The sequence below is a fragment of the Hymenobacter elongatus genome, from assembly GCF_004745955.1.
In the GTDB taxonomy this organism is placed as follows: Bacteria; Bacteroidota; Bacteroidia; order Cytophagales; family Hymenobacteraceae; genus Hymenobacter; species Hymenobacter elongatus.
Window position 1 is genome coordinate 1 of record NZ_SRLD01000031.1, and the last position, 57,671, is coordinate 57,671.

Consider the following 57,671-nt stretch of genomic DNA (forward strand, 5'->3'; position numbering starts at 1 on the left):
TGTCGCCCGCCGTGCGGCCCACGTCCCCGGCTTTGCCCGCCAGGTGCGGCGCCAACAACGCCCACGCGCGGTCACTGATTTCATCTAAACTTTGCACGAACGCAAAGATAATTGTCCGTACAACCTAACAAACTGTTAATTTATATATTTAATTTCCTGCAAGGCGAAAGTTCTGAGCTCATTGTCAATTTCGACCACCAAGCGCCCGGTTTCATCGACGCCCACAATCTGACCGCGCACCAGCCGGCCGGCTACTTCGTAGGTGTGGTGCTCCTGGTAGCGGTAGAGCGCCTGCAGGTAGTCGAAGCGCAACATGGCCAGCCGGCCGGCCCGCAGCATGAGGTAGCGGCGTTCCAAGTACTCCAGCAGCCGCGTTGCCAGGGTAGGCAGGGCATAGGTGCGGTCGGTGATACTGGCCAGGGAAGTAGCCGTCGGAATCTCAAATTCCCGCTGGTTCACGTTTATCCCAATTCCTACTATGCTATATTGAATCTTGGCGCCGCTTATGGTGTTTTCAATCAAGATGCCCCCCAGCTTTTGCGTGCCGAAATAGATATCGTTCGGCCACTTCAGCCGTAGGGCGGCATCGGCACCCAGCAAACTGCGGACCCAGTCCAGCACGCCTAGCGCTACCGCTTGGCTCAGCTGAAACTGGTCGGTAGGGGCCAAAAAGCGGGGCTGCCAGATGACCGATAATGTCAGGTTTTCGCCCGGAATGGTGTCCCAGCGGTTGCCCCGCTGGCCCCGGCCGGCGGTCTGTTTGTCGGTTATGACGGTGCAGCCATCGGTGGCGCTGTTTTTGACAACAAGGGCCTGCGCTTCGCTGTTTGTCGAGGTGCATTCGGGCAACCAAACAATTTGTTGGCCCGTGAACAGAGTTTGGGGGAATAGTGCCTCCACCTGATTTTCTTACTTTGTGCTTTCAAACCTAACAATACCCTATGAAAAGTACCCTGGTTCGGCAGGATTCAGACAGATTGGCAGACGTAGTCGTCAGCGGCATGCAGGAGAAAAAGGCCGCCGATATCGTAGTGCTCAATCTGAAGGATCTTAAAAACGCAGTAGCTGATTATTTCATCATCTGCTCTGCCTCCTCCGATACCCAACTGGATGCCATTGCGCGTTCGGTGGAAGAAGAAGTTGAAAAGCTTACTGGCCAGAACCCCTGGCAAACTGAAGGCCGCATGAACCGGGAGTGGGTACTGCTCGACTACGTCGACGTAGTCGTGCATGTGTTCCTGCGCGACCGGCGTCAGTTTTATGCGCTGGAGGAGCTGTGGGGTGATGCCCAAATTAAGTATATCACGGAAGAAGCGGCCGCCGTTTAAGGTAAAGCCGGCTTCGGTGCGTCTTAACAATTAGCGTGGGCGGCGGTTCCGCCTTTGTTCTTCGTTACAGAATTCCTTTTCATGCCAGATACAACCCCCAAAAAGAAAAAACCAATGCTGCCCTCGCCGGCTCCCCGGCCGAGCATGCAGATGTGGGTACTTGCTGGGCTGGTGGTGTTCATCTTCGGGATGCTCTTCATCAACCGTAGCAGCTCAACTATTGACATCAACCAGCAGAAGTTTAAGCAAATGCTGCTGGCCGGTGACGTGCGCGACGTAACACTCGTCAACGACCGGGTGGTGGAAGTGCAGTTGAAGCCTGATGCGGCCCGCAACGCCAAGTACAGCCAGGAGCTGAACCGGCGCGGCCCCCTGACGATGGACGCTGGGGCGCAGTACAGCTTCCGCGTAGTCGATGGCAAAACCTTCAAGGAGGACTTGGATAAGATGCAGGCTACTTTGCCCGAAGCTCAACAGGTCGGCCTGAACATCGATACCCGCCAGGGCTACGGCGACCTGCTCACCAGCTGGGGCTTCATCCTGATTCTCTTCGTGGGCTTCTGGTTCCTGATGCGCCGCATGAGTGGCGCGGGCGGACCCGGTGGCCAGATCTTCAACATCGGTAAGAGCCGCGCGGCTCTTTTCGAAGGTGGCGACAAAGTGAAGATTACCTTCAAAGACGTAGCCGGGCTGGAAGAAGCCAAAGAGGAGGTCGAGGAAATCGTGGAGTTCCTGCGGAACCCTTCGAAGTTCACGGTACTCGGTGGTAAAATTCCGAAAGGAGCGTTGCTGGTTGGTCCTCCCGGCACCGGTAAAACCCTGATGGCGAAGGCCGTGGCTGGTGAAGCCGACGTGCCGTTTTTCTCCCTGTCGGGCTCCGACTTCGTGGAAATGTTCGTTGGAGTGGGTGCGGCCCGGGTACGTGACTTGTTTAAGCAAGCCAAAGCCAAAGCGCCGTGCATCATCTTCATCGATGAGATTGACGCCATTGGTCGTAGCCGCTCCCGTGGCAACGTGCCCGGCGGCAACGATGAGCGCGAAAACACGCTCAACTCGCTGCTGGTCGAAATGGATGGCTTTGGTACCGATTCCGGCGTCATCATCCTGGCCGCTACCAACCGGCCCGACACGCTCGACTCTGCCTTGCTACGCCCCGGCCGCTTCGACCGGCAGATCAGCATCGACAAGCCCGATATCAACGGACGCACCCAGATTTTTGATGTGCATTTGAAGCCGCTGACGCTGGGCCCCGATGTGGATGCTCGCAAGCTCGCAGCTCAGACGCCTGGTTTTGCCGGCGCTGAAATTGCCAATGTCTGCAACGAAGCCGCCCTCATTGCCGCCCGCCGCGACAAGAAAATGGTAACAATGCAGGACTTTACTGATGCTGTCGACCGAGTGATTGGCGGCTTGGAGAAAAAGAACAAGATTATTTCGCCCGGTGAGAAGCGTATTGTGGCTTATCATGAAGCTGGTCATGCTATTGCTGGCTGGTTCCTGGAGCACGCCGATCCGCTGGTGAAGGTAAGCATCGTGCCGCGTGGGGTTGCCGCATTGGGGTATGCCCAGTACTTGCCCCGCGAGCAATTCTTGTACAATACTGAGCAGCTCACCGACGAGATGTGCATGGCTTTAGGTGGCCGGGCCGCTGAGGAGCTGGTGTTTGGTAAAATATCGACGGGAGCCTTATCCGATCTGGAGCGTATCACCAAAATGGCCTACAGTATCGTAACCATGTATGGGATGAATGCCAAGCTGGGCAATATCTCCTTTTACGATTCGAAAGGGCAGAACGAATACGGCTTCTCGAAACCCTATTCGGAGGCTACTTCGCAGATGATTGACGAAGAGGTACGCAACATCGTATCCAACGCGTATATCCGTACCAAAGAGCTGTTGACGGAGCGCCGGCACGAGTTGGAGGTAATTGCCAAGGAACTGCTGGATAAGGAAGTGCTGCTCCAAGAAGATCTGGAGCGCCTGGTTGGCAAGCGTCCGTACGACAATCAGACGTCTTATCAAGCGCATATGGCTGGTACTGACCGGAGCGAAACGCTGAGTGAGCGGAAGCAGGAGCATCCGGTGCCGCTGAGCAATGACTTGCCGGAAAATAATCTGCCCGGCATGGAAAACAGACCCCGGGAAGCCGGCAACGATATACCAACCGGCAGCACTGTGTCGTTGGACGTGTAAAGAGTTTTATGCCAGTAAAAAAAGCCAGTCTGTCTCAGGCTGGCTTTTTTTGTGCAGCCGCTGCTACTAGCCTAACGCTATGGTTGCCTGTTCGCTGGTATTTCTATCTTTGAGCTACTCTTCACCTGTTTCCTTTGGTGATTCTTATGTCCGAAACTTCCCGCGACATTATCCTGCGCCGTATTCGCGAATCGTTGCAGATGCCTGCGCCGCAGCCCGCAGCTCCCGATTTCTCGCGGCCTCTGCATCCGGCGCTACACGATGACCTGGCGGTGACGTTTGCCGAAAGCTTCGTCCGAGCTGGTGGTACGTTTTACTACTGCGTTTCGGAGGAGCACTTTTATGACCAGCTGTTCACGTACAAAAAAGACAAAGCCCTCGACAACTTGTATGTGTGGGAGCCAGAGCTGAAAAAGATGCTTCACACCGGTGGAATAGGCTTTATCGGCGACGAAACCGATTGGCTGCCCAAAGCCGACGCGGGCCTGACGACCTGTGAAGCGCTGGTGGCCCGTACCGGCAGCGTATTGGTAAGCGCAGCTAGTGCCAGCGGCCGCCGCTTGAGTATTTATCCGGATCAACACTTGGTGCTGGCTCGTGCTTCTCAGATCGTGCCCGACATCGGGGACGCGCTGAAACGTGTGCAACAGACGCACGACAACAAGCTGCCATCGATGATTTCGCTCACGACAGGTCCCAGCCGCACAGCTGATATTGAAAAAACGTTGGTGCTCGGCGCGCATGGCCCGCGCAGCATCGTACTGTTTTTGTTGGATGATGCCCCCGAAGCAACTGCCTGATCTTGTGCTGCCCGCGGGCCGCAACGTATATTTTGCCTCCGATTTCCATTTGGGCGCCCCTGATGCCGCCCGCTCGGCTGAGCGGGAACGAAAGATTGTGCGCTGGCTCGACCAGTGTGCTGGCGATGCCGCGGCCATTTATTTGGTCGGAGATATTTTCGACTTCTGGTTTGAGTATCGGCATGCGGTGCCGCGCGGCTTCATTCGGCTGCAAGGCAAATTGGCCGAGCTGACGGATGCCGGGATTCCGGTTACGTTTTTCACCGGCAACCACGATATGTGGATGTTCGACTACTTTACCAAGGAGCTCAATATTCCCATTCTGCGCCACCCTTTCAGCCAGCGTATCGGCGGGCAGGAGTTTCACATCGGGCACGGCGACGGTCTCGGTCCGAAGGACTATACCTACAAAGCGCTAAAGCAGATTTTTGCCAGCCCCGTGGCGCAATGGCTGTTTGCGCGTCTGCATCCTAACTTCGGCATTGGGTTAGCCAATAGGTGGAGCCAGCGTAGCCGGATTCAGAACAGCGTGGCCGACGAGCAGTATTTCGGCGACGACGAATGGCTGTTGGTGTACTGTCGGGAACTAGAGCGGCAGCAGCACCACGACTACTACGTGTTTGGCCATCGGCACCTGCCGCTCGACGTGCCAGTGACCCCGCACAGCCGCTACGTAAATCTCGGCGAATGGGTCAATTATTGCTCCTATGCCGTATATGATGGGCATGAACTGGCATTGCGGCACTTTGAGCAGCAGTAAGCAAACAGGGCGATTCACTAGTAGAAGCCGGTGGCCGAAGCTATTGCTGAGCGCGACGTTGAGCGTGTTTTTTTTCCTGCCCGGCTACGCTCAAACAACGGTGCCTTCGGCTGCCTCGGTAGCACCGGCCGCCAAGCCAGCACCAGTGGTGCCCGCTTCGGTCGTCAGTGCAGCTGCGCAACCCGTCGCGGCAGCTGATGCCAACGGCTGGACGCTGGTCCGTACGATTGGGCTGGTTCAGCCCGGCGCGGCTTCTCTGGATCGGCGTGGCAACCTTTATCTGGCCGATGGCCAGAATAACATTCATCAGTATGGCCCCGATGGTCAGGCTCTGAATACGTATTCGCCTCCCCAGCCCGGCCACACCGCCCAGATTGAAGCCTGGAATACCTCGAAGGTGCTCGTGTTCTACGACGACCGCCAAGAAGTGCTACTCCTAGACCGGTTTATGGCTCCCATCACGCAAGTGCGGCTCCCCGATTTGCTCGATGGCATAGTGCGGGCAGCCACGCTGGCTCCCGATGACCGGCTGTGGCTGTTGGACGAGAGCAGTCTGGCACTCCGCCAATACGACCCTACGGGCCAACGTCTGGCCCTCACCACGCCATTGGATTTGTTGATCGGGCGCTCCAAACCCGACTTTCGGTTCTTGCGCCAGTATCAAAACAACCTGTATCTGGTGGACCGTACCAGCGGCATTTTTGTGTTCGATAACCTCGGTAACTACCGCAAAAAGCTGCCGTTTCCGGGATTAAGCGCTGTCGGTTTTCGAGGTGATGAGCTCTACTATTTGACTGACCAAACAGTCCGGTTCTTTCATCTATATACCCTAACCGAACGCACTTTGCCGTTGCCCACTGGCAGTACAGCAGTGAATCAGGTTTTGCTGGGTGAGCAGTTTGCGTATGTTATAACGCCGACCGGAGTTCTGGTATACAAGTTTTGAGCCGCAAGGCGGAGGCAGGTCTGCTCAGATTTGAGATATACAGGTACTGCGGTAAGACGGGTTTTCGTGCCCGTAAGCAGTGTTTGGCGGCACAGTAGTCCGCAGTGAGGTTCATTTTCCCATCTGCGCTGCCTGTTTTTTCTATCTTTATTATCCTTGCCCGCGTAGGGTCGGAACCTGGTAGCTTATATCCTTTCCTTGATGCGTCACTTTGCCCGAGTATTCCGCTATTCCACAGTACTATCGGGAATAGTGTGCGTCGGTGCGCTTCTCAGCTTACCGAATGATGCAGCAGCGCAGCAAGCGAAGCCGCTGAATCGCAAAGTAGCGCCAGCATTAGTTGATGGTCCATCGGAAGCCATCACCCAGACAGTGCGGGTAAGCCTACGGGAGAAAGACGCATTTCTGGCCTGGATGCATCGTACGCTGCCGGGTACTACAATACGCGCGGTGCCAGAAGCCCCCACGCAGATTCTGCTGCTGGAAAATCTGACCGCCGACCAGATTCAGCTGGTGAGTGCTTCGCCCTGGGTCAATTTTGTGGATGTCGCGCATCGTCGTGCCCATGAGGAGCGTCAGCTCAACCAGTCCGATCTAACGGTCAACAAAATTGCGACGGTGCATACCCGCTTTCCGCAACTGGCCGGGCAGGGGCTCACGATTTCTATTAAGGAAGACGCCTTCGACCCGGCCGATATCGATTTCAAAGACCGGGTTGTGGCTAGTGATTTGTTCACTACTACTTTCTCGCCGCACGCTACGGCCGTGGCTACCTTGGCGGGCGGCAGCGGCAATTCGGCTCCTTCGGGCAAAGGTGTCGCTTGGCAGGCAAGGTTGGCAACGTCGAGCTTCAAAAGCCTGTTTCCCGACGATGGTGCGACCCTAGCCCAAACGGGCGTGTCAGTCCAGAACCATTCGTACGGAGTAGCCGCCATTGAGAACTATTACGGCTTGGAGTCGCAGGCCTACGACCAGCAGATTCGGCAGTATCCTGGTCTGCTGCACGTTTTTTCTTCGGGCAATGTCGGCACGCAAACCAGCACTACAGGCCGCTACGCGGGCATACCGAAAGTGGCTAACCTGACGGGACAATTCAAAACATCCAAAAATACGCTCACCATCGGGGCCACCGATGAGCTGGGACAATTGGCTCCGCTTAGTTCCCGTGGCCCGGCCTACGATGGTCGCATCAAGCCCGAGCTGGTGGCTTATGGAGCCGGCGGCACCTCGGAAGCGGCCGCTCTGGTGTCGGGTACTGGGGCACTGGTACAGCAGGCGTATCAGGCCCGGAATAGTGGTTCGTTGCCGCCAGTAGCTTTGGTAAAAGCCGTTTTGCTCAACAGCGCCGACGATACGGGCCGGCCTGGCGTTGACTTTGAAACCGGGTTTGGCCAGGCAGACGCGGTAGGAGCGGTGCAAACCATTCGTGACCAGCGGTTTTTCCAAGGTTCAGCTGCCCAGAACTCTACGCGCACCTATTCCATCACCGTGCCCGCCGGCCAGCAGGAGCTGAAAGTAACGGTAGCTTGGACTGACCCTGAAGCTTCGCCCACTGCTGCCCAAGCCCTCGTGCATGATCTGGATATGGAGCTGGTACACGTCGGCTCCGGACAGCGCTGGCAGCCGTGGGTACTGAGCACTTACCCACACGCCGATTCATTGGTGCAGCTCCCCAAACGGCGCCCCGATCATTTGAACCCCGTGGAGCAGATATCCATAGCTATTCCCGCAGCCGGCAGCTATGAAATTCGGGTGCGCGGCGCGGTAGTTGGCGCTGTTGCCCAGCCATTCGGCGTCGCCTACGAGTATAGCGCCGGCTTCGAATGGACCCGCCCCGGCGAAACTACCAACCTACGCCCTGGTACTACAAATTTTCTCCGGTGGAACTGGTCGGGAGCTGCTACCGCTACGGGGCAGCTGGAGTACCAGCCATTGGGCACGCAAAAATGGCGTATTCTGCAAGCCAACCTGCCGTTAGCGCGCACTAATTTCAGCTGGGCAGTGCCCGACACAACTACGCTGGCCAGGGTCCGGATGGTGACCAGTAACGCTACTTTCCTCTCCGATACCTTCCTTATAGCGCAACCCCAGACCCCAACCGTGGGTTACGCCTGCGAAGAAGATGCGCTCATCCTGTGGAAACGGATACCCGGGGCTCAACAGTATCAGGTATATCAATTGAGTCAGACGTATCTGCAGCCCTATCTGCTGACGGCTGACACGGCGCTCCTCCTGAACAAGGCGCAGATGCAGGTCCGGTACTATGCCGTCGCCCCGGTTTTTGGTAAAATTACCGGGGAACGAGGCAATACCATTGAGTTCACGGAGCAAGGCACGGCCTGCTATATCAAGTCTTTTCTGCCACGTACCATCGTGACCGATACTGTGCTTTTTGATCTGGAAGTTGGTACGCTGTACGGGTTGAAATCAGTGACGTTGGAGCGGCTCACGCCGGGAGGAGCCATTGCCATCCAAACAATTATTCCGGTACAGGAACTGGTAATGACGTTTCTGGATCCTACGCCAGTGCTTGGCCGTAACGAATACCGCGTTCGGCTGGATCTGGCTGATGGTCGGGTGCTCTATAGCCAGCCGGAAGAAGTGCAGGTCACGCGTTTGGATGAACTACAGGCCTATCCCAACCCTATCGTAGCTGGCGAGACGCTTCGGGTTCTGCTGGCTGAAAGCCCTAATGCGCGCATCCAGCTCTACGATATGACGGGCCGGCTACTCCGCGAAACCATCGAATCGGGGGCCATTAAGGAAGTATCTACCACCGGTTTGGCCAAAGGCATGTACCTGCTACGAGTCCGGACGGAAAGCAGTACCACGTTAACGACGCGCGTAGTAATACTGTAACAGGATAGCGGCCCAGTCGATAAAGGGCCTCCCAGGACTGCCTGCCACCTTTCGAGGAAAACAAAAAGAGGCCGTTGCAGATCTGAGCCAATAGCCTGTAGCAAGCGGGCTGCGGTGCTATTGCGCCTAGTGCCTGTTCTACAGCAAAAGCTAATCCCATACAGTGTCACGAGTAAGTCTCAACCGTAGGTCTTAGGGCAAAGCTAGTCTGATGTCTGCGTACCGAAGTACTACTGTCGCGCCGGTCGGGTCCTATTCAATGAAATTGCGAGCAGGTTTCGGTGGTGTTCAGTGAGCCAGAGCCTTATTTCTGTACTTATGAATTCAGAACGTGTTTGGGGTTTTATTTTTCGCGTCCTGCTGCGCTTGCCGAAGCATCCCTGTTACAATGGCAATTGGCTTACTCTGGTGGTAGAGATGCTTCGGCAAGCGCAGCAGGACGCGAAATCAGCGTTTTTGAAAAATCCCAAATACCTTCTTAGAGGCTAGGTGACAGATCCAGAGGCTGAAAATTAGCTGCCGTAGCGTCACCGTATGCACACAAAAAAAGGCTCGGCTCCATCCGGAGCCAAGCCTTTTCTACAGCCTGTTCGATGGGCTAGTATACGTAGCGCAGAGCAGTTACGTCGTTTGTGTTGAAGGGGCGGTTGGCACCGCTGCCGATGCAAGCCAGCATCCAGGAGTTCGGGTCAGCACCGCTAGGCGTGCCGGGAATGTAGACAGCACCCACTGTGCTAGCACCTTCGTTGGTAAAGGCGCCACCGCAGCTATAAGCGCGGTTGGCATAGTCGGTGTGGCGGAAACCGATGCAGTGACCAACTTCGTGCGCCAGGATAGTGGCGATGTACGTGGTGGCGTTAGCCGTGCCGATAGCACCCGAGTTAACCTGTACGCTGCCGTAGGGGTTGCCGCCCGATGGGAAACCAGCCGAAGCCAAATAACCCGAGCCTGCTGGAGCTGCGCTCAGAACGATGTTGCCACCCGAAGTAACGCGGGTGAAGCGAATGAGCAAATTCTGCGCGTTGTAGCGACGAATCAGCTCGTCAGTAGCGGTTACGTAAGCAGAAGGAAGCGAGGTAGATACCCGGATGCTCACCGTACGACCCGAGCCTACGCTCACCAGGTTGTTGGTGCGATACTGCTCTTCTTCGCCAACGCGCATCATTTTGTAGTCGGACTTGCTGTTCAGAGCCTCCTCTGTCAGCATGATGTCACCTTCTACGAGGTAGCCGCCCTCAACTTTCTGGGCATCCTTGGTAGTGAAGCCCATCTGCTGAATCTTGCTCATGGCATCTTCGGAAATCTCGTTTTTCGCCGTTACGTCTTTTGCCTCTTTCGAGCAAGACGATAAGGAAGCCACCGAGAGGGCGCAAAGAGCTACCGCGGAAAGTACTTTGTTGATTTTCATAAAAGGGTTTGGTTGGGTTGGTTGGTGAGGGATGGATGAATTATGGGCATAAATAGGGGATAAAAATTTAAAATGTCAACGGTTATTTAGTGAAACTTTAAAATAATTGCAAAGTATGCGGGCGAGCGGGTGCGTGTTCCTGTAAAATATGACCCGGTTGCTTATATAACATTTACTATATAATCTCCCCTTCGTCAACAAGCCTGTGCGGGAACTCCTTCACGTAAGGGGCCGGGATATAGATTTTTTAAAGGCCATTAGGCTTGCTTCGGCCAGAGGGAGATACAATACCTGATAGATTACTGCATTTATTTAGTAATCTGATGAAATCCAGAATGATACGACTGGGTGAATCACTGTAGCGGCGAGATTTTAGTAGCATCAGCGCCTCAATTTGCCGATATCTGGCATAGGGGGTGAAATGCTTATCTTTGTTCAAACTGATTCCGTGTGAACGTTTCGTTCACCTCACGATATAAAATCCCAAGCCGTGGCTTGCACTTCTTGTTCCTCGGGCGGCTGTTCTACTTCCGCGACGGGCTGCGGCTCCAAAGGTAGTTGTAGCTCAGGCGGCTGCACGCGTCTGAATGTATTTGACTGGCTGCAGGATGTGGACCTGCCCGTCGATTTTAAAGAGTTTGATATAGTTGAAATCCGTTTTAAAGGCGGCCGCAAAGATTTTTACCGCAACACGCAACGCCTGCCTTTGGTAACCGGCGACGCGGTGGTGATAGAGGCTGCTGGCAACGGCTGGCATCTGGGTCATGTGTCGTTGAAAGGAGAGTTGGTGCGCCTACAGATGCGCAAGAAGAAAGCTCCTGTCGATTCCAACGAGATTCGGGGAGTTCTGCGCGTGGCTACGGAGCAGGATGTAGAGCGCTGGCAAGCTGTGCGCGACCTCGAAACGGGTACTATGTTTCGGGCCCGCTCGGTGGTAGAGGAGCTACGACTGAAGATGAAGCTCTCGGACGTGGAATACCAAGCCGACCGCACCCGCGCCACGTTCTTCTATTCTGCCGATGACCGGGTAGATTTCCGCGACCTGATTAAGCGGCTGGCCGATGAGTTTCGGGTGCGGGTAGAAATGCGGCAGATTTCGCTGCGCCACGAAGCCGGCCGCCTGGGCGGTATTGGCTCCTGCGGGCGTGAGCTGTGCTGTTCTACCTGGCTCACCGATTTCAAGAGCGTGAGCACTACCGCTGCCCGCTACCAGAATCTGAGCCTGAACCCGGCGAAGCTTTCCGGCCAGTGTGGTCGTCTGAAATGCTGCCTCAATTATGAGCTCGATACCTACCTCGATGCGCTAAAAGATATTCCGCAGGTATCGCGCCCGTTGCAAACGGAGAAAGGCGATGCTTTCCTGCAAAAGACGGATATCTTCAAAAAACGCATGTGGTTTGCCTTCCGGGGCGACAACAACTGGGTGATGCTTTCCATTGATCGGGTCCGTGAAATTCAGGACCTCAACAAGCGAAGCGAAAAGCCCGAAAACCTGCTGGCTCCCGTGCTGGAAGCCGAGCGGGAGCCCGAAGTATCGGCCCACGTGGAAGGCAACCTCGACCGCCTCGATGATAAAATAAAGGGCAGCAAGCGACCTAAGCGTAAAAAGAAGAAGGAGGGAGGATCAACTGCTGCTGCCCTCCCGCCGGCCCCGCGTGCCAGCACTTCTGCTCGTGCTGAGAGCGTGACCAAAGCACCTACGGCGGACTCTGCCGACAGCGCTGAGGAGACAACTGCTGGTGAGCCCCGGCGTCCACGCGGGGCCGCAGCCCGGCCACTAAACCGTCGCAACAATCGCGGCCGCGGGGAGAGCAGCCGCGGCCCGGAAAGTGGTAGCAAGGCCGACGGACGCCGCTCCGATGGCAATACGCTGGGTCCGGAAGGTACTGGGGAAGCCCGCCCGCCGCGTGGCGAAGGCCGGCCGCCACGCGCCTCTGCGGGTGGTACGCCGCCGGAAGGCGCGGCTGGCCGTGCCCCGCGTGATGAAAATGCCGAGCGTGGTAGTCGCGGCGGTCGTTCTTCGCGCCGGGGGCCCCGTCGGTCGGGCGGTGGGGAGGGCGGAAATGCGGGTTCTACGCCAGCAAGTGCTTAAGCGTATGCGAAAACTTGCATCGGTAGTCGCCGGGCTGGGAATGCTGCTCTCACTAGCTAGCTGCGACCAAAATCAGGTGTTTGAGCAGAACCTGGACCTTGATAAATACGTCTGGACCGTGCAGCAAAAGCCCGCGTTTACGTTTGATATTCAGGATACTACCCAGCGCTATGACATCTATTTCAACGTGCGCAACCAGTCGGTATACGGGTATTACAACCTGTACGTGAAGCACACCCTACAGGAGCCCAGCGGTAAGCGCGTATCGCAGCTTCTGCACCAGATGCTACTGATGGACCCCCAGACCGGGGAGCCGCGCGGGCAGGGCTCCGGCGACATTTTCGACCACCAGTTTCTGGCGCTGCGTCAGCAGCAGTTTCACCAGACTGGTACGTATAAAATCATCCTGGAGCAGTATATGCGTCAAGACCAGCTGCCGGGTATTATGGCAGTAGGGGTGCGCGTCGCGAAAACAGCGAATTAGCCCTCAAAAGTATAAAAAAGACCTCCCTAGCCGTGGCTGGGGAGGTCTTTTTTATGGCAGCAGCTGAGCAGCCGCTCCAGAAAGGCAGGCTAATCGACCAAACGCACGCTAACGGCGTTCAGGCCTTTTTTGCCCTGCTGCACTTCGAATTCTACGCGGTCAGCATCACGAACGGGTTGCTTAAGGCCCGTGGCGTGTACGAAGATGTCCTCACCACCGCCATCCGGCGTGATGAAGCCAAAGCCCTTGGCTTCATTGAAAAATTTGATAATACCGGTACTCATGCTGGAAGATGGTGAGATGAAAGAATGAGGTAAATGTAAGAGTATTTTTCTCTATTCAAATCGGGGTTTGCAGCACTACGGCGGCGGTTCGTGTGCCGTAGTTACTATGCTGCTCGACGAGCTTCACGCAACTCTTGCGGGTAGGTATAGACCAATACCACCCTGCTCCGGGTAACCAGGGCAGGGTGGGAATAGCTGGGAAAACCCAAAGATTAGCGACAACAGCGAATTAGATTCGCTCAACTTTAACGGCGTTCAATCCTTTTTTACCTTCAATTACGTCAAAGGAAACCCGGTCATTTTCCCGGATTTCGTGTACCAGGCCCGTTTGGTGAACAAATATATCCTCGTTGGTATCATCCTCAACGATGAAACCGAACCCTTTGGACTCATTAAAAAATTTCACTTTGCCAGTTTTCATAACTAGGACTTGGTTGTGTTAGTAAGAGGTTGATACGTGAACAAGGCGGTAAAACTAAGGGTATTTTTTCAATTGTAGCATTGCCTCCAGATAGAACATAGGCCGGTAATTGCTCTGTCAGACCCAGCGTGCGGCCGAACAGCGAAGAGCACGTACCAGAAGGTTCCGCTGGGTGTAGTTGACAGTATGCGCCACTCTTAAGTAGTAATAATCAAGTAACAGAGTGGGTAGGCGGTAGTGCCGGATGATACATCGTGCCGGCCTTTCAGCAGACGAGCCTTCCAGGGATATGGAAGGCTCGTCTGTTGATAAACGCGGATAAGTGGGAGGAAAACAGCTAGCTTTTAGCTTTGAAGCGGTGGCTGTTGTGCTGGGCGAACTGCTCGAAGGTGTGCGGAGCGCAGCCCGTAATGTCTTCTACTGTAGTGGTGATATTCGCCGTGTAGCCCGCCTTGGACAAGCGGTAAAGCTCCAGCATCGCGTCGCGCATCCAGGTTGGCGCCTTGTCCATAGCCTGGCGGGCGGTTTCTTCTGGTACATCAACGTAGTGCACCGGCTGGCCCGTGGCCTGCCCGATGGCTGCTGCTGCCTCGGCGATGCCCAAGGCTTGCGGGCCGCTGAGCTCGTAGGCTTTGCCGTGGTGCTCCGTGGTGTCGGCGCTGAGAATCTGGGCGGCGGTGGCGGCAATATCGCGCGCATCGATGTAGCTGACTTTCGCCTCACCCAGGGGCATATAAATCTTCCCTTCCTGACAGATTGAATCAGCGTTGTAATTCACGAAATTCTGCATGAAGCTGCCGGGCCGCAGATGGGTGAACGGAATACCGCTCTGCTCCAGATATTTTTCGACTTCCCGATGCCAGCGGCCCAACTGAATACCCGGCTCCACAGCTGCCCCGGCTACGGAAAGCCGCACAATGTGCTGCACGCCAGCTTGCTTGGCGGCATCAATAACGCGCTGGCCGATTGCCACTTGGTCCTCGGTGAAAGGGGTAATCAGGAAAAGGCGGTTCACGCCGGTCAGGGCTACCTGCAGCGTTTGGGGCTTGTCGTAGTCCAGCTCCACCAGCTGCACATCGGGGTTGAGCTGCTTGAGCCGGTCGCCTTTGATGAGGGAGTGCACGCCGGCGCGCACGGTCAGGCCGCGGTTCGACAGGGCTTTAATTGATTCGGTACCAACAGTGCCCGTGGCACCCGTAACCAGGATAGTATTGGACATGGTTAAATGATTTAGAGAAAAAGAAGAAAACTTGCCTGTTGCAGTGCCGCCGCCTTATTTCCGATAGGTAGCCCGGTAAATCTTGCCCTTCTCGTTGCTGAATACAAAGTCGCGGTCAGTAACGAAAACCAGCGCCTCGGCCTGCCCGCTGGTCGGAATTGGCAAACAGGTTTTGGCCCCATCGAAAAGCTTACGGCCGGCAGCCACGTCGATTAAGTATACGTGGCCGTAGCCCAGCAGGGCTACCGTGCGGCCATCGGGGCTGATGTCGGCGGCCGTAATCCAGGTATTGATCTGGACGCTATCCACGAGACGGGCCGTGTAGGTGCCGGGGCGGGCCGGCAGCACATACTGCTTTACCCAGTGCCCTTCGCCCCGGTTTTTGGTGAACAGATACAGGCTATCCTGCCGGTAATAGAACGCTTCGCAGTCGAAGTTACGCCCGGGCTTTTTCGGAGGGAAGCGGTGCTGGTCGGGGTAGCTGAAACGGATGGTGTCGACTTCCTGCAGCGTGGGGCCACCCAGGCGGTAGATGGCCAGGTTGCGGCGCTTATTCTGGTTGTTGCCGAAGTCGCCGACGAAGAGGTGGTTGTCTTCGTCGCGCGTCAGGTCCTCCCAGTCGTTGTTGGCTAGGAGTTCCAGGTTGAGGGTTTGGAGCAGGTCGCCTTGCTGCGTAATGCGGTAGAGCTTGGCCGTGTTGCCGCCGTCGCCGTGGGTCCAGAGGTCACCGGTGGCGTTAGCTATTTCCAGGCCCGAGCTTTCCACGACTTCGGTCTTAGCCATGCGGCCTACCTGCTTCACATCGTAGGCCTGGCTTACTTTCTCAAAGTTACCCCGGCCCTCATCCGTGGCGCAGCCACAGAGCACAGACTGGATAAATACCAAAACCGGGAACAGCTTATCGCGCAGCAAAAACAGCATTGTAGAAGATCGTTAGCAGGGAAATACGGCTTGGCGTAGCGCACAAGAGCTCATCGTCCATACGCAGTATGGCCCCCAATGGGCCAAGCTGCTGTCGTACACAGCAGTGTAGTGCAAGTAATTGTTTTTTAAACGGCAGGCTAGCAGTATCTTGGTGGAGTTAACTTTTTACTGTTCAGTCTTGTCAATGCATTTTCGCTGCGTTCTGCTGCTGGTTTCTGGCTTGCTTAGTCTGCGTGCTACCGCCCAGCGGCCCACTGTGGGGCCAGTGCCCGACTCCAGTCTGGTAACAGCTGCGGCCGCGCCGTTGCGGCCAACCAGCACGGTTTCCCGTCAGGCACTACGGTTCCTGGCGCGGCCTGCTACGCTACGGGTCGCAGTGCCGCTCACGCTGATTGGCGTGGCGTGGCTAAGTAGTCAGGATAATATGCTGCGCCGGGCCAAGATTGAGTTTCAACAAGGAACCCGCGAAGCCTTTCCTACTTTCAATACTCGTCTCGATGACTATACCCGACACGTGCCACTGGCGGCTGCCTACGCGCTGCAAGTGGCTGGCGTGAAAGGAGAGCGGGGTGTCGTGCCGTTCACCCTGATGTATCTGGTGGCCCACCAGCTGAATATGGGTGTAACCAGCAACCTCAAACGGCTCTGCCGCGAGCAGCGCCCCGATATTGCCACCGATTACAGCTCTTTCCCGTCGTCGCACACGAGTGCAGCTTTCATGACGGCGACGCTGCTGCATGAGCAATATGGGAAGGTGAATCCCTGGATCAGCGTGGGCGGCTACGCCGTAGCCACGGCCACCGGCGCTATGCGCGTGCTACACAACCGCCATTGGATAACTGACGTGGTTGCCGGGGCTGGTATCGGGTTTCTATCGGCTGAGGCGGTCTGGCGCTTGTATCCGGCCATGACGCGCCTGCTTCCCGACAAGCTGGCCCACAAGCTGCTGCTGGTGCCCACGTATGCGCCGGGTGGGGCGCTGGGCATTACGATGGTCATGCGGCAATAGACAAGGAGGCTGTCTAGAAAGTAAAATAGAACGTCATGTCGACCACCGGGAGACATCTCGCGTGCAATAGTATATGATTACTGTGGCAACGTCAGCACGCGAGATGTCTCCCAGTGGTCGACATGACGTTTTAGCGTGTTTCGAGCGACTTCCTAAACAGCTTCAAGGTCAGGGAATATCAAAACCGCAGGTAGGGGCGGAGCTTTTCCAGCGTTTCAGCATCCATAATCCGGATTTGGCGCAGGTCGTCGGCTTGCCGGAAAGGCGGATGCTGCTGGCGAAATGCCACGACCACCCGGGCTAGCCGCTTGCCCATGTAGGGATGCGCCTGCAGTACCTCGAACGGCGCAGTGTTGACATCGATGGGCGCGGGCGCGAAGGCGGGGGCCACAAACGTGTATTTGCGCAGGCTGTCGACCAGGTCAGGGGCGTCGCGCAGGGTATATATTTCCGCCAGCTGGTCTTCGCGCAGGAAGCCGCCCAGCTGCAGCCGATACTCGACTACCCGCCTGGACAGTCCCCGCCCAATACCGCGAATCTGCATCAGCTGAGTGGTATCGGCCAAGTTCAGGTCGAAGGGCGCCAGATGGGTGGGCTTGCGGGCATATTTGCTCGGCGCTTTGGGCTCGTATGAGCGAGAAAACTCCCCCTTGCCGGCCGCATACGCAGCACGGCTGGCGCGCGGTGGCAACTGGTCGGGCAGTTGCATATAGGGAGCCAGGCGCGCATACACAGAATCAGGAAAGCCGTAGGTGCGCCGAATCTGCTCTTTGGCTTTAAAGCCCCCGATGACGTCCCGGAAGCGCACAATGCGCTGGGCCAAAAAGTGAGCCAGACCCCGGGCTTCCCAGTCGGTGGCGGTCAGGGCATTGGGGTCGAAAGGAGCCAGCGGTACCTGCGCAACCACGGCCCGGCGGGGATATGTCCGCCGGGCGTAGCGCGGCGCAAACACGCGAGGCTGCCGCCGGGTGGTCAGCTCGGCGGCCAGCTGGTCGAGGCGTTGTTGGTCGGGTGTTGGGTTGTAGGCGGGTAACGCTGGGAGCAGCAGCTTCGGGGCCGCCAGCAGCAGCAGTAGCAGCACCAATAGCACCGCCATGCCCGAGGTTTCACGGCGCGAGAAACCAAAATACCGCCGGGTCCAGCGCTGCCAGCCAGTGGCGGGCGAAGATTTATTACTCTTATGTTTCACGAGATATTGTACTAGCTGCCGCATAATAAAAAAATGGCGGCAGAGCGGCTAACGAAGCCAATGCTTATTTTCAGGAAAATGCTATCCTCAGCCGGGTAGCAGGCAAAACGCGCCGGGCGCCGGGCAAAGCCGGAATAAGTTGGGTAGCGGATGCCGGCAAACGCGGCGACATCCGAATACCTTGGGGCTCGTAATTGTCAATAAACCGGTGCCAGGGTGTAATATTACACCCCGATTCCCGCTACCCATATTCTACCTCGTCTGTCATGAGCAAGTCTGCCCCGCGTACCACCGAGTTTCTGGACCATCTTGCCGCCGACTTGCACACGTTGCGGGAGGTGACGACGCGCCGGTTTCGCCCGCTTTCCGACGACCAGCTCAACCGCCGGCCCGCCACCGACAAGTGGAGCGTGGGCCAGTGTCTGGAGCATCTCAACATCATCGGGGGGCACTACCTACCCACGATCAGCCGCAAGCTCAAGCAGGCCCAGGAGCGGGGCAGCCGCCCGGCCGAGACGGTGAAGTCGGGCTTCTTTGGCCACAAGCTGATTGAGGCCATGCAGATACCGGCCAGCGAGAAGCCGTTGAAGTCGCCGCAGCAGTATGCGCCCAGCGGCAGCCGTCTGCCCCGCACGGTAGTAGAGGTATTCGGGCGGCAGCTCGATGAGCTACTCAACATCGTGCAGCAGGCGCGCAGCATTAATGCCAACGCGGTGCGAATTGCGAATCCTATCATTCCGCTGCTCTACCTGCGCCTGACCGACCAGCTGGAGTTCATCGTTGTGCACTTGCAGCGCCACGTGGCGCAGGCCGAGCGGGTGCTGGATGCCAGCCCGACCCAGCAGTAGCAGCAGCGGCCTTATACGCACAAAAAAAGCGCCTTACGTAGTGTAAGACGCTTTTTGCTTTTCGGATCGAGTGCTGTTACTCGCCGAAGAAGTACGAGATGCTCAGGTTTAGCACCCGGTTCTTTATTTTGTTTTCTGGCTCCTTGTCATCCTCATCATTCGGAATCAGATTGGATAGGCCAAAGCCATACCCCAGCTGCGCCTGAATGGGGCCCGCTTTGTAGCCGATACCAGCATTGGCGCCAAGATCCAGGCTGCGCACATAGTCCGTATCGTCCTCATCGCCATACTTGTTGGCGAATTTAATCTTGTTTTCGCCCTTTTCATTGATTGAGCCGGCGCCGGAGCCGCCAGAAAACTCATACTTAGACTTGCCACCCAGACCAATACCGATGTAAGGTCCGGCAAAAATCTGGAAGCCTTCGGTTTCACCGAGCGTATAGACCACGTTTATCGGAATCTCAGCGTAGCTCAGCCGAGTAGTTTCCTCGTATTTGAACTTAACGCCGCTGTTGGTTTCTTCTTCGTCTATTTTGTAGCCCTTCTGGGAAAAGAGCAGGGAAGGCTGAATGGACAAATTGCCGAACTGCGCGTTCAGCGTCAGGCCAATTTGGGGGCCAAGCACAATATTGGTGTCAAACTCGTCGTCGCTGTCTTTAAAATCCTGCGAGATATTCGCTGCGTTCAGACCTACGCGAGGCCCGAAGGTAATTTGGGCTTGCGCCGAGGTGGCACCGGCTACTACCAGCGCGGCGGCCAACAGGCCATTGCGTACGTGCTTTTTCATAATGGTAAGGAAGAGAGTGAGAAATAGGTGAGCCTGTATTCGTTGACGAAGCAAATATAGGATTATTGGAAGTACTTTACTGGATGTAACAATTTTATTTGCAGTTCAATAATCGGAAAAATGCACAAACTATAATAGAATAAAATTATAGTCAGATACTTACCTGTTTACTGCTCGTGTGAAATCGTTCTGTGCCGTGCATCATACCTTGCGCAACCTTATCGTTTCTGCCAGCATGCGTACATTCCTCCTGCTTCTTTTGCTCAGTCTACTCATGTTGGTTGGTTCTTCCGCGCCGTTATTGCCCTCCGCTCCCGATCCGCCGCAATGGAAACGGATTGACGCCTTGCTGGCCAAGAATCAGACGGCCTCGGCTGACAAACTCGTGGAAGAACTCTACCAGGCCGCCCGTCAGCGTCAGGACACGCCCGACTATCTGCGGGCGCTCTTGTACAAGTTGCGCTTGCTGGAGAACAGAGAAGAAGAGGCCGATGAAAAAGCCATTGCGCTGGTCGAAGCCGACTTGGCAGCGGCCCGGTTTCCGGCCCGGCCCATTCTGCATAGTCTGCTGGCTCAGCTGTATGCCAGCTATTACGACGAGCACCGCTACCAGCTGTATGACCGCACCGGCGGCGCGGCCACCGGGGCTGCTGCTACCGATACGACTGCTCTGGATATCCGGACCTGGGATGCCGCCCGGCTTGGCAGTGCGGTGGTGCGACATTATCGGGCGTCGCTGACAGACGAGCCCCAGCGCCAGCAGCAGCTTCTGCTGGCTCGCTTGGGCTACGCCGTGCGGGGTGGTACTGCCGAAGGTCGGAGCCTGCGCCCCACACTCTACGACCTGCTGGCTCATCGCGCAGTGGATGGCCTGCGGAATGATGAATACTACATAACGCGCCCCGCGGCCCAGTTTGCTCTGAAAACGGGCGCTTTGTTCGGCCCCGCCGCCGAGTTTGCCGGCCTCCAGCTCGTCGCCCCGCCCGCTGATTCGCTCAATGGGCAGTTTCACGCCTTGCAGGTGCTACAACAGCTCACGGCGTTTCGGCTGCGGGACGCCCGCAATCAGACCGCCCTGGCTGATGTGGACCTGAAGCGGCTGGAGTTTGTGCACGAGCACGCCACGCTGGTCAGCAAAGACTCGCTGTATCAGACGGCGCTGGCCCGGGCCGCCGACACCTACCAGCACCTACCCGGTAGCACCCTGTTTTTGGCCGCTCAGGCCGAGCTGCTGGTCGAAAGTCAACCCGCCAAAGCCCGGGAGCTGGCTCTGCGGGCCGAAGCCCGCTTCCCAACATCGCGCGGCGGCCGTTGGGCCCGCGCCCTGCGGCAGCGCATTGAGGCCGTAGAAGTAGCATTCACGACCGAAGCGGCGGTGCTGCCCAACCAAGCGTGGCTGCTGAAGCTGAACGTGCGCAACGTGCCGAAGCTCTATGCTACGGCTTACCGCATCAGCACGGCTCAGGCCGTGCGCGAGCTGGAGCGCGACGACCAACGGCCCCGCAGCTGGCAGCAGCAGCATGCCCGTGTGTTGGCTGGCAAGCCCGCCGCCACCTGGCCCCTGACCGTACCTGGCCCGGCCGACTTCAAGCCGCATACCGTGCAGCAGGCGGGGCCGGCTTTGCCGCTGGGCCGCTACCTGCTGGTGCTAAGCACCGCTGCCGAAAACCCGACAAAGTCGCAGCCGGCCGTAGTAACCGCTTATGCCGAGCTGAACGTGAGCCAGTTGAGTCAGGTGCGCCGCACTGCCACCTCAGAAGGCGTGGAGCTGCTGGTGCTGCACCGGCAAAGCGGCGCGGCTGAGGTCGGCGCTACCGTTCTACCCTTCTTTCAATATTATGACCAACCCGCCCGAACCTACAAGCAACGGCGCGGCGCGGAGCTCCTGACCAGTGCCGAGGGCCAGGCCAGCATCGGGCGCGACCCGGCCATGGGTGCCGATGCCAACCTGCGGGCCGTGCTCCTGACGAAAGGACCTGATTCGCTGCTGGTGCGTGAGGGCGGCTACTATATGCCCCGCCGCGCTACCACTGCTGAAGCTGAGCAGCCCCAGCGCCGTGCGTTTCTGTACACTGACCGGGCTATCTACCGCCCCGGCCAGACACTCTATTTCAAAGGCATTCTGACGGAAAGTCTCGCTGGCAAATCACGGCTGCTCACCAAGCAGCCACTTACGGTGCGGCTACAGGACGTGAATGGCCAAACGGTACAGACCCTGCCTTTCACCAGCTCCGACTTCGGTTCCTTTCACGGCTCCGTGGTGTTGCCGACAGGCTTGCTAAACGGCGAAATGAGCCTGCAAGCCGATTATGGCAGCGCAAGCTTCGCGGTGGAAGACTACAAGCGGCCCACGTTTCAGGTGACGCTGGAGCCGGTGCAGGGTACGCCGGTATTGGGCCAGCGTGTTTCGGTAAGCGGGAAGGCCGTGGCCTATGCCGGGCAGCCCGTCGATGGCGGCACGGTGCAATACCGCGTGGTGCGGCGCACGTTCTGGCCGTTTTATCGGCCGTATGGCGGCGGCCGAAGCAGCTTTCCCAACTATGGGGGCGAGCCGGAGGTTGAAATAGACAACGGCACTACCCAAACCGATTCGGCGGGTGGCTTCACGGTAACTTTTGTGGCCCAGGCCGACGCGCAAACTGCTAAGCAGCGCGGCGGCGGGCCGGGCTACGTGTTCGAAGTGACGGCCGACGTGACCGATGCCGCCGGCGAAACCCGCACGGGTCAGCAGAGCGTCAGCCTGGGTACTACGGCCCTCACGCTGCGGCTGGAAATGCCCGAGCTGCTCAATCAGGACGCTATTCCAGTCCTCCGGCTGCTCAGCACCAATGCCGCCGGCGAAGCCCGGGCCGCGCGCGGGCAATTGCGGCTGTTTCGGCTCGTGCCACCCGCCCGGGCATTGCGGCCCCGCCCGTGGGAGCGGCCCGAGCGCGAGGCGCTGAGCCCGGCGGAGTTTCGGCGCCAATTTCCGTTGGACGCCTACGGCTCGGAAGACAATGACAGCGCTTGGGCGCGCACCGAAGTATTGACCCAGGAATTCGATACCGACAAAACCCCGCTGCTTGCGGCTCTGGCCACGCAGCTGGCCCGGCAAGCGCCGGGGCGCTACCTGCTACAAGCTTCCACCGCAGGCCCCGTGGCGGCGGGCCCGCCCGCGGAGCACCGATTCACGCTGTACGCTCCTGCCGCCAGGCAGCTTCCCGTGCCCGCTCCCGATTGGTTTGTTCCGCTCCAGGACAGCGTGCCGCCCGGCCAGGCCGTGCAATTTTTGGTAGGCAGCAGCGAAGCCAACGCCCGGATTCTGGTGGAGGTGGAGGCGAAGGGCGCAACGCTGTATCGTGAATGGCTGACGCTGGCGGCCAATGAGCAGCGCCTGGTGGCGGTGCCGGTGCCCCTAGCTCTTGGCGAGACGCAATTGTATGTGCACACCACGCAAGTGCGCGACAACCGTCTGTATCTGCATTCGGCCACCGTGCAGGTTGCCGTGCCGCCCGCGCCACTGCGTCTGGGCATCGCCACGTTTCGCGACAAGCTTCAGCCCGGCCAGAAGGAAACGTGGCGCGTCACGATTCAGCAGGCCGATGGCAAGCCCGCCGCCGCCGAGCTGCTGGCCACGCTCTATGACCAGTCGCTGGACACGTTCCGGCCACATTCGTTCGAGGCATTGGTATTTCCGACGCCATATTATCCGGCCGTGCTGGGCTGGAAGGGCCGGTTTGGCGTGGAGGAGTCGCAGGAACTGTTTGGCGATGCGCTGGTAGACATTGATTTAGAAATGCTTTATCCACATCTGAATTGGTGGGGCTATTCTTTGGGTGAAGAAGAAAGCAGCAATGACTATAAGCTATTGCCTAAAAACTCCCAGATGAAGTTTACGCCCCCTGTAATAAAGCGGGATGAGGAAGTTATGGTAGCTAGTGGTGCTGCCGCGCCACAAGCTGCTATGCGGATGGAAATGGCCGCCGACGCCAAGCAGCTCAACGAAGTTGTAGTAACTGGCGGACCCAAGCAGCAACCCGCTGCCCAAGCCGACCTCTCCGCCATTCCGGCCCGCGCTGATTTTCGCGAAACGGCCTTCTGGCTGCCCGCGCTCCGCACCAACGCCGCCGGCGAAACCGTGCTCGAATTCCAGATGCCCGAGGCCGTGACGCGCTGGCAGCTGCTGGCATTGGCCCATGATGAGCAGCTGCACACCGGTGTGCTCCGCCGCGACCTAGTGACCCAAAAGCAGCTGCAGGTGACGCCCAACGCGCCACGCTTTTTCCGGGAAGGCGACCAGCTGCGTTTCTCTGCCAAACTCAGCAACCTCACTGGCCAGCCCATGCGCGGCACCGCCCAGCTGTTTCTGTTCGATGCCCGCACCCAGCAGCCAATCGAGAGCCGCGTGCTCCGGGGTACGGCACAGCTAGACTTTGACCTGCCAGCCAACCAAAGCAGCGCCTTGAGCTGGGAGCTACATATTCCGGAGACTGCCGAGGGGCAAGTGCCGCTGGCAGCCATCACCTACCGCGTGGTGGCACAAACGGGCCCGGCGAAAACCAAAAAGCGCAAAACGCAGGACGAGCAGCCGGTTTTCAGCGACGGGGAGGAAAACACGCTGCCTGTGCTGCCCAACCGCCTGCTCGTCACCGAGAGTCTGCCGCTGCCCATCGTGGGGCCGGCCACGCGGGAGTTCGAGCTGAAAAAGCTGACGACCAGTATTTCGGCCACGCGGCGCAACTACTCCCTGACGCTGGAAATGACGCCCAACCCTGCCTGGTATGCCGTGCAGTCGTTGCCTTACCTCATGGAGTACCCCTACGAGTGCTCCGAGCAGATATTCAGCCGCTTGTATGCCAACTTGCTGGCGGCCCGAATTCTGCAGCAAAACCCGAAGCTGCAACCCGTGCTGGCCGAATGGCGCCGCGCGGCCCAGGCAGGCGACAAAACGGCCCTGACCAGCAGGCTGGAGCAAAATGAAGAGGTAAAAGCGCTGCTGCTGCAGGAAACTCCCTGGGTGCGCGATGCCCACAACGAAACCGAGCGGATGCGCCGCCTGGCGGAGCTGCTGGACGAACCCCGCCTGAAGGCCGAAACTGCCCGCGCCTTGGCCAAACTAGCTAAAATGCAGCAGCCTAATGGAGCTTTTCCGTGGTTTGAGAAAATGCCCGATGACCGCTACATCACCCAGCTGATTGTGGCCGGATTTGGCAAGCTGCGCAAGCTGGGAGCCTTCGATGCCGCCCAGCACGAGCAGGGCCGGCCGCTGCTGGAAAACGCCCTGCGCTACCTCGACGAACAGCTCCAAAACGATTACATCCGTCTGCGGCAGCAAAAGGGAGTAGACCTGAAAAAAGCGCACCTAACCGATATACAGGTGCATGCCTTATACGCTCGCAGCTTCTGGCTGACTCCGGTGGTAGCAAAGCAGGCCCAGCCGGCACAGGCGTACTACCAGCAGCAGGCCGCTACATTTTGGCCCGCGCAAACGCGCTACTTGCAGGCTCAGATTGCCTTGACGCTGCAGCGGCGGCAAGTGCAGCCCGCAGCCGTGAAGGATATTATGACGGCTCTCACCGAAAATGCCCTGCACTCGCCCGAGCTGGGAATGTACTGGAAGGAGGTGCGTGGCGGCTACTATTGGCGCGAAGCACCCACCGAAACCCAGGCCACGCTCATCGAAGCCTACGACGAGGTGCTCAGCGACCAGAAGGCTGTGGATGAAATGAAGCTCTGGCTGCTCAAGCAAAAGCAAACTCAGCACTGGGAAAGTACCCGGGCCACCGCCGATGCCTGCTACGCCCTGCTGCTGCGCGGCTCCGACTGGCTCCAGCCCACCCAGCCGCTCCAGATCAACGTAGGCGGCGTGGCAGTTGCGCCAAGCCGTCAGCAAGCGGGCACGGGCTATTTCAAAACCACGTGGTCGGCGGCCGATATCAAGCCCGCGCAAGGCAAAGTGACAGTGCAAAAAACCGATGCCGGAGTAGCCTGGGGAGCGTTGTATTGGCAGTATTTCGAGCAGCTCGACCACATCACGCCCGCTGCCACGCCTTTGAGCCTGGAGCGGCAGCTATTTCGGGAGCAGCGCACGGCCAGTGGCCCGGTGCTGGAGCGCCTCACCGCCGCCACACCCCTGCGCGTGGGCGACGTGCTGGTGGTACGCCTCGTGCTGCGCTCCGACCGCGACCTGGAATACGTGCATCTTAAAGACCAGCGCGCCGCTGGCTTGGAGCTTATCAGCCAGACTTCGGGCTACCGCTACCAAGGCGGCCTGGGCTACTATGAAAGCCCCCGCGACGCGGCTACCAATTTCTTTCTGAGCTATTTCCCGAAGGGCACCCACACGTTCGAATACCGGCTGCGGGCGGCCCAAAGCGGGGACTTCTCCGGCGGCCTCAGCCAAGTGCAGTGCCTGTACGCGCCGGAGTTTACGAGCCATTCGGCCGGAGTTCGGGTACCGATTGAGCCGCTTGTAAGTAGGTAGTAAGAAGTTGCATTTTTCGGGAACGGAGTGCGGCTGGCGCGGCCGTAAGCAGCTTTGCCAGAACCCGAAGCCCCAGCTGGTTTGGTAGTAGGAGGCGGCAATAGTAATTTTGCCGCCTCTTAGTCTTTTGGAACGATGCCTATGCGTACGATATATGTTCTGGCTGGTATGCTGCTGTGCGGCACTCCGGTTTTCGCTCAAGGAGGAAAAAATCCCGTTTCTGCTGACACGAAAGGGCAAGCAGCGCTGCCCGTAGCGCCCACGTTGCCGGGCGAGGAAAAGCTGTCGGCACGGGAGCGGGCCGAGCGTGATTTTCTCATGCCGATACGGCGCAAGCAGGCCGCCGCGCTCAAGGACGCAGCACAGGAGGAAGTGGCAACCCAGGCGGCGGCTACCACGGCCGAAATGACGGCCCGCAATTTCATCGGTCCGGAAGAAGCGAAGGTGGAGGAAGCGGCGGCTCCCGCCAAGCCGACTGCTCGTCCGCGCACCTACCACCGGCGGAGCTCGACGCGCCGGCGCTCAGCAGGCTCATCGGCGCGCAAGCACACAACCAAAAAAAAGGCGAGTGCCACCAAGAAAAAAAGTGCTACCACCACGAAGCGTCGGCGGTAAAAAGCCGGAGCAAGTCAACAAAAAAGGAGAACCGTACTGGTTCTCCTTTTTTGTTGACTTGCTTCTCGGGCGGCACGCCGCTAAAATGCTACGTCGTTTGGGGCATCAGGCGCACTACCAGGCCGTCGAGGCGGTTGGTGATGCGGATCTGGCAGGAGAGGCGGCTGCCCTGGGTCATGATGGGCAGGCTTTCGAGCATGGCCAACTCATCGTCGCTGGGTTCGTCGAGGGCAGGGCCAGCCAGCACTTCCACGTGGCAGGTGCCACACAGAGCCATGCCGCCGCAGGTAGCCTGAATATCATAGCCGCTGGCTTTGAGCACCTCCATCAGGCTCAGCGCCATATCGGTAGGAGCCACGACTTCACGCCGCTGGCTGGGCGCTTCCTCTACATATACGCGTACTTCGTCGGTCATTGTGTGGATGGTGATGTTCAGGTGGCGGACTCCCGAAGCTGGGAACACAAGTGGAACCCCCAAGAGCAGGTGCCCGCCACCGGAAAGCTAGAGCGTAGGAACCCCGTTTACGGTCGTGTATTTCAGCACGTAGCGCTTGTCGGGGAACATGTATTTGTAGGCTCCCTGGGCCATGAGGGCTGCTTCGTGAAAGCCGCAGAGAATAAGTTTCAGCTTGCCCGGATACGTATTGATGTCGCCGATGGCGAAAATACCGGGCACGGAAGTGGAATAGTCCAACGTGTTAACTTTCACCGCGTCGTCTTCCAGCTCCAGGCCCCACTCACCGATAGGACCGAGTTTGGGCGTGAGGCCGAAGAGGGGAATGAAGGCATCGACGTGCAGAGTTTCGGCAGTGCCGTCGTTGGCCGTGATGGTTACCGCCTCCAGCGTATCGGCCCCGTGCAGGTGCGTCACGTTCGACGACAGCACGAGGCGGGCGCGGCCGGCTTCGTGCAGGTTTTTTACTTTCTCGGCCGAGTCGGCGGCTCCGCGGAACGTGGTGCCGCGGTGAACCAGAGTCACCTCTTTCGCCACGTCGGCCAGGAACACGGTCCAGTCGAGGGCGGAGTCACCGCCACCGGCAATAACGATGCGCTGGTCGCGGAAGGTTTCGGGGTCGCGCACCATATAATACACCCCCCGACCAGCTTCGTAGTTTTCCAGGCCTTCCACGGCCGGCTTGCGGGGCTCAAACGAGCCCAGGCCGCCGGCAATGGCAATGGCCTTGCAGAAGATTTCGGTGCCGTCGGTGGTGTAGAGCTGGAACGTGCCGTCGTCGAGCTTGGCCAGGCGCTCTACCCGCTCCCCGAGGGTGAACGTAGGATGAAAAGGTTCAATCTGACGCATCAGATTGCGTACCAGGTCGCCGGCCAGAATGTCGGGGAAGCCGGGAATATCGTAAATCGGCTTCTTCGGATAAATTTCGGAAAGCTGGCCGCCCACCTGGGGCAGGGCGTCGACTACGTGGCAGCGCAACTTCAGCAAACCGGCTTCAAACACCGCAAATAAGCCCACTGGGCCCGCCCCGATAATGCAGATATCGGTGGAAATGGAATTCGTCATGAACAAAGCAATATGATGAGCGGCCCACGGCCAGAAGCATAACAGATAAACCCCTGGAAACGTTGGCGTAAGTGCCCTTAAAGCACCCGTAATACGCGCTAAAGAGCGGCTTTATACCTAATGCAAAAGCCTGACAGGGCGCAAAGATACACACAAGCCGGGCGTTTTCGCCGCCAAACTTACGCCTGGGCCAGCCAGGCCACCGCTTCCGTGGGCACGCTGAAAAAGCGGAACGTGAGGGGAATGGCCACTGCCTCGCCCACGGCCCGGGCTGCCAGCCGGCCCAGCGGTGTCTGGTTTTCGACAATGGCGCAGTGGCTGTAGCTGGCCTCGCGTACGGCGCGTGGAATCCATTCTTGGGCAATCCATTGCTGGGTGCTCAGCGGTAGTGGCTGGCGCTGGCGGTGGTCGGTGAGGAGCTTGCCGGTGCGGTGGTGCCTCAGCGCCTGCAGAGTATGCTCGTATAAGGCCTGCAGCTCGGGGCCGGTGGTAGCGACGGCTGTCCAGAGCAACTGCAGGTAGCCTTCAGCGTGGTAAGAAATCGTACACAGTGGATTGCGAAAATAAATCGAAGAGGTAGCAGTAGGCTTAAGCATAGAACAAAGAAACACCCTCTACGAGGAGAACCAATGCGGAATGGTGAGGACAGGCTTGGTTTCTTTTGTAGAGCTGCTTGGGAAGGTGTTTTTCGGGTTGTGCCAGCGCGTTTCCAGGCGGCGTGTGTCAAGCTGCGTGTCTGACACACGCCGCCTGACAGCAGCACAAACGGCTTGATAAAGCATTATTCTTTGGTTGAACAGGTTTTATATCGTGCCGATTGCTGTGGTGGGCATGCCGGACCAGACTAAACGCATTTGAATAAGCTCGACCATTCCAGATGGTTTTGGAGCCACTTTTTGCTTTGATGCGTGCCGTCGTCGCGGAACAGGCTTTCATCAAAAGCCCCCTTTACAGACCTGCTGAACAGTCGAGCTTATTCAAATGCGTTTAGTCTGATGCCGGACATACCTTTATTGAGCTGACAGGTCGGACCTGGCAACGTACTTCCGGCCCCCGCGTCTCTACTGGTCAAGCTGCCAGGCTGTGCAGGCGGGTGCGAATTGGTTGGGCAAGTCGGGGTACTGCTGGCTGCTGGCCGGCTCTGCATCGTTCCGCGCACCACGACCCCGGTTGCGGTGTAGTAGTTAGGAGCCCATGTGCTAACTTTGCAACTTTCCTGATCCGGGTGACTTTCTACTAACGCAATGCGGTGCTATTGAAGCTGTTTAGAAAGTCAAAAGAACGTCATGCTTCATCTGGCGTTCGCTAGTCGAAGCATCTCGCGTGCACTGGTAATTTGAATTACTACTGCACGCGAGATGCTTCGACTAGCGAACGCCAGATGAAGCATGACGTTCTTTTGACCTTCAGCGACTTCCTAAACAGCTTCATTGTGTGTACTCCCTATCCGTGACGTAATGCCGTTCTCGTTGCTCTTTTTTAGCTTTCTTCAGTAGAATTCCCACATGGAAGTTATTATTTACGGAATAGGTAATCAGGCCGAAATGACGCATTACCTTTTCACGCACGATAGTCCCCACGAAGTCGTGGCTTTCTGCGTGGATTCGGCCTACCTCACGTCCACCACTGCTACCTTCTTTGGGCTGCCGGTAGTCGCGTTTGAAGAGTTAACGACCTACTATCCGGCTGCCCGCTACCAGCTGCACATTGCCATTGGCCAGATTAGAGCCCGCCGGCGCGTGTTTGAGGCCGCTAAAGCTCAGGGCTATTCCTTTGCTAGTTACATCTCCTCCAAAGCCCAGACCTGGCCCGACCTCGTTGTTGGCGAACATGTTTTCATCGACCCGGTGACCATTATTCACCCCTTCGTTACATTCGGCGACAATATCATCAGCATTGGCTGTCGAATCGGGCATCATTCCCACATCGGCAGTCACATTCTCATTTCGAGCACCACGCTGGGCGGCAATGTTACCATTGGAGACGGCACCTTTATCGGCATGGGCAGCATTATCAACGAGGACGTAGTGATAGGCCGCAACAACATTATTGGATCTGGCTGCCTGATTGGCAAGCGGACCGAGGATAATGCCGTGTATTCGGGGCAATACACCCAGAAACGGCTGGTGACTGCCGACCGGGTGGCGTTGTTCAGGAAGTAGTTTCTGCGGTCAGAACTGCGGCTCAGCACACAGACCCAGGGCGTTTCTGCTGCGCAATACCACGTTGCCGGCTATTACGCCTACGCCCGGCGGTCTTCGAGAATGTAGCCGATACCGTTGAGGGTATGAATCAGCTTGGGCGAGAATTCCTTGTCGATTTTCTTGCGCAGGTAGTTCACGTACACGTCCACCACGTTGGTGCCCGTATCGAAGGCCAAATCCCAGACCTTGTGCACGATTTCGTGGCGGGTTAGGGCACGGCCCTGGTTGTGCATAAAATACTCCAGCAGGGCCAGCTCCCGCCCCGTCAGATCGATGCGCCTGTCGCCGCGCTTCACGATTTTGCTGCTGCCGTACAGCGCCAGGTCGGCCACTTTCAGCACATTTTCTTCCGGGGTAGTAGGGTAGCGGCGGTGCAACGCCCGCAGGCGGGCCAGCAGCTCGCCAAACTCGAAGGGCTTCACCAAATAATCGTCGGCCCCGGCATCGAAGCCACGCAGCTTGTAGTCGGTGGCGCTATTGGCCGTAAACATGAGCACCGAGAGCTTCTCGTGCCGCTGCCGAATAAAGCGACACAACTCAAAGCCGCTGATTTCGGGCAGGTCGGCTTTGAGCAACACCGCCGTGTAGCTGGCCGCTTCCAACATTTGCTGAGCCGAGGGCACGCTCAGCGCCACGGCCACCTCCAGGGTGTGCTGCTCCAGCGCGCTTTTCAACAGCGCCGCGGCTATCAGGTCGTTTTCTACGAGTAATATTTTCATCCGCGCGTAAGCAAGTGGAGCTGCCGCTCGGCCCGCCACCAGGGCCGGCCGCAGCAGCGGCAATCGTGAAAGTGGGCACTTAGGGTGGGATGGAGAACCGGGAGGGAAGGGCGGCTACGGCACGCCCAGCGCCGCGTCGCCGTCGAAGGGCGGAATGGCGATGATGGGGCTGCGGCCAGTGCTTACCGAATAGATGGAGGGAGCCTGATGCAGTTGGCCAGACAGGCGGCGCAGGCCTTCGGGTGCCACTTGGTAGCGGAAAATGGTGTCGTATTCGGCAAAATCCCGGCGGACATCTACCTCCAGATCCTGGATTACGCCGCCGTGGATGTCATATACCCAGCCGTGCAGGTGCAGCGGCGTTTCGCGCGCGTAGGCCTGCTGCACGGTGGGCGACTGGTGCAGGTTATACACTTGCTCGATGACGTTCAGCTCGACCAGGCGGCGGTACCGCTCGTCCTCGGTTTCCAGCGCGCCCAGCTCGTGCGCGTGGCGGCGCATCACGTCGCGCACATTGCTGAGCCAGCTGCTGACCACGCCGGGTTCCGTGTTTTGCATCGCCGTTTTCACGCCCCGGCAGCCGTAGTGGCCACACACGATAATGTGCTGGATATGCAGCGTCTCGACAGCGTAGTGCAGCACCGAAGCCAGGTTCAGGTCGGTACTCACGACCAGGTTGGCCACGTTGCGGTGCACGAAAACTTCGCCGGGCGCCGTGCCGGTCATTTCGCTCACCGCAATATGATTGTCGGAGCAGCCGACGAACAGGAATTTGGGACTCTGCTGCGCCGTGGCCTCGAAGAAGCGCGGGTTGCGCCGTAGCTTTTCCGCTACCCAGTCGCGGTTATTCTGAAACAGCTTGTAGTAGGCTTCAAAATCGGCCTCCTTGGTGCTCACGTGGGGCTGGGCGGCAATGCTGTGGGCGTAGTCGTCGCCTTTGCGCAGAAAAATCAGCTGGATGTTGCGCTGGCGGGCCGTTTCGCGAAAGTTCTCAATGGCGCTCAGCACGTCCCGGTCGATGTAGATAGAGTTGGTGCCGTCAATTTCGACGGTCGTATCCATCGGGATGTCCTTGAGCACGGTCATGATGCTGGCCTTGTTCAGAAACGACACATGCTCGCCCAGATTGATGCGCAGGTGCTCCTGGCCGGCCACGGAATAGTGCTGAAAAAGGTGCGCGTTCTTGTAGGTTTCGCGCAGAATGAAGAACAGGCCCACGGCCGCGCCGACACCAATGCCGATCAGCAAATCGGTGAGCAGAATGGCAGCAATAGTCACGATGAAGGGCAAAAACTCGGTCAGGCCTGCCTGGAAGTGCTGGCGGAAAATGCTGACCCGCGCCAGCTTGTAGCCCGTCACGAGCAGAATAGCCGCCAACGCCGCCCACGGCACCAGGTTGAGCAGGCGAGGAAATACCAGCACGCTCAGCAGCAAAAACGACCCGTGTACCAGCGCGGCCACCTTCGTGCGGCCACCGGCGTTGATGCTCACCGAGCTACGCACAATCACAGACGTGAGCGGCAGGCCACCCAGCAGGCCACTGACGATATTGCCCGCTCCCTGCGCCTTCAGCTCGTGGTTGGTAGGCGTTTTGCGCTTTAGTGGGTCCAGCTCGTCGGTGGCCTCCACAGCCAGCAGTGCCTCCAGGCTGGCTACCAGCGCAATGGCAAAAGCCGCGGAATATATCTTCGGATTGGTGATTTGGGAGAAGTCAGGCAGCGTGAAGAGCTGCATGAACTCGGCGGCACTTTGTGGCACGGGCAGCTGCACCAAGTGGGTGCCTGCCAGCGCAAAAGCAGGGTTGAGCAGGGCGGCGGCGGCGTTCAGCGCCACGCCCAGCACGATAACTACCAGGGCCGCCGGAATGGCCGCCAGCACCGCATTGCGCCGACACATTGGCCGCTCCCAGAAAAGTAGCACCGCCAGGCTCGCCAGCGCAATGACCAAGGCCGTCGGGTTGAACTCCTGCACGGCGTGCGCAAGCAGGGACTCAAGCTCGCCGCCGTTCCACGAAAACAGCGCCAGCGACTCTACCGCGTCGGCGTCGTAGCCCAGCACGTGGGGCAGCTGCTTCAAAATCAGGATGATGCCGATGGCGGCCAGCATGCCCTTGATAACCGACGAGGGGAAAAAGTTGCTGATAATGCCGGCTTTGGCGATGCCTAATCCTATTTGCATCACTCCCGCTATGCACAAGGCCAGCTGCAACGCCCCAAACGAGCCCAGCGCCTCCAGACTGCTGACCACGACCAGAATCAGACCCGCTTCCGGCCCCGAAATGCTGACCGCCGACCGGCTCAGCGCCCCCACTACCACCCCCCCCACGATGCCGGCAATAATGCCGGCAAACAGCGGGGCCCCCGAGGCCAGCGCAATGCCCAGGCACAGCGGCACGGCCACCAAAAACGACACCAGGCCGCCTTGCAGGTCACTTTTGAAGTAAGAAAAATCCCAGGTTTTAGTTCTGGCAGCTGCGGTAGACATACGCGTAGGTAAAGGCATGAGAAGTCCGGCGCGGCCCAACAGGCAGCGAAGAGAAAAATGTTGGAAGCAAACAGGGAGCAAAACCGGCCACTTGGGGTCAGTTGCGGACGGCACAGAGTTAAAGCAGGTATCTGCTTCGTTGTGCTGGCGAAATGCTTTTGAGTCAGATGATTAATTCTACTAACACAAAGGTATAGACCCAAAGCAGGCTAGGAATTAAAGGAATATTATAAGTCAATTAGATTTTCATTAAAATAACATTAGAAAATGATGAGAATCTATTTAATTTAATAATGTTGAAAATAGTAGTATTAGTCAACTTTAAGCTTAATTTAATGCCTGTTCTTTTGTTATAGTAAGTATATGAAAATAAGGCATTTGCGATTATATGTCTTAGGATTTATTGTGTCTTTATTTATTGACCAATACTTTTATATTGATACGTATAGTGTGGTTTGTAAGCTGGATTTTTATATTAATTATTGATTTAAAAAAAACAATTTCAATCTTTTTATACCCGATTTATTAGGAGCAGAAAATGGGCGTTTGAGTAGCATGCCTTTTCTGCAAGTCATTGGGTGTATAGCTATTTTACGAACGAGGTCCTAGTGGCTTGTAGCGCGAGCTGTGTAGTTCGCGTCTCAGAACGACCCTTTGGTACGGGGACGTGAACTACACACTTCGCGCTATTTCGTGGGCACGTATACTGTTCGTAAAACCGCTACAAGGCCCTGAGAATAGACCGCATAAAAGGGTCGGGCACTGCCATAAGAACCATGCAAGCGGTGGGTGCTGGCCTCAACCGAAAACGCCCCACCAGCCATTCTTAGATGGCCAGTGGGGCGTTGCTCATACGCGCGAAGAGCTACGCTTGCTGCCGACGGCGACCTTCCAGAATGCGGAAGAAGGAGCGGGTCTGGATTTCCTCCAGCGTGAGGCCGGTGGCCAGCACTTCCTGCTCCGTGATGGCACCGCAGTTCATGGCCCTCAGGAAAAAGTTGAGCAGGCCCTGACCCGTGGCGGCGTCGTCGAAAATGTCGCCGGTGAGCGTGGAAATAGCGGCGCGCTCCACGAAGGTTTTCAGGCGGTTCAGAGCCTCATCGTAGCTGCTCAAAAAGAAGTTGTAGGTGGCCGCGTAGCGCATCGGCAGCTGAGCCGGGTTCAGGTCCCAGCCTTGGTAGAGGCCGTTGATGAGCGAGTGGGTGGTGTGCTGAAAACCCTGCCGCCAGGCGTTGTGCACCGAGTCGCGGTTCTCCTTGAGTTGCTCGAAGCTCAGATTGTCGCCCCGGTGCGGACCAATGGGCATAACGTTGGTCGCGCCATCGGAGAGGAAGATGCCCGTGCCGCCCAGCGCTACCTTGGTCATGTGGTGGGCAAAGTCGCAGACGGGGTGGGCCATGGTTTGGTAGCGGGCCGTGATGCCGGCTGAAGCCGTGTAGTCGTACGTGCCGAAATGAGCGGCCACACACCGGCCCTCACTGGCCCGGATGATGCGCAGGAGCGGATTGCGGCCTTCCTCGTCCATGATGATCTGGGTGGCTTCGACCATCGTCTCCATTTTCAGAGCGCCGGCGGGCAGGTTGTTGGCCTTTTCGATCAGCTCAAACAAGCGCACCATCGTGGTCATCTGCTCCGGAATGGTCACTTTGGGCAGCATCACCACGAAGTTTTCGGGTAGCCGGCCGCCGGTCTGCTCCAGCAGCGTGGTCAGAAAAATATCGAGCGTGCGCACGCCCCGGGCCTTCATGTCCTCGGTAAACGGCTTGATGCGGATACCGATGAAGGGCGACAACGTGCCGTTTTGCATGCCTGTGGCTACTTCGCCGGCCGCGCGCACGGCGGTTTCGTCTTCCTCCGCGTCGGGGCGGTTGCCGAAGCCATCCTCAAAGTCAATCCGGAAATCCTCCACCGCTTCGCGCCGCAGCTTCTGGACGATCTTGTTGTAGACCGAATACGCCAGCCAGGCAGGCTCGTGCTTGCGGGCCTCGGGGCTCATGGCGTCGAGGCGCTCGGTGAGGGCCGCAACGTCGGTGGAAAGCGTGGGCAGGTGCTCGTAGCCGTTGAGCCGGAGCACGCGGGCCAGCTCGGCGAAGTTGGGCGCGTAGCTTTTCAGGTTGTTGAGGGCAATGTCGCCCATCCGCACGCACGTATCTGCCTTAAACAGGTTGGCCCCGCCGTACACGGTGTGCACGGGCTGGCGGTCGGGCTTGTCGCCGGGGTAGGTGTGCTGAAAGTGACGGTTGGCCACGCCCAGCTGTTCGAGCAGCTGGTCTTTGGCGGTGTCCGGGAGGCTTAGTTTCATAGGGAAAAAGAAGGCGGGAATTTAAAAATGGGAGGGTACTAGAGCTAAAAAGCTAGTTGCCCTCCTCAGATGAGGAGGGGTTAGGAGTGGTTGAAACGGTAGAACGATGGTCAGAATTAGCTCTAAGCTTCGTTCTACCGTGGTCAACCACCCCGCCCTTCGGGCACCCCTCCTCATCTGAGGAGGGAAACTAGCTGTCTAATTCATAACTTTAGCTCAGCTGCCGCGGTACGTTGAATACCCGAAGGGGTTCAGCAACAGGGGAATGTGGTAATGCTCGGCGGCCAGCACATGGAACACGATTTCCACGAACGGGTAGAAGTTGGCCGTGCTCTGCCGCTCGAAGTATTCCTGGGTGAAAAACTTCATTTTGTAGGTGCCCAACGGTACGTGCTGCTCCTTGGGCAGCAGGTCCGGAATGCGGCCGTCGGCGTTAGTGCGGCCGCGGGCCAGCTCCTGCCAGACGTCGCCGGGCTGCTGGGCGAAAAGGGCAATGGTGACGCCCTGGGCCGGCCGGCCGGCCGTGGTATCCAGAATGTGGGTTGTAATCTGACTCATGCGGCTAAGAGTTTTTCGAGGCGGAGGCGGGTGATTTTGTTCTGCTCGCCCATGGCAATATGGATTTCCTGCGCGGGCGGGTTGGGCAGGCGCGCTTGCAGCAAGGCCAGCATTTCCTGGGCCGACTTGCCCGTGGCGCACACGATGAAGATGTAGCCGAATTTTAGCTCGTACTCCTTGTTGCCGCTCGCCAAAGCTTCCAGCACGTTCTGTGAAGCCTGCTTCACGGCCTCCTGCTCGCCTTCCGCCCAGGTGCTGGTGCTGGCAAACTTTTCACGCAAAGCGGCTACATCACCACCGATTTTGGGGTGGTGGGTAAACGCCTCGCGCCAGTCGGCTTGCGAGAGGCCGTACCACATGGTTTTGGCCTGGGTGAAAAGCGCGTCAGCGTCGGCAACGGGGAAAGTGGCATTCATCTGGTTCACCCAGGCCGTAGCGCCGCAGCACTTGGCCAGGGCCTCGGCGCGGGCAGAAGCGGGAAGAAAGTTGAGTTCAGGAAGGGTCATTGAAGTACTGGATATGCGCAACAGCAGAGTCATTTTGCGAAAATCAACAGCCCGTCATGTCGACCAGCGGAAGACATCTCGCGTGCTATGGTAACTAGGTGCCACGACAACGTATGCACGCGAGATGTCTCCCGTTGGGCGACATGACGACCTGGATGAGATGACCAAAACAACGCCTACAGCATCGTCGGAAAGCGGTTCACGTTCTTGTAATAGATATAAACCGACGGCTCCTTACCCATCGTGGTGGCCCACTGCTGGCAGTAGGGTGCCATCCAGATCGAGTCGCCTTTCTGCACGGGGTACCACTGCTGGTCGAGCATGTAGATGGCCTGGCCCTCGAGGTAAAGCAGGCCGTGCTCCATGATGTGGGTTTCGACCATAGGCAGGTGGCCGCCCATGTCGTACGTGAAGATATTCACGGCCATGTCGAAGCCCAGCTCATTGGGCAGCAGCTCCTGAATGCGCAGCGCCTCGTCGTTCATATACACCGGGGCCTTGCTCAAATCCCGCTCTCCGAACAGCACGGCGGGCGTGTCGTAGCTGGCCAGCGGCTCGTATACTTTATGGAACGTCAGTAGCTGGGTGCCGTCGGTGGGGTTGTGGAAGAGGTAGCGCTTCTCAATGGGCACGTACACAAAGTGGCCCGCCGTCAGGGTCTTCTCCTGCCCGTCGATGGTGGCCTGCACCTGGCCTGCCACTACGTAGAAGAAAATCTGCGAGGCCTGGGTCTGGCCTTGCAGCTGGCCGCCTTCGCGCAGCGTAATAATGGTCTGGGCCAGGCGCGCGCCCATTTGCTCGTTGATAATGACGTTCACCGTGCAGTTCGTCCAGCCGGGCACGTTGCTGTTGATGTAGCCATCGGGAGCAATGATGGCGTGGTTGTGCTTCACTACGGAGCGGGTGAGGGCAGATAATTCCATCTAGTGGGAAGAGGATGAATAGTGAGAGAAAAGTAGCTGCAAAAACCGCTCGGCAACCTGCACGGCGGCGGCCACGTCGGCCAGCTCCACGTTTTCGAGCGGGTTGTGGCTAATGCCCTTAAAGCAGCGGATAAACAGCATCGTAGCCGGCGACACGGCCGAAATCGGTACCGCATCGTGGCCCGCGCCACTCACCAGCGGCACCACCGCGTAGCCCGATTCGGTGATGGCCTGGGCCAGCAAGGTATTCATTTCGGGCGCGCAGCTCACGGGCGCGGTGTACTGAATCAAGTTCCAGTGCAGCTTCAGGTTGCGCCGGTCGGCAATGCCCTGGGCGTGGTGGTGGAGCTCGTCGTAGGCCGTGGCCAGGCGGGCCGCGTCGGCACTGCGCAGGTCGAGGCTGCACACCACTTCGCCGGGAATAACGTTGCTGGCCGCGTGGCGCACGTCGAGCTTGCCCACGGTGGCCACCAGTTCCTGCGTATTAGCCACGCCAAACTGCTCGGCCGCCAGCACAAATTCGGCCGCGCCGGCCAGGGCATCCTGGCGCATGTGCATCGGTACGGTGCCGGCGTGGCCGGCCATGCCCTGCCAGGTAAGCTCCACGCGCTGCTGCCCGGCAATGGCCGTTACCAGCGCCACCGGAATGTTGCGCTCCCACAGCACTGGGCCTTGCTCAATGTGGGTTTCAAAGTAGCCCAGCCATTGGTCGGCGGCAAGGGCGTCGGCGGGCAGCAGCTGCGCGTTGCCCCCCATGGTGTCGATGGCCTGGGTGAGGGAAATACCCTGGGCATCGGGCTTGGTGAGCAGGTTGAAATCGAAAGAGCCGGCCACGACTTTACTGCCCAGATAGGTGGTGTGGTAGCGCACGCCCTCCTCGTCGCTGAAGGCAATCAGCTCGACGTGGAACGGCAGCTCCACCGGGCTTTGCACCAGCTGCTCCAGCAAATCGAGGCCCATGAGCACCCCCAGTGGCCCGTCGTATTTGCCCGCATTCACCACCGTATCGATGTGGGAGGCTATAACGAAGGTTTTGGCTCCGGCCGCGCGGCTCACCAGCCGCCCGCGCACGTTGCCGATGCTGTCGAGGCGGGTGCTGAGGCCGGCCGCGTCCATCCAGGATTTAACCAAGGCGCTGCCCTGCAAAAAAGCCGGGGTGCCGAAGGTGCGCGTTACGCCCTGCGCATCCTCACTGATGGCGGCCAAGGCCTCAATGCGGCGCATGATTTTATCGGCGCGGGAAGTGTAGTTGTCGTTCACCCAGGTGGCGGGTTAAAGGATGGTAAGTGAAAATCGGGTTGTCAGTAGCGCGAACTTTGTAGTTCGCGTGCCAGAACGACTCTAACGGCGCGGGCCACGCGCACTACAAAGTTCGCGCTACTACCTCCGTTGCAGCTGCCCTTGGTTGAGGGCCAGAAACTCGGGCCGCTGGTAGACCAGCTGCCCGCCCAAAAACGTCTGTTCGACCACGCCCCGCAGCTGGCGCCCCACATACGGCGACACTTTATGCCTGTGGTGCAGCAGCTCCGGCGTGACGTCGAACGTCTGCTCCGGGTCCAGAATCAGTAGGTCGGCCTCGTAGCCGGGCGCAATCTGGCCTTTTCTGTGGCTTTGCCCGATGAGCTTGGCCGGGTTCGTACTCAGCCATTTCGCCAGGTCGGATAGCGTGGCACCACGCGGCTGGGCGGCGGTCCAGAGTACGGGCAGGGCGAGCTGCAAAGAGGCAATGCCGCCCCAGGCCGTGGTAAAATCGCCGGTTTCAATCTGCTTCAGGTCCGGCGGAGCGGGGGAGTGGTCGGTGGCCACAAAGTCGATAATGCCCTGCTGCAGGGCGTCCCAGAGCTGGTCGTTATTGGCTTTTTCGCGAATCGGGGGGGCACACTTGAACTGCGTTTGGCCGTCTTCGATATCCTCGGCGTTGAAAAACAGGTAGTGCTGGCCCGTTTCCACCGTGAGCGGCAAGCCTTTCATCTTCGCCACGGCAACGGCGGCAATAGAATCGGCCGACGACAGGTGCACGATGTGGGTGGGGCAGCTGAACTCCTCGCACAGCCGAATCATCAAATCCACGGCGTCGTCTTCCCAGCTTTTGGGGCGCGAGGCCAGGTAGTTTTGGTAGGAGCGTTTGTCGCGCTGCTTCCACTGCGCGTCGTCGGTAGTCAGCTCGCAGTGCACCAGCAGGGGCAGGCCGTGGCGGGCCAATAGCGGCATCACCTGCCGCAAGTCGGCTTCCGTGGCGTTGGGAAAATCATCGATGCCGGAGTGGGTAAGAAAGGCTTTGAAGCCCAGCACGCCGCGCGCAATCAGGCCTGGCACCTCGCCCGCGTTGCCGGGCACGATGCCGCCCCAGAAGCCGATGTTGGTGTGCAGCTGCCCGTGGGTAGCCGCCAGCTTCAGCTCAAAATTCGCCACCGACGTTGTCACCGGAGCCGAGTTCAGGGGCATATCCACCAGCGTGGTGAGGCCACCGGCCAGCGCGGCGCGGGTGGCCGTGTCGAAGCCTTCCCACTCGGTGCGGCCCGGCTCGTTGATGTGCACGTGCGGATCGATGAGGCCGGGCAGCACAGCCAAGGGCCCCACATCGAGCACCGGGCAGCCCACGGCCGCGTCGATGGGCAGCACGGCGGCAATACGGCCGTTTTCGATCAGCACCAGGGCGGGCTGCTCGCCGGCGGGCAACACCACGCGCTGGCTTTTTATGGCTACCTCTGACATACGGAACGTACTTTCTCTTTAAATTAGAGGCTTTTCCAAGCCCGATTTCCACGACTTTGCCCGCGCGGTCCAGGTATTCTATGCAGTGGCTTGCGACCGAAAATATCCTTTAAAGATCTTCTGAGGCGGGTTTTCCACCGGAAAATAGCCCTTCAGAATAGAACACCCGAGCTACCTCATTTTTTCACAAGACCCCACGGTGGGGTTCTGCTTTCTGAGTGCATGATGCAATTTTTACTTCTTTCCGCCTTTCTGCTGGGCCTGCTGCTGCTGCTAGGAGCTACGTACGCCTTGCAGCGGTTTGCCACCGTCGACAAAAGGGGCGGTAAGCTAGGCGAAAATGGCCTGACTATGCAAGGCTTCTCCTATCTGCTTATCCTGCTGACGGTTATTTATGTGCTGGCCGTGTTCTACGTTCTGGTGCAGGGCACGCCCTGGGAAGGCCACCTGCTGGAGTGGCTCAACATTGTGGTGCGCCTGATGCACATCACCTTTGGTATCGCCTGGATCGGGGCTTCCTTCTACTTCGTGTTCCTGGAAAACTCCCTGAACCGCACCGACAACGTGCGCGACGAGCTGGCGGGCAACCTTTGGGCGGTGCACGGCGGCGGCTTCTACTACCTCGAAAAATACAAGCTGGCCCCCAAGGAAATTCCCCGTGATCTGCACTGGTTTAAGTACGAGGCTTATTTCACCTGGCTTTCGGGCTTTAGCCTGCTCTTCGTCGTGTATTATTTCAATGCTGGCTCCATGCTCATCGACCCGCAGGTGCTGGATCTGGCCCCGCTGGCGGGCGTGGGCATCGGCGTGGCCTCGTTCGTGGTGGCCTGGCTCATCTACGACGTACTCTGCAAGTCGGCGCTGGTGACGAAGGGAATGTGGTTTGCGCTGTTGGGCTTTCTGGTTATCGTGGCTTTTGCGTTTTTCTATTGCCAGGTGTTCAGCGCCCGGGCTGCCTACATTCATTTCGGGGCTATGCTGGGCACGCTCATGGTCGGCAACGTCTTCTTTACCATCATTCCGGCCCAGAAAGCCATGGTGAAGGCCGCCACCCTGGGCCAGCCACTCGACCCCACGCTGGGCAAAAATGCCCTGACGCGCTCCTTGCACAACAACTACTTCACGCTGCCGGTGCTGTTCGTGATGGTCAGCAACCACTTCCCCAGCACCTTCGGCAACTCCCAGCCCTGGCTTATTCTGGCCGCTATTTCGCTGGGCACGGCGGGCGTAAAGCACTGGCTGAATCTGCGCGAGAAAAAGCAGGCTACAGTGTGGGTCTTGCCCGCGTCGGTCCTGTTTCTGCTGGCCGTGGCTTTTGTGTCGGCGCCCCAGCGCCAGGCCAGTGCCGGAGCGGCCGTATGCACGCCCAACGTGAGCATTGTGCAGGTAAACGCCATTGTGCAGAACCGCTGCGTGCGGTGCCACTCCTCCAATCCCACCGACGACGTGTTCAAATCGGCGCCAAACGGGGTGAAATACGACTCACCCGAGGATATCATTCGCCTTCAGGATAAGATTATGCAGCGCGTAGTCGTCACCAAGACGATGCCGCAGAATAACAAAACCAACATGACCCAGGCAGAGCGTGACCTGATCCGCTGCTGGATTGAGCAGGGCGCGCCGAATAAGTAGGCGCGCTTCGTATTCTGCTGAGCGCAGCCCAAGCACTTCTACCGCAAATGGTAAGCAAATACTACTGCAGTGCGGTGATTCGCCTGCGCTCAGTAGGAGGGAGGTACTGTTTTTTAGATTTGCAACCTGCTCGCAGCGCTTCCTGAACCAGGCACATGTCAGTAGTGCCCGACTCTTCGCTGAGCGTGCCCACCCTTTTTTAACTGCTTGAGGGCGTGTTGCAGCAGTCCGCTGGGCCAGTCAGGCAACAGCCTTACAGCAGGTGGTAAGAACGTGGCTGCCAGAAAGCGGACCACGATTTTTCGTCTACCACCACACCATGTTCAACCAGCCCCGGCCGGTGTTGGCGTGGCAGCGGAACCGATTCAACCAAAAATACCCTTTCTCGTTTTCAAACTCCATTTCTTGCGTATTGCCCCCATGTCGTAGTGCCCAATATGCCAGAATTGACTTCTTCCCATCCTTCTCCCAGCGTAACAGATTTTACCCAGGCGCAGGAGCGTATTGCGCACCTGGAGGAGGCATTACGGCAGGCAAACGAGGCCAAAGTGGCGGCCGATAGTCGGCTCGCCCAGTACGCCGACTATCTCACCGAAGGCGTGGTGCTGCTCGACGCGGAAGGCCAGATTTTGTTGCTCAACGAGCCGTATTGTCGGTTTTTTGGCATCCCGTTGCCTACCAGCCAATGGCTGCGGCGACCAGTTGCCGAGCTCAGCGAAGCTATTACCCTTTGCAGTGACCAAACCCAGCAGCTAAGCCACGAATTTGCGGTAGCCGTGCGCAGCGGAGCCCCCTCGCACAACGTGCAGGTGTGCCTGACCAGTGGCCGGGTGCTGGACCGTGACGTGGTGCCCCTGCAAGCGCTGGAGCCCGGAGCTACTAACGTTTTATTACGCTACCGCGACATCACGGCGCAGCAGCAGGCTGCCGCCGAGCTCCAGGCCATGTCGCGCATTCCGGAGCAAAATCCTAACCCGGTGCTGCGCTTCAGCAAGGCCGGTGAAACGCTGTTTGCGAACCAGGCCGTGCGCCAGTTGAGTGCCAGCGTGGCCAAGTCGGAGCTGGTGAGTATGTGGCAGCAGCTGCAGCAAGCCGCCCTGCACGCCCTGACCGTGGATGCCCGACAGCAGCTGGAAGTCCCCTTTGGCGAGCGGTTGTTCCGGGTTACGGTGATGCCCTTCGTGGCCGAGGACTACGCTAATCTCTACCTGCAGGACATCACCGAGCAGCGCCAAAGCGAGCTGCAGCTGGCAGCCCAGCGCCAGTTCTACGAAACGATTCTGGCCGAGCTGCCCGTGGAAGTAGTGGTGCTGGATGCCGAGCGGCGCTACCTTTACGCCAACCCCTACGCCGTGCCCGAGGCCGAAGCTCGCACGTGGCTGCAGGGCCACACTGTCACCGAGTTTTGCCAGCGCTACCAGTATCCGGTCGGGCTGGCCGAGCAGCGCCACCGCATGTTCGAGCTGGCCCAGCGGGAGCAGCAACTCGTCGTCTGGGATGATATCACCCCTTACCCCGACGGGGCGCGCTGCCACCAGCGGCATTTCAAGGCCATTACCGAGCCCAACGGCACCTTGCGCTTCATGCTGGGCTACGGCCTCGATATCACCGACCGGGTGCAGGCCGAGCAGCAGCTCGTCGATCAGCAGAAGTTCACCCAGCAGGTTCTCGACACCACGCCCAGCATGATTTATGTGCGCGACAGCACCGGCAGGCTGGTTTTCAGAAACCAGGCTATGCAGCAGCTGCAGGAGTTTCAGGCCTACCGGCTGCGGGCCGCTCAAGACCCCGCTAGCGCCGTGGCCCGTGAAGAGCAGCAATACAGCGCTGCCGATACGCACGTGCTGACTACGGGGGAAGAAATCAAGAAGGAAGACCCCTACACGCTGCCTACGGGCGAGGTTATGTGGTTTCAAACCATTAAGCGCCCCCTGCGCCGCCCCAATGGCAGCGTGGAAGTGCTGGGCGTGAGCACCGATATTACGGACCTGAAAAAAGCTACCGAAGCCGCCCAGGCCTCGGCCCAAGCCCGCGAGAATTTCTTGTCCAACATGAGCCACGAGATTCGTACGCCGCTCAATGGGGTGCTGGGCATGGCTGGGCAGCTAGCCAAAACCCAACTCAATCCGCGCCAGCAGGAGCTGCTGAAGGTGATTCGCTCCTCGGGCCAGCACCTGTTGGGCGTACTCAATGATGTGCTCGACATGGCTAAAATCACGTCGGGCAAGCTGGAGTTTGAGCAAACGGCCTTTAATCTCTGTGACTCGATGAGCCAGGCCGCGGAGCCGCTGGTGCTCCTGGCTACCGAGAAGGGGCTTTCGTTTGGCGGAACGCTGCTGCGGGAAAGCTGCCCAAACTCCTGGGTGGTGGGCGACTCGTTCCGGCTCAACCAGATTTTGATCAACCTGGTCTCCAATGCCATCAAGTTTACGGAGCAGGGCAGCATCACCGTGGGAGGCTATTTGGTCAACGAAACGGCGACCCACCTGACCACCGAATTCCGGGTCACGGACACCGGTATTGGCATTGCTCCCGATAAGGCAGCCCGTATTTTTGAGGGCTTCACGCAGGCCTATGCCGATACCACCCGCCGCTTTGGGGGCACGGGCCTGGGCCTGAGCATTAGTCGGGCCTTGGTCGAAAAGATGGGTGGCACCCTGCGGGTAGAAAGTGAAGTAGGCCGGGGCAGCATGTTTGCCTTCTCCCTCACCTTACCCAAAGCGGAGCCGCCCCGCCTGAAGAATGTGGAAGCCATCGACACTACCTTTCTGAGTGGCCGCCGCGTGCTGCTGGTCGAAGACAACGAAATAAACCGGGAAGTGGCCCGGCTGATGCTGGAGGAATGGCAGGTGCAGATCGACGAAGCGCCCGATGGCTTGGTGGCCGTGCAGCTGCACGCCGAAAACCACTACGATGTGGTGCTGATGGATATTCAGATGCCCAGCATGAATGGCCTGGAAGCTACGGCCCGCATCCGGCAGCACCCCGACCGGCAGCGGGCACACGTCCCGATTCTGGCGCTTACGGCCAATGCTTTCCGGGCCGACAACGAGCTGTATCTGGCCGCTGGCATGAATGACTGCCTGGCCAAGCCGTTCGACGAAGACGTATTGTATCAAAAACTGGTGAACCTGATAGCTGCCGCACCCACCGGCGCGGCCCGCAGCTACGACCTGACTAGTCTGCGGGAGCTAGCGCGGGGCAAGCAGATCTTTGTCGATAAGATTATCCACTCATTTCTGCGCAATATTCCCGACACCGTGCAGCAGATCCGGGAGGCTGCGGCCGACAGCCACTGGACGCGGGTGGCCGAGCTGGTACACCATATCAAGCCCAACTTGGTGCAGCTGGGTGTGGAGGGCGTCGAAGAAGCGGTAAAGCAGCTCGAACAGGCTCGCCACGGCATCGGCAACCCCGAGGTCCGCGCCGCCGCCGTGGGCCACCTCACCACCTGCCTCGACCGGGTGGTGCAGGAGCTGACAGCCGAGCTGACAACGGAAGGCGAATAAAACCAGCGGAAAGTTGAATTACAGACTGCGCAGCTTCCGGAAAAAATCTTCCTGAAACGATTTGCCAACCGGAATTTCGTGGCCGCCCAGCAGCAGCTGGTTGTCTTCCACGGCCTCAATCCGCTTGGTGTTGACGATAAAGGAGCGGTGCATGCGCGCGAAGTGCGCAAATGGCAGCCGCTCTTCCAGCGCTTTGAGCGTGATATAGACGATGTGATTCTGCTTCGGCGTCACGAACACCGAGTCCGTCGACATGGCTTCCTATACAGCACCTCGTCGAAGTCCAGCTTCAGAAGCTTACTATTAACCTTCACGAACAGTTCCGAGCCCTCCGCTACCAGCGTAGCCTCGGGCCGGGTGGCGGGGGCCGGCTTGGGTGGGCGTTGGGCCAGGGCGCGGGCCACGGCTTGGCTGAAGCGGCCATACTCCACGGGCTTTACCAGGTAGTCGACTACGGCCAGCTGGAAAGCGGCCACCGCAAAATCAGAATGGGTGGTAACGAGTATCACCGCGGGCTGGGGCTGGGGTAGCGCCCGCACCAGGTCCAGGCCGCTGAGGTGGGGCATCTCACTATTCAGAAACAGCACATCTGCCGGCGTGCCGCCACGCAGCAGGTTCAGGGCCTGCACCGCGTCGGGTAGGGAGGCTACCAGCTCCAGGGCATCGGTCATTTCTACGAAATGCTCGAGCGTAAGACGGTTGATTTCGTTGTCGTCGATGATCAGACAGCGCAGGCGGGCAGGAGCAGTAGACATAAAAAAACAAAAGAACAGGGCCAGCTAACGGCGCGAAGCGGTGTGGGCAGAAGCGTCGGCACTGCAAACTGGGGCATTCAGACAGCGTCGAGGGCTATTGGGCCAAAAGGACAGGGCGAATACCGCGCGCAATCTACGTTTGTAGTGTTCAGTTTCCCACCTACTTCTCACCAACCTATTGCTGCTGCCCGATGAAAAACGTACTACGCCTACTGATCGGATTTACCCTCGCCGCAACCAGCGCCCTGTAAGCCGCCGCGGCTCCCGCTACCACCACCCGCTTTATGGCCCTCCCCCGACGGATCAGGGGTGGCAGACCCGTTCTTTGCAGCTGGCTTGCTTCTACACCGCTGCCCTGCGGCTGAGCAGCAGCCAAGCAGCAGTCAAGCAACCGCCGTTAAGCAAGCGACCCAGCAGGAGCTGCAGCAGCTGAGCCAGCTGGATGCTGCCATCGTTGCGCCGCCGGCTCTACCTCAACCCTTGTCGTTCACGGCCGAGCAGGTGCTTCGCCAATACGACGAAGCGATGCTGCATATCCTCACTCCCGGCCAATACAGCGCGTTTCAGCTGCTACAGGAGCGACAGTCGGGCCTGCAATGGCAACCAGCCAACAGCCCGACTCAGCAATAACCGATACGGAGCGGCTCCTGTGCTCCGTGCAGAGACGCAGGAAAGGCGCGTGCTACCTCAGTGGCGCGCGTCTATATTTTTTTCAGGATAAATCAAGTGAAATAGTGGCTTCTAGCCTGATTAACAGATGCTAACAACATAGGAAATAGCTTTTATTATTATTTTTTGCTAATCTTAAGGGTCGCTTTTATCATTCTGCGCCCATGAAATACCTGGCTGTATTCTCGCTTCTGCTGGCCCTAGCCGGCCCCGCCGTAGCACTGCCAGGCCAGCCGGGGCGCGTATTGGAGCAGCGCCGGGCTACGCTCGGCACCGATATCAGCAAGTTCCGCCACCTGACTCCCGAGCGGGTAGAAACCAGCACCCAAACCGTGTACTACACCAGTAAGCGCGAAAATCTGCGCGTGGGCTCCTATACCGTCACTGGCATCAGCTACGGTTTTTATAAGGATAAGCTCTGCTCGATTGAGCTGCGCGTGATGGGCGACGCCAACTGCCGTGGAATCCACAACCTGCTGCTCGCCGAATATGGCCCTGGCCAGCATGTAGCCGCGAAAAGTGAGCACTGGACCGATCCGCAAATCAGCCTGCGCTACACCGAAGTGCCACAAGGCTTCGCCACCATTGTGCTGGCCAGCAAAACCCTGCTGGAACAACGCCTGGCCGAAAGTAAGATACCCGCTTACCACAGCGCGTAGCCTCTGCTGAATCGGCGCTATTACCCGGCAACCAAACGCTTGGGCAAGACTGGCCTATTACAACTGCCAAGTGGGGACTGGGTGCACGACTTAGCAGTCCATCCCACTGAATTTGCACTGCATAAGAGCACCGCGTGCCCGATTGTGCTTAATGACGAGACGCAAGGTTGCGTATACCTCGTTCTGAATACCCAGAACACTACCGCAATAACTTCTCAGCTTTGAGTACGCTCATGCAAGCGGACCTCACCCCAAAAGCCGACGCCCACGCCTGACTCCTGTAACCGGGAACCAGCCGTGGGCGAGGCGTTTGTACTAGAGTTGTCGGGGGAATGGCCCGGTGCTTATTTGCTGAAGCGCCGGGTGAGCTTCTGGCTATCTTTCGTCGTGACGACCAGTATGTACAAGCCCGTTTTCAGGGCTGCTACATTCAGAAGGCCGGCGTGAGTGACACCGCTGGCTACCATCTGGCCCCGGCCATCCAGAATCTGGTAGTGGCTGCCGCTCAGGTCAAGCTCTGATTGGAAGCTGATCTGCGTCGTCGCGGGAGTAGGATAGAGTTCTAGCTCCTGACCAGTGGCGGCGGTGGCCGTGCTGGCCGCCGGTGCCGCCAGCCGCGTGCTGCTCGCTTTGGTGATGCGAATCCAGTGGATATTCCAGCCGCCGGCCTGGGCAAAGACGCCGAAGTTATAGGTGCCCGCATTGACGGGTACGGTTTGGGCCACGGTGGCCCAGTTCTGCCAGCCGCCGGTGGCCGGAATGGCTACGCTGCCGAGCTCCCGCGTTCAAATTGGCGGATATACGGCCGCCGCCGGGGCTGGCCACGCGATACTCAATGGTGTAGGAGCCCGAAGTGGGGAAGTTGATGTTGCTGTAGGCCAGCCAGTCGTTGGTATCAATCCAGCCCACATCCTGGCCGCCGCCCGTGTCCGAGCAGCCTTCCAGCTGTACGCCGCTCATGGCACTAGAGGCCTCAGCCTGGAGCAGCAAGGATGGCGGTGGTGTGCTGCTCTTTTGGTACACGCGTACGTAGTCCACATACATGGTAGTGGGCAGCTTGCTTTCGTCGACGGTCTGGCCGGGCCAGTTGCCGGCCACGGCCAGGTTGAGCAGCAGAAAGAAAGGCCGGTGAAATTCCTCCGTGCTGCCCGCATTGTTCTGAATGCTCATGCTATGATACTGGGTGCCGTCCAGAAACCACCGAATGGAGCTGGCATCCCACTCTACCGAGTACACGTGGTAGTCAGCTGGCGTCGTCACGGCGCTGTCGCTGTATTCGGCGTGGCCGCCGTTGCTGTCCCAGTGGGGTGTGCCGTAGATCCTGTTTTCGGAGTTGATATGCTCCATAATATCAATTTCGCCGCAGGCTGGCCAGCCCACCGAGCTGATAGTACCACCCAGCATCCAGAAGGCCGGCCACAGGCCCAGGCCCAGGGGTAGCTTGAGCCGCGCTTCAATCTTGCCGTAGGTAAACTCCTTGATGCCCTTGGTAATCATGCGGGCGGAAGTATAGGGCAGGCCGCCCACGTTTTGCTTGCGGGCCGTGATGAGCAGGTTGCCATTGACCACGGAGGCGTTGGCAGCCTGGTAAAACTGCTTTTCGTTGTTGCCCCAACCGCCGCCGCCGGTTTCAACCTGCCACGCCGAGCTGATGCTGCCGTTGAGCTCATCGGCCCATACTTGCTGGTAGGTTTGGGCTTCGGCCGGCGCGTTGCACAACGCCAAGATAGCCGTAGCGCGCCACAGAGTAGTAGGTAGTGTTTTCATAGAGTGGTAGGGTTGGTAAGTGAAAAGAGTAGACACAAAGGATCCAAACCAGCCTGAAATTGGGACGGGAATGCCGGCGTGGCGGCACGTGCAGGGTAGGTGAGTAGTAAGCGGGGCGAGCGGCTATGGGCGGCGCGGCAGGAGCGGGTGACGCTGGTGCACTAGAGGAGGCGTACCCAAATATATCGAGGTGCTACTGGTAAACATAAGCTTGTAAATGCCTCGCAACGAACGGGGAAAGTGCTTTTGCAGCGTTGCTACACACCTAGCGCACCCGAACCGCCCGAAAGCCACGCGGGGAGGCCGTTATCGGCGGACGTGGGTGCGCGGTTAAAAGACACGCAAAAAACATCCGACGGAGAATAGTGATTTCTTAAATACGGGTAACTCCGATAATCTGCTAATGAAAAAAGGGAAGTGCATTCCCGCCTTGCGCTGCGGGCGCGTCACCAAGAAATATATGCTAGGGCAGCTGCCGCCGCGCCAACTAGCTACTATTGCGCCTGGTACTTCGATTTGATGAAGTCCAGCATTTCCTGAATCTGCTCGTCGGTTTTCTGGGCCTGAATTTTCCACAGGGCGTCGATCAGCAGCAGCAGCAGGCTCACCTCCTTGTCGGGCGACGCGTAGCCCAGCTGCACGAACGCACGGTGCAGCATGGCCGGCACGGGCTGCAAAAACCGCTCGTGCTGCTTCTGGGCCACTTCGCTGTTGGTCAGGCGCGACTGTAGCTTCCAGAAGTGCGGCTCTTCCAGCACCAGCTTATACGGCAGCTCAATCACGCTGTGAATAAACTCCAGCGCTTCCCGCTCTTCCAGCCAGCCCCGGTTGTGCTCGATGATACGCTTGTAGCCGTTTTTGATGATAAACTCCAATAGCTGCTCTTTGGAGCCGAAGTATTTGAAAATCAACGCCTCCGAAACGCCGGCTTCCTTCGCGATAAGCTGCGTGGGCGTGTGCTCGAAGCCCTTGTCGCCGAATAGCTGCAAGGCTACCTGGGCGATATGCTGCTTACGGTTCGTCATGGATTTGTTCTAATGCGTCGGGGTGTTCCGGCTCCTGGGCAGCTGGTCGAAAAAAGGGCGGCGGGGGTGGCTCAGGTCTTCCGGCAGCGTGCCCTCGTCCTTCCTGGTGGTCGCCGGTGGGAAGTGGGGCGACGCGCGGCAATCTTGCAAATCTATCAATCTGCGGCTTGGGAACCACACCCCTCACCCGGCAACGCACAATAGTTTTGCTACTGGTGGCTTTCAATAGTCGGCTATGGCATAAAAAAGCCCCTGTATACTCGATGCAGGGGCTTTTTCAGAAAGATTAAAGTCAGCTAAGCTAACCAGGCAGCCAATTAGGGGCGACGGTTAATAGCGTTCAGGTCGTCGAAAGCCTGCTTGAGGCGCGTCACGAAGGTCTCTTCGCCCTTGCGCAGCCACACGCGCGGGTCGTAGTACTTCTTGTTGGGCGAGTCGGCCCCAGTGGGGTTGCCAATCTGACCTTGCAGGAAGCCTTCGTTTTTCTGATAATATCCGCGCACACCATCCCACAGGGCCCACTGCAAGTCGGTGTCCAGGTTCATCTTGATGGCCCCGTAGCTGATAGCCTCGCGGATTTCTTCCTGGCTGGAGCCCGAACCGCCGTGGAAGACGAAGTCGATGGGCAGCGCTTCCGCAATGTTGTGCTTGCTGCGCAGGAACTCCTGGGAGTTGTGTAGAATCTTCGGCTGCAGCTTCACATTGCCAGGCTTGTACACGCCGTGCACGTTGCCAAAAGCGGCGGCAATGGTGAAACGGTTGCTTACCTCGCTTAGCTGCTCATAGGCGTAGGCCACTTCCTCGGGCTGGGTATAGAGCTTGCTGGAATCCACGTCGGAGTTATCGACGCCGTCTTCTTCGCCGCCGGTTACGCCCAGCTCGATTTCGAGCGTCATCCCGATTTTGCTCATGCGCTCCAGGTAGCGCTTGCAGATTTCAATGTTTTCCTCAATCGGCTCTTCCGACAAGTCCAGCATGTGGGAGCTGTACAGGGGCTGGCCGAACTGGGCGAAATGCTTCTCGCCGGCTTCCAGCAGGCCGTCAATCCAGGGCAGGAGCTTCTTGGCGGCGTGGTCGGTGTGCAGAATCACGGGCACGTTATAGAGCTCGGCCATCAGGTGCACGTGGTGGGCCCCCGAAATGGCCCCAACGATGCTGGCTCGCTGGTCGCCGTTGGCCACCGATTTGCCAGCAAAAAACTGGGCTCCCCCGTTCGAAAACTGAATAATAACCGGGGAATTAACGGCGCTGGCCGTTTCGAGCACGGCATTTACCGTGTTGCTGCCCGTTACGTTGACGGCCGGCAGGGCGAAAGCCTGGGCCTTGGCCACCTGAAACAGAGATTGTACTTCGTCGCCGTGGAGCACGCCGGCCCGCAAACCGGTAAGCGTAGATTCTGCCATTGAGGAAAGGAAATTAGAGTATGAAACGAGAATGGGAAGAGGAGAAAGCAGGTGAAACAGCTGCCGGAAAGGCCCCAAAAACAGGCTCATGGCTTCCGGCTCGGCAGGCCCCGGAACCGGGTTAAAGATAAGGCAGATTTCATACACGCGTGGCCCCAGATCTAAAATAGGCTCTATCTTGAGCCCCGACAAAAGCTTCCTCAATCTTACGCACATGGCAAATCGTCGGGCTTCCATTACTGATGTAGCCAAAGCCCTGAACCTGTCGGCCTCCACCATTTCGCGGGCCCTGGCCGACCACCACGATGTGAGCGAGGCTACCAAGGAGCGAGTGCGGGCCCTGGCCAAGGAGCTGCACTACCAGCCCAACCAGCTGGCGGCGGCCCTGCGCCGGGGGCGCAGCAAAACCCTGGGCGTGCTGGTGCCGCACATCACCGGCAACTTCTTTCCGCACGTCGTGCACGGCATTGCTACCGAGGCCAGCAAGGCGGGCTACAACGTACTGATTTGCCAGTCGGATGAGGATGTGCAGCAGGAACGCAAGAACATTGACCTGTTTCTGAACGCGCAGGTAGAGGGTATTCTGGTGTCGTTGGCTAACACCACGCAGGATTTTGCCCACTTCGACGCGGTGCAGACCCAACGGTTGCCGCTGGTTTTTTTCGACCGGATTATCGAAGGCTTTCAGGGTCCCAACGTGAGTGCCGTGGTGCTCAATGACTACCTGGGGGCCTATCAGGCCGTGTCGCACCTCATCGAGCAGGGCTGCACCCGCATTGCTATTTTTAGCGGCCCGCTGCACGTCAACATCAACAAAAACCGCTACCAGGGCTACCTCGATGCGCTGGAAGTACACGGCCTGCCGCTGCGGCCCGAGTATGTGTCGCACCATCCCGACATCAACCTGAAAAGCGGCACTCAAGCCATGCGCAAGCTGCTACGGCTGCCCGAGCGCCCCGACGCAGTTTTCGCCTCCAACGACCTGGCTATTGTGGGGGCCATGCAGGTAATAAAAAGCCACAAGCTGCGCGTGCCCCAGGATGTGGCGCTGGTAGGCTTCAGCAACGAGGTTTTCACCGAGCTCACCGAGCCCACACTCACGTCCGTCGATCAGCGCAGCGAGCAGATGGGCCGCACCGCCGTGCGGCTGCTGCTGAAGCTCCTGCACCGGCCCGCCACGGCCCCGCCGTTGAAACCCGTAGTGCTCGAGCCTAAGCTTATTATTCGGGATTCGTCGGTTCGGCTGGTGGGCAAGGCCAACGGGTAACAGGCCTGTCAGCTCCTGAGCCCTCACTACGCTGGAGCAGCGGGTAGTGGAGTCGTCGTCGTCGTCGTTGAGGAGAATGCCGGACGGACTGCAAGCTGTTTGAGCTGCTTTTTCAGGTCACCGAAACGGGGTAGCGAAGATGCCAGCCGGCACCTCCGCTACCCCGTTCGGCTGGCGCTTTTGGTGCCGCAAGCAGCTTTCTGGCGAACCAACGACTCCGGCCCTCGTGTTTTGGCGGCTGACGTTTGTGGCTTCCCCGCTGTGGTGGTGCCTTGTCGGAAGGCATTCGGAGAGAGGCCGTCCGATAAAAGTGAAGCAGCGGCCGTCGGCGGCCGCCGCTTTTGGGCCAAAGCAGATGCGCCGGGCGGCGAGTTGCAGCCACCCTACAGTAGCTCGCATCATCCAGGCGGCACCGCCGCCAGCTGAAACGCCCCGAACGTATTATTTCCGGGGCGTTTCAGGTAGTATTTGATGAAAACCTCCGGCTAACCAGAAGAGGCTAAGGGGGCAAAATATGCCTGCCCCGTGCGTTGCACCGGGTAGCGTTCGGAAAACGCCAAGCCTACTCTACGAGCAGTCGGGCGGTCTGCACGTGGGTGCCAGTATGCAGTTGTACCAAGTAAATGCCGGGCGCAAGACCCTGCAGAGAAACCGGCTGCTCCTGCGAGCCCGCGCCCTGGCGGATCGGCGCGAGCTGGCGCACCGTCTGGCCCAGCAGGTTTTGTACCGTTATGGTAGCCGTGGCAGCTGCCGGCAGTTCGTAGGCTACGCGCACCACCGTTCGGGCTGGGTTTGGGGCCACCGTCAGCTTGAGCAGCGTCAGCTCGGCCGCTGCCTGAGTGGCTGTTGTCGTCTGTTTGGTAAACTGATAGGCCCCGGTAATATCATTGAACTGTACGGTGTACATACCGCTCGTGGCTACGACGACATTGCTGCCATCACGCGTGCCAACGCCGGCAGGAAATGCAGTCGAGCCCCAGTTCACAATCCAAGCGTTGTCGGCGCGAAACTTCACTTCATTCTGGGTCAGGCTTAGCGTAATACTCCATTGGTGCTTGTTGTTGCTATCGGTCAGCGTCATAGGAGTAGACTCAAGCCAGCCCTTCGCGGTGGCGGAGCCGATAATGCCTACACTCTGGTAGGTAGTTTGCGCCATTGCTGCCGTGGCCGTGAGTAGCGCCGCCAAGAATAGAGTAAGCTTACGAGTAGCATTGATCATGTATTTGCTGGGTAAAAAGTGATTATTAAAGAAGTCGGAATGCAAAGCTACGATGTGAAGAAGCAACTTCCAGCCCGGCTTCAAGCAGTGAGGTGGTCTGAACGGAGCCAGACAGAGCCGGCACGTGGTGTGTAAGGCTCCATGCGAAAGAAGGTTCCGCTCCCGGGGTGATGCCTGTGGCCCGACCACCAGCATACCGGGGCCGGTACGCGGTATTGACCACCATTGCCGCAAAACGGATGAGGGCAGTGGTATCTGGCTGCTCAGGCCGGCCATGCGCTGGGCAGCACGATGAAAGTAGTCGAGGTCGAAATCAACGATAGTAACGCCTCCGGGTTCGTACACCGGGCGCAGTAGATTTACGACAGTGAGCCAGAGGGCCGGCAGCGTATAGCCAGCAGCTCCTCGGGGAAGGCGTAGGTGGCGCGGTCAGGAGCCGAAAAATATGGGATGAGAGAAGACGGCAACGAGTGTAGGTACCGAAACAATGCGTTTAGTGCGGCCACCGGCTGCCTGCTGGTGCGGGAGGCTGATATTCCGGAAACGGTGCAGGCCAGGATGCGCAAGTACAAAGCTGGGGCTCGTCACGAAGCGTGTTGTGCTAGCAGCACCAGGGCCAGCTATGGGGCCGGATAGGAAGAAGGAGCTGTAGCACGCGGTAGAGCCAACACCAGCGACGCTTTTTAAGTAGTAATGGCTGTCAAAATGAAATTCTGTTGCGGGGCGACGCTCAAGAAGTTTGCGGCGGTAGGCGGGGGAAATACACGGAAAACGTGGTGCCCTGGCCGAGTTTACTTACCACTTCGATACGGCCGCCGCCATTTTCCACCATACGCTTGACCATAAACAAGCCTACGCCAGTGCCTTCGACGTGGGTATGGTAACGCTGAAAGAGTTGAAACAAGGGCTGTTCACGGGTCAGGTCGATGCCGAGGCCGTTGTCCTGAACTTCGAGTACGGAGTAGGTAGCTTCAGCGCGGCTGCGCACCTTCACCTGGGGCGGGCGGTCGGGGTGATGGTACTTGAGGGCATTGCTGAGTAGGTTATAGACCACGGAGCGCAGGTTTTTTTCGGCAAAGGTGATGGTGGGAGTAGGGCGCACATCGACGAGGAGACGCCCGCCGGTTTGGTGCAGCAGAGGTGCCAGGTCGAGGCGCACGTCTTCGATAAGGGGGGCCAGCGCCACGGCCACGGCCGGCTGGTCGTGCTCGCGCTGTAGCTTGCTCACGTCGGTCAGGTGCTCGATGGTGCGCGTAAAGCGGTTGACGGAGTCCTGCATCAGATCCAGAATGTAGGCGATTTCGCCGGCGGGGCTTTGCGGGGGCAACTCGTGCTGCAAGGTATGCAGCAGGCCTTCGATGTTGGTAATAGGAGCCTTGAGGTCGTGCGAGGCCGTGTAGATGAAGGTGTCCAGGTCAACGTTGGTGCGCGTGAGCTGCTGGTTGGCAGTAGTCAACTCGGCGGCCAAGGCTTGGGCTTGCTGGCGGGCGTGCACTTGGTCCGTAACTTCGAAGGCGAAGACCAACACCCCATCAGGCTGCCCATAGGCGTTGCGGCGAGCCTGCTGAATGTAGTTGAAATAGCGGTCCTCCAGCGTTCCGTCCGGCCGATCCAGTGGAACCAGGATACCCTTTTCCTCATGGGTTACACCCGTCTCATACACGGCGCGAAACGTGCGGGACACGGCATGATCGGCGATTTCGGGCAAGGCGTCGAGCAGCGGCCGGCCGTGTAGCTGGCGGTCCGGGAACAGGGCCTGGTAGCTAGGATTTACCAGCTCAAACACCAGGTTGGGGCCGTCGAGGATGCAGATGGCGGCCGGAGCCTGCATAAACAGGCTGTGGAGGCGCTGGCGCTGGGCTTCGCGCTCCTGGCGGGCCAGCACCTGCTCGGTTACATCGTAGGCAAAGCTGGATACGCCAGCAATTTCGCCAGCTTCGCGGTAGGCCTGGTAGGTGAAGTTGTAGTAGCGGGTGCGGGGGGGCTGGCCCTCGGGCGGAGTCAGTGTGAAGGCAACCTCCTCGCCAAGGAATGTTTCGCCGGTTTGGTACACGCGGTCCAGCACTTCCACGAAGCCTTGTGCTCGTAGCTCGGGCACAGCCACGTCCAGATGGAGCCCTACCAGTTGGCGGCCTGGAAAGAGCGCCTGATAGGCGGGGTTCACGTATTCGAAGCGGTGCCCGGGCGAGCCAAGCAAGGCAATAAGGGCCGGGGTTTGTTCGAACACGTCGTGGAAAGCCTGCCGTTCTTGCACCTGGCGTTGGGCGGCGGCCAGCACATCAGCCTGGAAGGCCAGCGCGGCATTGGTCCGCTCACTCACGCGGCCTTCCAGCTCTTGGCTGGCGCGCACCTCCCGGGTTACGTCGAAGGCATATACTACTACCCCACGGGGCCGGCCGTCCGCACCGAGGTCGGGCTGAAAAATGTGATTGAAGTAGAGGTCTTCCAGCGGGCCATCGGCACGGCGGGCCAGAGCGATGCGCACACCCTGGTCGACGTGGGTGTGGCCACTGTGGTATACGCGCTGCAGGATGTCCCACACGGCATGGCCCCGTAGTTCGGGCAGCGCGGTCAGCAGCGGCAGGCCCAGCAGCGGGCGACTGGGAAACAGCTGCTGGTACACGGGGTTGACCAGGGTATACACCAATTCGGGGCCGTCGAGCCGACAGAGCGCAGCGGGGGCTTGCATAAATAAGCCTTCGAGCTGGGCCCGCTGCTGCTCGGTGCGCGCCTGAGCTTCGCGCAGCGCAATTTCGACGGGACTACGGGGCTGATCGGCCGTGTCGGTGACGCTGACCAGCAAGCCGCTCCCGGCCCGACGGGCCGCTAGGCGGTAATAATTGTCGTAGCCGTCGGCCTGGTAGTTGATGGTGTACTCACGGGGTTCGCCCGACACGAAGGCGTCGACGTGGAACCGGAAAGTGCCGTGCGTCTTGCTCTGCGGCCACTGCTCGTTGTGCGTAAGCGCGGGCTGCTCGGGCATGCGCATCATGCGCTGGGCAGCGGGGTTAAGGTATTCGAACGTAAAGTCAACGATTTCACCCGAGCCGGCGGAGTCGTAGAGGGGGGTATAGAAGATGATGCCCGTCAGCGACACGGCCAGCAGCTCTCGTAGCAGGGCATCGGCGGGGGCAATGGCGGCAGCGGCGGGTGGAAGCATGGGTACTAGCGGCGGGACGAGTCCGGCCTGGGTGCGGGGCTAAGTAA

Annotated in this window: 45 protein-coding genes; 18 read left to right on the forward strand and 27 right to left on the reverse strand. The window is 58.6% G+C overall.

The features are described 5' to 3' along the window. Positions 1-135 precede the first annotated feature (135 nt). On the reverse strand, positions 136-849 hold the full coding sequence (locus E5J99_RS14905; RefSeq protein WP_245319019.1) for a biotin--[acetyl-CoA-carboxylase] ligase: 714 nt from the start codon (positions 847-849) through the stop codon (positions 136-138). Between the two features lie 92 nt (positions 850-941). Here E5J99_RS14905 and rsfS point away from each other — a divergent pair, with 92 nt between their 5' ends. The 6 genes from rsfS to E5J99_RS14935 all read left to right on the forward strand — a co-directional run bounded on the left by rsfS (position 942) and on the right by E5J99_RS14935 (position 8,886). Continuing rightward, entirely contained in the window at positions 942-1,328 is a 387-nt protein-coding gene (rsfS, locus tag E5J99_RS14910; protein WP_135498615.1) for a ribosome silencing factor, read from the forward strand. Positions 1,329-1,409: 81 nt separating this feature from the next. Further along, a complete protein-coding gene (ftsH, locus tag E5J99_RS14915; RefSeq protein WP_135498616.1) occupies positions 1,410-3,521 on the forward strand; it encodes an ATP-dependent zinc metalloprotease FtsH in 2,112 nt (703 codons plus the stop codon). A gap of 146 nt (positions 3,522-3,667) precedes the next feature. Then, complete coding sequence (locus tag E5J99_RS14920; RefSeq protein ID WP_135498617.1) at positions 3,668-4,321, forward strand: LutC/YkgG family protein; 654 nt, start codon at positions 3,668-3,670, stop codon at positions 4,319-4,321. Then, complete coding sequence (locus E5J99_RS14925; RefSeq protein ID WP_135498618.1) at positions 4,296-5,081, forward strand: UDP-2,3-diacylglucosamine diphosphatase; 786 nt, start codon at positions 4,296-4,298, stop codon at positions 5,079-5,081. Before E5J99_RS14920 ends, E5J99_RS14925 begins: the two co-directional genes overlap by 26 nt. A 58-nt stretch (positions 5,082-5,139) precedes the next feature. Beyond that, entirely contained in the window at positions 5,140-6,027 is an 888-nt protein-coding gene (locus E5J99_RS14930; protein ID WP_135498619.1) for an NHL repeat-containing protein, read from the forward strand. A 201-nt stretch (positions 6,028-6,228) separates the two neighbouring features. Then, on the forward strand, positions 6,229-8,886 hold the full coding sequence (locus E5J99_RS14935) for a S8 family serine peptidase (RefSeq protein ID WP_135498620.1): 2,658 nt from the start codon (positions 6,229-6,231) through the stop codon (positions 8,884-8,886). A 598-nt stretch (positions 8,887-9,484) separates the two neighbouring features. Here E5J99_RS14935 and E5J99_RS14940 read toward each other — a convergent pair. After that, complete coding sequence (locus tag E5J99_RS14940; RefSeq protein WP_135498621.1) at positions 9,485-10,294, reverse strand: M57 family metalloprotease; 810 nt, start codon at positions 10,292-10,294, stop codon at positions 9,485-9,487. A 490-nt stretch (positions 10,295-10,784) separates the two neighbouring features. On the opposite strand from E5J99_RS14940, the gene ricT reads away from it, so the two are divergent. Next, positions 10,785-12,386, forward strand: a complete 1,602-nt coding sequence (gene ricT / locus E5J99_RS14945) for a PSP1 domain-containing protein (protein ID WP_167852156.1) — start codon at positions 10,785-10,787, stop codon at positions 12,384-12,386. Positions 12,387-12,390: 4 nt separating this feature from the next. Beyond that, positions 12,391-12,870, forward strand: a complete 480-nt coding sequence (locus E5J99_RS14950; RefSeq protein WP_135498622.1) for a gliding motility lipoprotein GldH — start codon at positions 12,391-12,393, stop codon at positions 12,868-12,870. Positions 12,871-12,959: 89 nt separating this feature from the next. Here E5J99_RS14950 and E5J99_RS14955 read toward each other — a convergent pair whose 3' ends face one another. The 4 genes from E5J99_RS14955 to E5J99_RS14970 form a co-directional block, all read right to left on the reverse strand. Then, complete coding sequence (locus E5J99_RS14955) at positions 12,960-13,154, reverse strand: cold-shock protein (RefSeq protein ID WP_100337462.1); 195 nt, start codon at positions 13,152-13,154, stop codon at positions 12,960-12,962. A gap of 229 nt (positions 13,155-13,383) precedes the next feature. Then, positions 13,384-13,575 (reverse strand): cold-shock protein, encoded by a 192-nt coding sequence (locus tag E5J99_RS14960; protein WP_135498623.1) that lies wholly within the window; start codon positions 13,573-13,575, stop codon positions 13,384-13,386. 337 nt (positions 13,576-13,912) lie between these two features. Then, entirely contained in the window at positions 13,913-14,794 is an 882-nt protein-coding gene (locus tag E5J99_RS14965) for an SDR family oxidoreductase (protein WP_135498624.1), read from the reverse strand. A gap of 54 nt (positions 14,795-14,848) precedes the next feature. After that, a complete protein-coding gene (locus tag E5J99_RS14970; RefSeq protein WP_135498625.1) occupies positions 14,849-15,715 on the reverse strand; it encodes a hypothetical protein in 867 nt (288 codons plus the stop codon). 187 nt (positions 15,716-15,902) lie between these two features. Between E5J99_RS14970 and E5J99_RS14975 the strand changes: the two genes are divergently transcribed. Next, positions 15,903-16,727 (forward strand): phosphatase PAP2 family protein, encoded by an 825-nt coding sequence (locus E5J99_RS14975; protein WP_135498626.1) that lies wholly within the window; start codon positions 15,903-15,905, stop codon positions 16,725-16,727. Positions 16,728-16,905: 178 nt separating this feature from the next. On the opposite strand, the gene E5J99_RS14980 is transcribed toward E5J99_RS14975, so the two are convergent. Continuing rightward, positions 16,906-17,916, reverse strand: coding sequence for a ComEA family DNA-binding protein (locus E5J99_RS14980; RefSeq protein ID WP_167852157.1), 1,011 nt, complete (start codon positions 17,914-17,916; stop codon positions 16,906-16,908). A gap of 266 nt (positions 17,917-18,182) precedes the next feature. Between E5J99_RS14980 and E5J99_RS14985 the strand changes: the two genes are divergently transcribed. Next, on the forward strand, positions 18,183-18,764 hold the full coding sequence (locus tag E5J99_RS14985; RefSeq protein ID WP_135498628.1) for a DinB family protein: 582 nt from the start codon (positions 18,183-18,185) through the stop codon (positions 18,762-18,764). A gap of 76 nt (positions 18,765-18,840) precedes the next feature. Here the strand turns inward: E5J99_RS14985 and E5J99_RS14990 are convergent, their stop codons facing one another. Then, entirely contained in the window at positions 18,841-19,551 is a 711-nt protein-coding gene (locus E5J99_RS14990; protein ID WP_135498629.1) for a porin family protein, read from the reverse strand. A 274-nt stretch (positions 19,552-19,825) separates the two neighbouring features. On the opposite strand from E5J99_RS14990, the gene E5J99_RS14995 reads away from it, so the two are divergent. Beyond that, the gene (locus E5J99_RS14995) at positions 19,826-26,014 is read left to right on the forward strand and encodes an alpha-2-macroglobulin family protein (RefSeq protein WP_167852158.1); all 6,189 of its coding nucleotides are present in this window, start codon (positions 19,826-19,828) and stop codon (positions 26,012-26,014) included. A gap of 141 nt (positions 26,015-26,155) precedes the next feature. Then, on the forward strand, positions 26,156-26,629 hold the full coding sequence (locus tag E5J99_RS15000) for a hypothetical protein (protein WP_135498631.1): 474 nt from the start codon (positions 26,156-26,158) through the stop codon (positions 26,627-26,629). Positions 26,630-26,717: 88 nt separating this feature from the next. Here the strand turns inward: E5J99_RS15000 and E5J99_RS15005 are convergent, their stop codons facing one another. The 3 genes from E5J99_RS15005 to E5J99_RS15015 all read right to left on the reverse strand — a co-directional run bounded on the left by E5J99_RS15005 (position 26,718) and on the right by E5J99_RS15015 (position 28,744). Then, entirely contained in the window at positions 26,718-27,044 is a 327-nt protein-coding gene (locus tag E5J99_RS15005) for a 2Fe-2S iron-sulfur cluster-binding protein (protein ID WP_135498632.1), read from the reverse strand. 87 nt (positions 27,045-27,131) lie between these two features. Further along, positions 27,132-28,148, reverse strand: coding sequence for an NAD(P)/FAD-dependent oxidoreductase (locus E5J99_RS15010; RefSeq protein ID WP_135498633.1), 1,017 nt, complete (start codon positions 28,146-28,148; stop codon positions 27,132-27,134). A gap of 179 nt (positions 28,149-28,327) precedes the next feature. Then, entirely contained in the window at positions 28,328-28,744 is a 417-nt protein-coding gene (locus E5J99_RS15015; protein ID WP_135498634.1) for a hypothetical protein, read from the reverse strand. Between the two features lie 909 nt (positions 28,745-29,653). Between E5J99_RS15015 and E5J99_RS15020 the strand changes: the two genes are divergently transcribed. Continuing rightward, positions 29,654-30,310, forward strand: a complete 657-nt coding sequence (locus tag E5J99_RS15020; protein WP_135498635.1) for an acetyltransferase — start codon at positions 29,654-29,656, stop codon at positions 30,308-30,310. An 80-nt stretch (positions 30,311-30,390) separates the two neighbouring features. Here the strand turns inward: E5J99_RS15020 and E5J99_RS15025 are convergent, their stop codons facing one another. The 8 genes from E5J99_RS15025 to allB form a co-directional block, all read right to left on the reverse strand. Beyond that, positions 30,391-31,071: a response regulator transcription factor gene (locus E5J99_RS15025; RefSeq protein WP_135498636.1), complete on the reverse strand. Its 681-nt coding sequence runs from the start codon at positions 31,069-31,071 to the stop codon at positions 30,391-30,393. Between the two features lie 114 nt (positions 31,072-31,185). Then, positions 31,186-33,555, reverse strand: coding sequence for a SulP family inorganic anion transporter (locus E5J99_RS21890; RefSeq protein WP_245319022.1), 2,370 nt, complete (start codon positions 33,553-33,555; stop codon positions 31,186-31,188). A gap of 865 nt (positions 33,556-34,420) precedes the next feature. Further along, positions 34,421-35,857 (reverse strand): DUF6986 family protein, encoded by a 1,437-nt coding sequence (locus E5J99_RS15035; protein WP_135498638.1) that lies wholly within the window; start codon positions 35,855-35,857, stop codon positions 34,421-34,423. 216 nt (positions 35,858-36,073) lie between these two features. Then, positions 36,074-36,415, reverse strand: coding sequence for a hydroxyisourate hydrolase (gene uraH, locus E5J99_RS15040; protein WP_135498639.1), 342 nt, complete (start codon positions 36,413-36,415; stop codon positions 36,074-36,076). Continuing rightward, positions 36,412-36,921: a 2-oxo-4-hydroxy-4-carboxy-5-ureidoimidazoline decarboxylase gene (gene uraD, locus E5J99_RS15045; protein WP_135498640.1), complete on the reverse strand. Its 510-nt coding sequence runs from the start codon at positions 36,919-36,921 to the stop codon at positions 36,412-36,414. The genes uraH and uraD overlap by 4 nt, the downstream gene beginning before the upstream one ends. 176 nt (positions 36,922-37,097) lie before the next feature. Next, positions 37,098-37,844, reverse strand: coding sequence for a (S)-ureidoglycine aminohydrolase (allE, locus tag E5J99_RS15050; protein ID WP_135498641.1), 747 nt, complete (start codon positions 37,842-37,844; stop codon positions 37,098-37,100). Continuing rightward, the gene (locus E5J99_RS15055; RefSeq protein WP_245319024.1) at positions 37,845-39,104 is read right to left on the reverse strand and encodes an allantoate amidohydrolase; all 1,260 of its coding nucleotides are present in this window, start codon (positions 39,102-39,104) and stop codon (positions 37,845-37,847) included. A 120-nt stretch (positions 39,105-39,224) separates the two neighbouring features. Further along, positions 39,225-40,559, reverse strand: a complete 1,335-nt coding sequence (gene allB, locus E5J99_RS15060; protein WP_135498642.1) for an allantoinase AllB — start codon at positions 40,557-40,559, stop codon at positions 39,225-39,227. 222 nt (positions 40,560-40,781) lie between these two features. Between allB and E5J99_RS15065 the strand changes: the two genes are divergently transcribed. Both E5J99_RS15065 and E5J99_RS15070 read left to right on the forward strand, forming a co-directional pair. Then, positions 40,782-42,191 (forward strand): urate hydroxylase PuuD, encoded by a 1,410-nt coding sequence (locus E5J99_RS15065; protein WP_210114453.1) that lies wholly within the window; start codon positions 40,782-40,784, stop codon positions 42,189-42,191. A 446-nt stretch (positions 42,192-42,637) separates the two neighbouring features. Beyond that, positions 42,638-45,700: a response regulator gene (locus tag E5J99_RS15070; protein WP_167852159.1), complete on the forward strand. Its 3,063-nt coding sequence runs from the start codon at positions 42,638-42,640 to the stop codon at positions 45,698-45,700. 18 nt (positions 45,701-45,718) lie between these two features. Here E5J99_RS15070 and E5J99_RS15075 read toward each other — a convergent pair whose 3' ends face one another. Further along, a complete protein-coding gene (locus E5J99_RS15075; protein WP_135498644.1) occupies positions 45,719-45,955 on the reverse strand; it encodes a LytR/AlgR family response regulator transcription factor in 237 nt (78 codons plus the stop codon). Continuing rightward, positions 45,931-46,455: a LytR/AlgR family response regulator transcription factor gene (locus E5J99_RS15080; RefSeq protein ID WP_135498645.1), complete on the reverse strand. Its 525-nt coding sequence runs from the start codon at positions 46,453-46,455 to the stop codon at positions 45,931-45,933. The genes E5J99_RS15075 and E5J99_RS15080 overlap by 25 nt, the downstream gene beginning before the upstream one ends. Positions 46,456-46,791: 336 nt before the next feature. Here E5J99_RS15080 and E5J99_RS15085 point away from each other — a divergent pair, with 336 nt between their 5' ends. After that, on the forward strand, positions 46,792-47,085 hold the full coding sequence (locus tag E5J99_RS15085; RefSeq protein WP_135498646.1) for a hypothetical protein: 294 nt from the start codon (positions 46,792-46,794) through the stop codon (positions 47,083-47,085). A 203-nt stretch (positions 47,086-47,288) separates the two neighbouring features. After that, positions 47,289-47,783 (forward strand): hypothetical protein, encoded by a 495-nt coding sequence (locus E5J99_RS15090; RefSeq protein ID WP_135498647.1) that lies wholly within the window; start codon positions 47,289-47,291, stop codon positions 47,781-47,783. 344 nt (positions 47,784-48,127) lie between these two features. Here the strand turns inward: E5J99_RS15090 and E5J99_RS15095 are convergent, their stop codons facing one another. From E5J99_RS15095 to fbaA, 4 genes are all read right to left on the reverse strand, one after another. Then, entirely contained in the window at positions 48,128-48,508 is a 381-nt protein-coding gene (locus E5J99_RS15095) for a T9SS type A sorting domain-containing protein (RefSeq protein WP_167852160.1), read from the reverse strand. Next, positions 48,471-49,550 (reverse strand): family 16 glycosylhydrolase, encoded by a 1,080-nt coding sequence (locus E5J99_RS15100; protein ID WP_135498649.1) that lies wholly within the window; start codon positions 49,548-49,550, stop codon positions 48,471-48,473. The genes E5J99_RS15095 and E5J99_RS15100 overlap by 38 nt, the downstream gene beginning before the upstream one ends. 494 nt (positions 49,551-50,044) lie before the next feature. Continuing rightward, positions 50,045-50,575 carry a TetR/AcrR family transcriptional regulator gene (locus E5J99_RS15105; protein WP_135498650.1) on the reverse strand — a complete coding sequence of 177 codons (531 nt, stop codon included), beginning with the start codon at positions 50,573-50,575 and terminating at the stop codon, positions 50,045-50,047. A 317-nt stretch (positions 50,576-50,892) separates the two neighbouring features. After that, positions 50,893-51,978 carry a class II fructose-bisphosphate aldolase gene (gene fbaA / locus E5J99_RS15110; protein WP_135498651.1) on the reverse strand — a complete coding sequence of 362 codons (1,086 nt, stop codon included), beginning with the start codon at positions 51,976-51,978 and terminating at the stop codon, positions 50,893-50,895. A 214-nt stretch (positions 51,979-52,192) separates the two neighbouring features. Between fbaA and E5J99_RS15115 the strand changes: the two genes are divergently transcribed. After that, positions 52,193-53,245, forward strand: a complete 1,053-nt coding sequence (locus tag E5J99_RS15115) for a LacI family DNA-binding transcriptional regulator (RefSeq protein ID WP_167852161.1) — start codon at positions 52,193-52,195, stop codon at positions 53,243-53,245. A gap of 562 nt (positions 53,246-53,807) precedes the next feature. Here the strand turns inward: E5J99_RS15115 and E5J99_RS15120 are convergent. Further along, a complete protein-coding gene (locus tag E5J99_RS15120; RefSeq protein ID WP_210114454.1) occupies positions 53,808-54,464 on the reverse strand; it encodes a T9SS type A sorting domain-containing protein in 657 nt (218 codons plus the stop codon). A gap of 730 nt (positions 54,465-55,194) precedes the next feature. After that, entirely contained in the window at positions 55,195-57,624 is a 2,430-nt protein-coding gene (locus E5J99_RS15125; protein ID WP_135498654.1) for a PAS domain-containing sensor histidine kinase, read from the reverse strand. Positions 57,625-57,671 lie beyond the last annotated feature (47 nt).

Excerpts from the sequence above, each read along its gene's own strand:
- E5J99_RS15005 (WP_135498632.1), bottom strand. The coding sequence starts at position 27,044 with ATGACCGACGAAGTACGCGTATATGTAGAGGAAGCGCCCAGCCAGCGG.
- E5J99_RS15015 (WP_135498634.1), bottom strand. The coding sequence starts at position 28,744 with ATGCTTAAGCCTACTGCTACCTCTTCGATTTATTTTCGCAATCCACTG.
- E5J99_RS15000 (WP_135498631.1), top strand. The coding sequence starts at position 26,156 with ATGCGTACGATATATGTTCTGGCTGGTATGCTGCTGTGCGGCACTCCG.
- E5J99_RS14990 (WP_135498629.1), bottom strand. The coding sequence starts at position 19,551 with ATGAAAAAGCACGTACGCAATGGCCTGTTGGCCGCCGCGCTGGTAGTA.
- E5J99_RS15065 (WP_210114453.1), top strand. The coding sequence starts at position 40,782 with ATGATGCAATTTTTACTTCTTTCCGCCTTTCTGCTGGGCCTGCTGCTG.
- E5J99_RS15090 (WP_135498647.1), top strand. The coding sequence starts at position 47,289 with ATGAAATACCTGGCTGTATTCTCGCTTCTGCTGGCCCTAGCCGGCCCC.
- E5J99_RS14925 (WP_135498618.1), top strand. The coding sequence starts at position 4,296 with ATGATGCCCCCGAAGCAACTGCCTGATCTTGTGCTGCCCGCGGGCCGC.
- uraD (WP_135498640.1), bottom strand. The coding sequence starts at position 36,921 with ATGACCCTTCCTGAACTCAACTTTCTTCCCGCTTCTGCCCGCGCCGAG.
- E5J99_RS15075 (WP_135498644.1), bottom strand. The coding sequence starts at position 45,955 with ATGTCGACGGACTCGGTGTTCGTGACGCCGAAGCAGAATCACATCGTC.
- E5J99_RS15115 (WP_167852161.1), top strand. The coding sequence starts at position 52,193 with ATGGCAAATCGTCGGGCTTCCATTACTGATGTAGCCAAAGCCCTGAAC.
- E5J99_RS15025 (WP_135498636.1), bottom strand. The coding sequence starts at position 31,071 with ATGAAAATATTACTCGTAGAAAACGACCTGATAGCCGCGGCGCTGTTG.
- E5J99_RS14995 (WP_167852158.1), top strand. The coding sequence starts at position 19,826 with ATGTTGGTTGGTTCTTCCGCGCCGTTATTGCCCTCCGCTCCCGATCCG.
- E5J99_RS14970 (WP_135498625.1), bottom strand. The coding sequence starts at position 15,715 with ATGCTGTTTTTGCTGCGCGATAAGCTGTTCCCGGTTTTGGTATTTATC.
- E5J99_RS21890 (WP_245319022.1), bottom strand. The coding sequence starts at position 33,555 with ATGTCTACCGCAGCTGCCAGAACTAAAACCTGGGATTTTTCTTACTTC.
- E5J99_RS15105 (WP_135498650.1), bottom strand. The coding sequence starts at position 50,575 with ATGACGAACCGTAAGCAGCATATCGCCCAGGTAGCCTTGCAGCTATTC.
- E5J99_RS14940 (WP_135498621.1), bottom strand. The coding sequence starts at position 10,294 with ATGAAAATCAACAAAGTACTTTCCGCGGTAGCTCTTTGCGCCCTCTCG.
- E5J99_RS14985 (WP_135498628.1), top strand. The coding sequence starts at position 18,183 with ATGAGCAAGTCTGCCCCGCGTACCACCGAGTTTCTGGACCATCTTGCC.
- fbaA (WP_135498651.1), bottom strand. The coding sequence starts at position 51,978 with ATGGCAGAATCTACGCTTACCGGTTTGCGGGCCGGCGTGCTCCACGGC.
- E5J99_RS14965 (WP_135498624.1), bottom strand. The coding sequence starts at position 14,794 with ATGTCCAATACTATCCTGGTTACGGGTGCCACGGGCACTGTTGGTACC.
- E5J99_RS14960 (WP_135498623.1), bottom strand. The coding sequence starts at position 13,575 with ATGAAAACTGGCAAAGTGAAATTTTTTAATGAGTCCAAAGGGTTCGGT.
- allE (WP_135498641.1), bottom strand. The coding sequence starts at position 37,844 with ATGGAATTATCTGCCCTCACCCGCTCCGTAGTGAAGCACAACCACGCC.
- rsfS (WP_135498615.1), top strand. The coding sequence starts at position 942 with ATGAAAAGTACCCTGGTTCGGCAGGATTCAGACAGATTGGCAGACGTA.
- E5J99_RS14935 (WP_135498620.1), top strand. The coding sequence starts at position 6,229 with ATGCGTCACTTTGCCCGAGTATTCCGCTATTCCACAGTACTATCGGGA.
- E5J99_RS15125 (WP_135498654.1), bottom strand. The coding sequence starts at position 57,624 with ATGCTTCCACCCGCCGCTGCCGCCATTGCCCCCGCCGATGCCCTGCTA.
- E5J99_RS15120 (WP_210114454.1), bottom strand. The coding sequence starts at position 54,464 with ATGATCAATGCTACTCGTAAGCTTACTCTATTCTTGGCGGCGCTACTC.
- E5J99_RS15035 (WP_135498638.1), bottom strand. The coding sequence starts at position 35,857 with ATGAAACTAAGCCTCCCGGACACCGCCAAAGACCAGCTGCTCGAACAG.
- E5J99_RS14955 (WP_100337462.1), bottom strand. The coding sequence starts at position 13,154 with ATGAGTACCGGTATTATCAAATTTTTCAATGAAGCCAAGGGCTTTGGC.
- E5J99_RS15010 (WP_135498633.1), bottom strand. The coding sequence starts at position 28,148 with ATGACGAATTCCATTTCCACCGATATCTGCATTATCGGGGCGGGCCCA.
- E5J99_RS15100 (WP_135498649.1), bottom strand. The coding sequence starts at position 49,550 with ATGAAAACACTACCTACTACTCTGTGGCGCGCTACGGCTATCTTGGCG.
- E5J99_RS15080 (WP_135498645.1), bottom strand. The coding sequence starts at position 46,455 with ATGTCTACTGCTCCTGCCCGCCTGCGCTGTCTGATCATCGACGACAAC.
- E5J99_RS14975 (WP_135498626.1), top strand. The coding sequence starts at position 15,903 with ATGCATTTTCGCTGCGTTCTGCTGCTGGTTTCTGGCTTGCTTAGTCTG.
- E5J99_RS14950 (WP_135498622.1), top strand. The coding sequence starts at position 12,391 with ATGCGAAAACTTGCATCGGTAGTCGCCGGGCTGGGAATGCTGCTCTCA.
- ftsH (WP_135498616.1), top strand. The coding sequence starts at position 1,410 with ATGCCAGATACAACCCCCAAAAAGAAAAAACCAATGCTGCCCTCGCCG.
- allB (WP_135498642.1), bottom strand. The coding sequence starts at position 40,559 with ATGTCAGAGGTAGCCATAAAAAGCCAGCGCGTGGTGTTGCCCGCCGGC.
- E5J99_RS14920 (WP_135498617.1), top strand. The coding sequence starts at position 3,668 with ATGTCCGAAACTTCCCGCGACATTATCCTGCGCCGTATTCGCGAATCG.
- E5J99_RS15020 (WP_135498635.1), top strand. The coding sequence starts at position 29,654 with ATGGAAGTTATTATTTACGGAATAGGTAATCAGGCCGAAATGACGCAT.
- uraH (WP_135498639.1), bottom strand. The coding sequence starts at position 36,415 with ATGAGTCAGATTACAACCCACATTCTGGATACCACGGCCGGCCGGCCG.